At 74.6% G+C, this 56,765-nt stretch carries 49 protein-coding genes, 2 tRNA genes and 2 pseudogenes (3 of these 53 running past the window's edge); 31 read left to right on the forward strand and 22 right to left on the reverse strand.

From position 1 onward, the window contains the following. Positions 1–3: the final stretch of a nucleoside/nucleotide kinase family protein gene (locus GA0070609_RS01055; RefSeq protein ID WP_088992050.1), read on the forward strand. It extends 645 nt beyond the left edge of the window; 3 of the gene's 648 nt are visible here — the last part of the coding sequence; its start codon lies off the left edge, out of view; its stop codon occupies positions 1–3. Here the strand turns inward: GA0070609_RS01055 and GA0070609_RS01060 are convergent. Beyond that, a protein-coding gene (locus tag GA0070609_RS01060; protein ID WP_088997410.1) for a hypothetical protein crosses the window boundary here: on the reverse strand, positions 1–2,625 show its 5' portion. 21 nt of this gene lie to the left of the window's left edge; the window shows 2,625 of its 2,646 coding nt (coding positions 1–2,625); its start codon is at positions 2,623–2,625; its stop codon lies off the left edge, out of view. The two genes, GA0070609_RS01055 and GA0070609_RS01060, sit on opposite strands and share 24 nt — an antisense overlap. 102 nt (positions 2,626–2,727) lie before the next feature. Beyond that, complete coding sequence (locus GA0070609_RS01065; protein ID WP_088992051.1) at positions 2,728–3,285, reverse strand: sugar O-acetyltransferase; 558 nt, start codon at positions 3,283–3,285, stop codon at positions 2,728–2,730. 139 nt (positions 3,286–3,424) lie between these two features. Here GA0070609_RS01065 and GA0070609_RS01070 point away from each other — a divergent pair, with 139 nt between their 5' ends. Further along, a complete protein-coding gene (locus GA0070609_RS01070) occupies positions 3,425–6,769 on the forward strand; it encodes a S8 family serine peptidase (RefSeq protein ID WP_088992052.1) in 3,345 nt (1,114 codons plus the stop codon). A gap of 51 nt (positions 6,770–6,820) precedes the next feature. Here the strand turns inward: GA0070609_RS01070 and dapD are convergent, their stop codons facing one another. After that, the gene (gene dapD, locus GA0070609_RS01075) at positions 6,821–7,780 is read right to left on the reverse strand and encodes a 2,3,4,5-tetrahydropyridine-2,6-dicarboxylate N-succinyltransferase (RefSeq protein WP_088992053.1); all 960 of its coding nucleotides are present in this window, start codon (positions 7,778–7,780) and stop codon (positions 6,821–6,823) included. An 80-nt stretch (positions 7,781–7,860) separates the two neighbouring features. On the opposite strand from dapD, the gene dapE reads away from it, so the two are divergent. After that, positions 7,861–8,934, forward strand: a complete 1,074-nt coding sequence (gene dapE, locus GA0070609_RS01080) for a succinyl-diaminopimelate desuccinylase (protein ID WP_088992054.1) — start codon at positions 7,861–7,863, stop codon at positions 8,932–8,934. A gap of 110 nt (positions 8,935–9,044) precedes the next feature. Here dapE and GA0070609_RS33470 read toward each other — a convergent pair whose 3' ends face one another. Further along, positions 9,045–9,212, reverse strand: a complete 168-nt coding sequence (locus tag GA0070609_RS33470; RefSeq protein ID WP_172899265.1) for a hypothetical protein — start codon at positions 9,210–9,212, stop codon at positions 9,045–9,047. A gap of 155 nt (positions 9,213–9,367) precedes the next feature. Between GA0070609_RS33470 and GA0070609_RS01085 the strand changes: the two are divergent. From GA0070609_RS01085 to nudC, 10 genes and pseudogenes are all read left to right on the forward strand, one after another. After that, positions 9,368–10,210: pseudogene (locus GA0070609_RS01085) on the forward strand (LOG family protein); the annotation flags it as partial. A 155-nt stretch (positions 10,211–10,365) separates the two neighbouring features. Next, the gene (locus tag GA0070609_RS01090; RefSeq protein WP_088992055.1) at positions 10,366–10,911 is read left to right on the forward strand and encodes an LOG family protein; all 546 of its coding nucleotides are present in this window, start codon (positions 10,366–10,368) and stop codon (positions 10,909–10,911) included. Positions 10,912–11,002: 91 nt separating this feature from the next. After that, positions 11,003–14,413, forward strand: a complete 3,411-nt coding sequence (locus GA0070609_RS01095; protein WP_088992056.1) for an ATP-dependent helicase — start codon at positions 11,003–11,005, stop codon at positions 14,411–14,413. Between the two features lie 92 nt (positions 14,414–14,505). Next, the gene (locus tag GA0070609_RS01100) at positions 14,506–17,883 is read left to right on the forward strand and encodes an ATP-dependent helicase (protein ID WP_088992057.1); all 3,378 of its coding nucleotides are present in this window, start codon (positions 14,506–14,508) and stop codon (positions 17,881–17,883) included. Between the two features lie 204 nt (positions 17,884–18,087). Next, the gene (locus GA0070609_RS01105; RefSeq protein ID WP_007072850.1) at positions 18,088–18,291 is read left to right on the forward strand and encodes a cold-shock protein; all 204 of its coding nucleotides are present in this window, start codon (positions 18,088–18,090) and stop codon (positions 18,289–18,291) included. Positions 18,292–18,490: 199 nt separating this feature from the next. Then, complete coding sequence (locus tag GA0070609_RS01110; RefSeq protein ID WP_088992058.1) at positions 18,491–19,798, forward strand: DEAD/DEAH box helicase; 1,308 nt, start codon at positions 18,491–18,493, stop codon at positions 19,796–19,798. 168 nt (positions 19,799–19,966) lie between these two features. Continuing rightward, positions 19,967–20,182 (forward strand): hypothetical protein, encoded by a 216-nt coding sequence (locus GA0070609_RS01115; protein ID WP_088997411.1) that lies wholly within the window; start codon positions 19,967–19,969, stop codon positions 20,180–20,182. Positions 20,183–20,362: 180 nt separating this feature from the next. Further along, positions 20,363–21,673, forward strand: coding sequence for a M16 family metallopeptidase (locus tag GA0070609_RS01120; RefSeq protein ID WP_088992059.1), 1,311 nt, complete (start codon positions 20,363–20,365; stop codon positions 21,671–21,673). Between the two features lie 232 nt (positions 21,674–21,905). Further along, positions 21,906–23,240: a M16 family metallopeptidase gene (locus GA0070609_RS01125; RefSeq protein WP_088997412.1), complete on the forward strand. Its 1,335-nt coding sequence runs from the start codon at positions 21,906–21,908 to the stop codon at positions 23,238–23,240. 99 nt (positions 23,241–23,339) lie between these two features. Further along, the gene (gene nudC, locus GA0070609_RS01130) at positions 23,340–24,296 is read left to right on the forward strand and encodes an NAD(+) diphosphatase (protein ID WP_088992060.1); all 957 of its coding nucleotides are present in this window, start codon (positions 23,340–23,342) and stop codon (positions 24,294–24,296) included. A 130-nt stretch (positions 24,297–24,426) separates the two neighbouring features. On the opposite strand, the gene GA0070609_RS01135 is transcribed toward nudC, so the two are convergent. The 3 genes from GA0070609_RS01135 to GA0070609_RS01145 form a co-directional block, all read right to left on the reverse strand. Then, positions 24,427–24,696 (reverse strand): hypothetical protein, encoded by a 270-nt coding sequence (locus tag GA0070609_RS01135; protein WP_088997413.1) that lies wholly within the window; start codon positions 24,694–24,696, stop codon positions 24,427–24,429. Positions 24,697–24,912: 216 nt separating this feature from the next. Further along, positions 24,913–25,149, reverse strand: coding sequence for a DUF397 domain-containing protein (locus GA0070609_RS01140; RefSeq protein WP_088992061.1), 237 nt, complete (start codon positions 25,147–25,149; stop codon positions 24,913–24,915). Between the two features lie 74 nt (positions 25,150–25,223). Continuing rightward, entirely contained in the window at positions 25,224–26,201 is a 978-nt protein-coding gene (locus tag GA0070609_RS01145; protein ID WP_088992062.1) for a helix-turn-helix domain-containing protein, read from the reverse strand. A gap of 209 nt (positions 26,202–26,410) precedes the next feature. Between GA0070609_RS01145 and GA0070609_RS01150 the strand changes: the two genes are divergently transcribed. Then, positions 26,411–27,700 carry an MFS transporter gene (locus tag GA0070609_RS01150; RefSeq protein WP_408630649.1) on the forward strand — a complete coding sequence of 430 codons (1,290 nt, stop codon included), beginning with the start codon at positions 26,411–26,413 and terminating at the stop codon, positions 27,698–27,700. Between the two features lie 100 nt (positions 27,701–27,800). Here the strand turns inward: GA0070609_RS01150 and GA0070609_RS01155 are convergent, their stop codons facing one another. Beyond that, positions 27,801–28,043 (reverse strand): mycoredoxin, encoded by a 243-nt coding sequence (locus tag GA0070609_RS01155; RefSeq protein WP_088992063.1) that lies wholly within the window; start codon positions 28,041–28,043, stop codon positions 27,801–27,803. A 90-nt stretch (positions 28,044–28,133) separates the two neighbouring features. Here GA0070609_RS01155 and GA0070609_RS01160 point away from each other — a divergent pair. From GA0070609_RS01160 to GA0070609_RS01170, 3 genes and pseudogenes are all read left to right on the forward strand, one after another. Then, positions 28,134–30,297: pseudogene (locus GA0070609_RS01160) on the forward strand (ATP-dependent DNA helicase UvrD2). Positions 30,298–30,421: 124 nt separating this feature from the next. Beyond that, on the forward strand, positions 30,422–30,679 hold the full coding sequence (locus tag GA0070609_RS01165) for a hypothetical protein (RefSeq protein ID WP_088992064.1): 258 nt from the start codon (positions 30,422–30,424) through the stop codon (positions 30,677–30,679). A gap of 131 nt (positions 30,680–30,810) precedes the next feature. Next, entirely contained in the window at positions 30,811–31,176 is a 366-nt protein-coding gene (locus tag GA0070609_RS01170) for a WhiB family transcriptional regulator (RefSeq protein WP_088992065.1), read from the forward strand. Positions 31,177–31,482: 306 nt separating this feature from the next. Here GA0070609_RS01170 and GA0070609_RS01180 read toward each other — a convergent pair whose 3' ends face one another. The 3 genes from GA0070609_RS01180 to GA0070609_RS33010 all read right to left on the reverse strand — a co-directional run bounded on the left by GA0070609_RS01180 (position 31,483) and on the right by GA0070609_RS33010 (position 34,317). Further along, positions 31,483–32,829, reverse strand: coding sequence for an ABC1 kinase family protein (locus tag GA0070609_RS01180; protein ID WP_088992066.1), 1,347 nt, complete (start codon positions 32,827–32,829; stop codon positions 31,483–31,485). A gap of 56 nt (positions 32,830–32,885) precedes the next feature. After that, complete coding sequence (locus GA0070609_RS01185; RefSeq protein ID WP_088992067.1) at positions 32,886–33,956, reverse strand: hypothetical protein; 1,071 nt, start codon at positions 33,954–33,956, stop codon at positions 32,886–32,888. Positions 33,957–34,149: 193 nt separating this feature from the next. Then, positions 34,150–34,317 carry a DUF5679 domain-containing protein gene (locus GA0070609_RS33010; protein WP_165945332.1) on the reverse strand — a complete coding sequence of 56 codons (168 nt, stop codon included), beginning with the start codon at positions 34,315–34,317 and terminating at the stop codon, positions 34,150–34,152. 511 nt (positions 34,318–34,828) lie between these two features. Here GA0070609_RS33010 and GA0070609_RS01190 point away from each other — a divergent pair. Beyond that, entirely contained in the window at positions 34,829–35,359 is a 531-nt protein-coding gene (locus GA0070609_RS01190) for a M48 metallopeptidase family protein (RefSeq protein ID WP_088992068.1), read from the forward strand. 217 nt (positions 35,360–35,576) lie between these two features. Then, positions 35,577–36,182, forward strand: coding sequence for a hypothetical protein (locus GA0070609_RS01195; protein ID WP_088992069.1), 606 nt, complete (start codon positions 35,577–35,579; stop codon positions 36,180–36,182). A 178-nt stretch (positions 36,183–36,360) separates the two neighbouring features. Here GA0070609_RS01195 and GA0070609_RS01200 read toward each other — a convergent pair whose 3' ends face one another. After that, the gene (locus tag GA0070609_RS01200) at positions 36,361–37,590 is read right to left on the reverse strand and encodes a zinc-dependent metalloprotease (protein WP_088992070.1); all 1,230 of its coding nucleotides are present in this window, start codon (positions 37,588–37,590) and stop codon (positions 36,361–36,363) included. Positions 37,591–37,772: 182 nt separating this feature from the next. Here GA0070609_RS01200 and GA0070609_RS01205 point away from each other — a divergent pair, with 182 nt between their 5' ends. From GA0070609_RS01205 to GA0070609_RS01235, 7 genes are all read left to right on the forward strand, one after another. Further along, positions 37,773–38,786, forward strand: a complete 1,014-nt coding sequence (locus GA0070609_RS01205) for a YlbL family protein (protein WP_088992071.1) — start codon at positions 37,773–37,775, stop codon at positions 38,784–38,786. Positions 38,787–39,070: 284 nt separating this feature from the next. Continuing rightward, positions 39,071–42,070 carry a UPF0182 family membrane protein gene (locus GA0070609_RS01210; protein WP_088992072.1) on the forward strand — a complete coding sequence of 1,000 codons (3,000 nt, stop codon included), beginning with the start codon at positions 39,071–39,073 and terminating at the stop codon, positions 42,068–42,070. Between the two features lie 174 nt (positions 42,071–42,244). Then, complete coding sequence (locus tag GA0070609_RS01215) at positions 42,245–42,754, forward strand: SigE family RNA polymerase sigma factor (RefSeq protein ID WP_088992073.1); 510 nt, start codon at positions 42,245–42,247, stop codon at positions 42,752–42,754. Next, complete coding sequence (locus tag GA0070609_RS01220; protein ID WP_088992074.1) at positions 42,744–43,670, forward strand: hypothetical protein; 927 nt, start codon at positions 42,744–42,746, stop codon at positions 43,668–43,670. The genes GA0070609_RS01215 and GA0070609_RS01220 overlap by 11 nt, the downstream gene beginning before the upstream one ends. A 55-nt stretch (positions 43,671–43,725) precedes the next feature. Continuing rightward, positions 43,726–43,802, forward strand: a tRNA-Met gene (locus GA0070609_RS01225). A 219-nt stretch (positions 43,803–44,021) separates the two neighbouring features. Further along, a tRNA-Met gene (locus GA0070609_RS01230) sits at positions 44,022–44,095 on the forward strand. A gap of 125 nt (positions 44,096–44,220) precedes the next feature. Further along, positions 44,221–44,469 (forward strand): hypothetical protein, encoded by a 249-nt coding sequence (locus tag GA0070609_RS01235; RefSeq protein ID WP_088992075.1) that lies wholly within the window; start codon positions 44,221–44,223, stop codon positions 44,467–44,469. Positions 44,470–44,524: 55 nt separating this feature from the next. On the opposite strand, the gene GA0070609_RS01240 is transcribed toward GA0070609_RS01235, so the two are convergent. Next, on the reverse strand, positions 44,525–45,844 hold the full coding sequence (locus GA0070609_RS01240) for an ABC transporter substrate-binding protein (RefSeq protein ID WP_088992076.1): 1,320 nt from the start codon (positions 45,842–45,844) through the stop codon (positions 44,525–44,527). Positions 45,845–46,005: 161 nt separating this feature from the next. Between GA0070609_RS01240 and GA0070609_RS01250 the strand changes: the two genes are divergently transcribed. Beyond that, positions 46,006–46,839 carry a phosphoribosylaminoimidazolesuccinocarboxamide synthase gene (locus GA0070609_RS01250; protein ID WP_088992078.1) on the forward strand — a complete coding sequence of 278 codons (834 nt, stop codon included), beginning with the start codon at positions 46,006–46,008 and terminating at the stop codon, positions 46,837–46,839. Between the two features lie 94 nt (positions 46,840–46,933). On the opposite strand, the gene GA0070609_RS01255 is transcribed toward GA0070609_RS01250, so the two are convergent. After that, positions 46,934–47,830 (reverse strand): hypothetical protein, encoded by an 897-nt coding sequence (locus tag GA0070609_RS01255; protein WP_088992079.1) that lies wholly within the window; start codon positions 47,828–47,830, stop codon positions 46,934–46,936. 18 nt (positions 47,831–47,848) lie between these two features. Then, the gene (locus GA0070609_RS01260; protein ID WP_088992080.1) at positions 47,849–48,142 is read right to left on the reverse strand and encodes a type VII secretion target; all 294 of its coding nucleotides are present in this window, start codon (positions 48,140–48,142) and stop codon (positions 47,849–47,851) included. Positions 48,143–48,242: 100 nt separating this feature from the next. Between GA0070609_RS01260 and GA0070609_RS01265 the strand changes: the two genes are divergently transcribed. Beyond that, complete coding sequence (locus GA0070609_RS01265) at positions 48,243–48,692, forward strand: hypothetical protein (protein ID WP_157748038.1); 450 nt, start codon at positions 48,243–48,245, stop codon at positions 48,690–48,692. A gap of 21 nt (positions 48,693–48,713) precedes the next feature. Here the strand turns inward: GA0070609_RS01265 and GA0070609_RS01270 are convergent, their stop codons facing one another. From GA0070609_RS01270 to glpK, 3 genes are all read right to left on the reverse strand, one after another. Next, positions 48,714–49,163, reverse strand: coding sequence for a YbaB/EbfC family nucleoid-associated protein (locus GA0070609_RS01270; protein ID WP_088992082.1), 450 nt, complete (start codon positions 49,161–49,163; stop codon positions 48,714–48,716). A 166-nt stretch (positions 49,164–49,329) separates the two neighbouring features. After that, entirely contained in the window at positions 49,330–49,749 is a 420-nt protein-coding gene (locus GA0070609_RS01275; RefSeq protein WP_088992083.1) for a DUF3592 domain-containing protein, read from the reverse strand. Between the two features lie 34 nt (positions 49,750–49,783). Further along, the gene (glpK, locus tag GA0070609_RS01280; RefSeq protein ID WP_088992084.1) at positions 49,784–51,268 is read right to left on the reverse strand and encodes a glycerol kinase GlpK; all 1,485 of its coding nucleotides are present in this window, start codon (positions 51,266–51,268) and stop codon (positions 49,784–49,786) included. Between the two features lie 96 nt (positions 51,269–51,364). Between glpK and GA0070609_RS01285 the strand changes: the two genes are divergently transcribed. Then, a complete protein-coding gene (locus GA0070609_RS01285) occupies positions 51,365–52,303 on the forward strand; it encodes a ribose-phosphate diphosphokinase (protein ID WP_088992085.1) in 939 nt (312 codons plus the stop codon). Between the two features lie 192 nt (positions 52,304–52,495). Here the strand turns inward: GA0070609_RS01285 and GA0070609_RS01290 are convergent, their stop codons facing one another. Beyond that, positions 52,496–52,963 carry an ATP-binding protein gene (locus GA0070609_RS01290; protein ID WP_088992086.1) on the reverse strand — a complete coding sequence of 156 codons (468 nt, stop codon included), beginning with the start codon at positions 52,961–52,963 and terminating at the stop codon, positions 52,496–52,498. Between the two features lie 121 nt (positions 52,964–53,084). Here GA0070609_RS01290 and macS point away from each other — a divergent pair, with 121 nt between their 5' ends. Beyond that, positions 53,085–54,206, forward strand: coding sequence for a MacS family sensor histidine kinase (gene macS / locus GA0070609_RS01295; RefSeq protein ID WP_231928488.1), 1,122 nt, complete (start codon positions 53,085–53,087; stop codon positions 54,204–54,206). A gap of 91 nt (positions 54,207–54,297) precedes the next feature. After that, positions 54,298–54,960: a response regulator gene (locus GA0070609_RS01300; RefSeq protein ID WP_088997416.1), complete on the forward strand. Its 663-nt coding sequence runs from the start codon at positions 54,298–54,300 to the stop codon at positions 54,958–54,960. A 1-nt stretch (position 54,961) separates the two neighbouring features. Here GA0070609_RS01300 and GA0070609_RS01305 read toward each other — a convergent pair whose 3' ends face one another. From GA0070609_RS01305 to GA0070609_RS01315, 3 genes are all read right to left on the reverse strand, one after another. Beyond that, positions 54,962–55,534, reverse strand: coding sequence for a DUF5709 domain-containing protein (locus tag GA0070609_RS01305; RefSeq protein WP_088992088.1), 573 nt, complete (start codon positions 55,532–55,534; stop codon positions 54,962–54,964). 147 nt (positions 55,535–55,681) lie between these two features. Further along, positions 55,682–56,407: an ATP-binding protein gene (locus GA0070609_RS01310; RefSeq protein WP_231928489.1), complete on the reverse strand. Its 726-nt coding sequence runs from the start codon at positions 56,405–56,407 to the stop codon at positions 55,682–55,684. A 59-nt stretch (positions 56,408–56,466) separates the two neighbouring features. Continuing rightward, on the reverse strand, positions 56,467–56,765 hold the 3' portion of the coding sequence (locus GA0070609_RS01315) for an SDR family oxidoreductase (RefSeq protein ID WP_088992090.1). It continues 700 nt past the right edge of the window; 299 of the gene's 999 nt are visible here — the last part of the coding sequence; its start codon lies off the right edge, out of view; the stop codon is at positions 56,467–56,469.

Below are 56,765 nucleotides of genomic sequence, written 5' to 3' on the forward strand. Positions count from 1 at the left end.
TGACGGCACCGCCTGTCGCAGCAGCCAGGCCACCCGGGACCGCTCCCGGTGGAACTCGGACGACTCCGGGTAGCCGCTGTGGTTGCGGATCGGCGGGTCGGCCACCTCGCCGGCGCTGGGGTGCAGCGCCTCCGGGTCGCGGACGGCCACGTCGCGTTCCCCGGCGGTGACCGGCCAGCCGAGCGGGTCGGTGTTCCGCCAGAAGTTCGTCCAGCCGGTGCCCCCGCCCGGCCGGCGCAGCGCCTCGGCCAGCGCCGGCAAGCGGTCCGGCCCGAAGTATGCCGGGAAGACCCGCCCGTAGAGGCGGGTGAGCTGGCAGCCGTAGGAGAAGAACCAGATTCGGCGCCGCCACCGGGCCGGCAGCTGGAGGATCACCGCGGCGCAGAGCACGGTGCCCTGGCTGTGTCCGGAGAGGATGATCCCGTCCATCCGGCGATGGTCGTTCGGGGCCAGCGCCAGCAGCCCGGCGGTGCGGGTCTGCAGTTCCGGCACGGCCCGCTCGGCGTAGCTCGGCGGGGCCAGCGGGTGCGCGGCCCGGGGCCAGAAGGTGCCCACGTCCCAAACCACGCCGATCGTGCGGCGCACCGTGTCGTTGCGGTAGACCAGCAGGCCGACGGTGGCGACCAGCGCCGGCAGCCAGCCGAGCAACGCGTCGCCCGCGTCGGCGACCGCCCGGACCACCGCCGCGCCGCCGGTCGCGGTGACCGGGTGCGGCGGGGACTGGGTGAGCACGGCGGCGCAGCCGAGCGTGACCAGCACCGCGGCGGCGACGGCGTACCCGCCGACCAGCCGCAGGCCGTGCTCGCCGACGAGGCGGTGCAGCGCCCGGAAGGTGCTGACGTCCCGACCGCGTCGCAGGTCGTGGCCGGAGAGCGCGTGCCCGGGCGGCACCAGCGCGGCGTACTCCTGGCGGCGCAGCCGGTGGAAGCGCAGGCCGGCCACGGCCACCGTGCCGGCGAGCGCCAGCAGCGCGACGGCGAAGGCGAGCCCGGCCCACATCACCGGCACCGGCGGCACCACGGTGGGCGGGCCGCCGGACGGGGCCGTGTCGAGCCGGTCGGTGACCCAGTAGAGCAGCCCGCCGCTGTAGGAGATGCAGAGCACCCAGCCGAAGCCGGCGATCACCGCCGGTCCGCGGCCGCCCCAGGCCAGATCGGTGTGCGCCGCCAGCGGCTGGATGTCGACGGCGGACCGGGTCCGGGGGAGCAGCAGGCCGGTGCCGGCCAGGACGATCGCCACCAGGGCGACCAGCCAGATCTCCAGCTGCCGCGGGGCGGCCGGCAGCCCGGGTAGCCAGCCGGAGATCCACCCGACGCCGAGGGGGAGCAGCAGGCCGGCGGCGAGCGGCGCCGCCAGGGCCCGCCGGCCGGACCGGGACACCGCGCCGATGGCGATCAGCAGCAGCAGTTGGCCGGTGCCCAGCCAGGCGATGACCCAGTCGAAGCCCGGCAGCGACCGGTCGGCCGCGCAGCCAGGCCCGGCCGGGTCCCGGGCGCAGCCGGCCGGCGGGCGCAGCGCGGCCAGCGGGGTGCCGGCGGGGCCGTCCGGCAGCAGCAGGAGCAGCACGGTGCCGGCCAGTCCGAGCCCGGTGAGCACGATCAGGCCACCGCTCAACCGGCCCAGCGGGGTGTGCCCCGCGCGCCGGGTCAGCCACGGCCGGCCCAGCACGACCACGGTGCAGAGCAGCACCGTGGCGAGGCAGGCGACCGTCGTCCAGGCGACCACGGCCCGCGGCCCGCGGGGCGGATCCATGGCGAGCACCGCACCGAGCGGCACGGCGGCCGCGACGGTGGCGCCGGTGCACAGGTGCAGCAGGCCGGCGCGGCGCAGCTGCCCCTCCCCGGACCAGAAGGTCGGGTCCTGCAGCGGGTTCACCGGCCGGGTCGAGGGCGGCTCCGGCGGGGGCGGCGCCGTCTCCGGCTGCGCGACGGTGGGCGGGACACCGGGCGGTCCGTCCGCCGGGGCCTCGGCCGGTGCCCGGCCGGTCACCGGGGCGGTCGGCGCCGCCGGCATCTCCGCCTCGTACTGGTAGGTCCGCCAGGCCACCAGGCCGAGCACGGTGAGCAGGCCGAGCGGGACGACCAGGCCGACGGCGAGCGACCGGGCGCCCTCGCGCCACCAGCCGTGGGCGAGGAACTCCCAGGGGCCGGGGGCCCGGGCCAGGCACTCCCGGTCGACGCACTGCCAGCCGATCAGGTCGACGCCCACGCCGGACAGGGTGAGCATCAGGGTGCCGGTCATGCTCAGGCAGAACAGTCGGATCAGCCAGGCGGTGAGGCCGGCCCGGCTGCGCCAGCGTTCGGTGTCCGGCTCGGCCGGGATCTCCGGCCGGGCGTGCAGCGCGACGTTGGCCAGGGTGAACGGAAGCAGCAGCGTCCACAGGGCCCGCTCGACGTCGCGTGCGGTCCGCGCGCCGGAGGTCAACTGCCCCCAGCTGTACGCCTCGACGACGACCGGGTCGTCCGGGCCGGTGGCCGTCGAGCGGTAGAAACCGGTGACCGGGCCACCGGCGACCAGCCACGGCCGGGGCGGTTCGGCGCCCGCTTCGCCGCGCAGGCCGAGCGTCTGGTGCGGTGGGGTGTTGGACACCCCGTGCACGCGCAGTTCGAGGACGCGACCGACCATCCCCGCCTCCCGGGTGACGACGTCACCACCCACAGTGCCTGGTCCGGCGCTGTTCCGCCATCCGCAGAGGAGCTGTTTGTGCAGGTCGGGGCCTTGATCGGGTCAGTCGAGCTGGCGTACCGGGCGGGCTGGGTTACCGACCGCGACGACGTTGGGCGGGAGGTCCCGGGTCACCACGGCGCCCGCGCCGACCACCGTGTTCTCCCCGACGGTGACCCCGGCGAGGACGATCGCGCCGCCGCCGAGCCAGACGTTGTCGGCGATGGTGATCGGCTTGGCCGCCTCCCACTTCGCTCGGCGGGGCTCCGGCTCCACCGGGTGCGTCGGGGTGAGCAGCTGCACGTTCGGTCCGACCTGGACGTCGGCGCCCACGGTGATCGGCGCGACGTCGAGGAAGACCGCGTGGTAATTGACGAAGGTGCGCGGCCCGAGCCGGATCTGCCAGCCGTAGTCGCAGTAGAACGGTGGTCGGACCCAGGCGTCCTCGCCCACTTCGCCGAGGAGTTCGCGCAGGACGGCGAGGCGGAGTTCGGGGTCGGCGGCGGGACTGGTGTTGAAGCGCTCCATCAGCCGGGCGGCGCGGTCGAGGTCGGCGTTGATGGTCGGGTCGTCGGCGATGTACGGCTCGCCGGCGAGCATGCGTTCCCTCATGGACGTCACCCGCCGATCATGCCCGCCCGGCCGGTCGACGGGTTGGCAACTCCGTCATCTTTCCGTCTTCATTATGCATACCCGGTATGTAATTCTGACGGTTGTCAATGTTTCCCTCAATCGATGAACGCTTCACGAGGAGGATCCGTTGCACCGAATCAGAAAACTGGCCGGTCTCGGCCTCGCGCTCGGTCTGGTGCTGGGCACCCCGGGGCTGGCCGTGGCCCAGGCGCCGGCCGCCCCGACCACCGCCGGGCCGGACGCCACCGCCCGGCCGGACACGCCGAACGCCGGGCGGTCCGCCACCGTCACCCTGCTCACCGGCGACCGGGTCACCGTCACCGCGACCGGCTCCGCCAGCGTGCGGCCGGGTCCGGGGCGGGACGGCGTCCGCTTCCTGACCCGCCGGGAGCGGGGTCACCTCTCCGTCGTGCCGCACGACGCCCTGCCGCTGATCCGGGCCGGCCGGGTCGACCGGCGGCTCTTCGACGTCACCGAACTGGTCGCGGCCGGCTACGACGACGCCCGGCGGGCCGACCTGCCGGTGCTGATCGCCGGGGGCGCGGGGAACGCCCGGCGGGCCGCCGCGCCCGCGGGTGTGACGGTCACCCGTGACCTGCCCGCCATCGGCGGGGTGGCCGCCCGGGCGGCCAAGCAGCGCACCGGGGAACTCTGGGCGGCGCTCACCGCCGCCGGTGCCCGGGTCGACACGGCGGGGGGTGTCGACCGGGTCTGGCTGGACGGCCGGCGGCGGATCACCCTGGAGCACAGCGTTCCGCAGATCGGCGCACCGGCCGCGCACCAGGCCGGCTTCACCGGCCGGGGCGTACGGGTCGCGGTGCTGGACACCGGCGTCGACGCCGGGCACCCGGACCTGGCCGGCCGGGTGGCCGAGGCGCGCAACTTCACCGAGGAGGCGGAGCCGGGTGACGTGATCGGGCACGGCACCCACGTCGCCTCGATCATCGCCGGTGGTGGCGCCGCCTCGGGCGGGCGCTACCGGGGCGTGGCGCCGGACGCGACGCTGCTCTCCGGCAAGGTCTGCGAGACGGACTGGTGCACCGACTCGGCGATCCTGGCCGGCATGCAGTGGGCCGCCGTCGAGCAGCGGGCAGACGTGATCAACATGAGCCTCACCGGCGGCGACACCCCGGAGGTCGACCCGCTGGAGGCGGCGGTGCAGGCGCTGACCGCGCAGACCGGCGCGCTCTTCGTGGTCTCCGCCGGCAACGACGGCGGCTTCGCCCCGGTCGGCTCGCCGGGCACCGCCGACGCCGCGCTCGCCGTCGGCGCGGTCGACCGGGAGGACGTGCTCGCCTCCTTCTCCAGCCGCGGCCCCCGGGTCGGCGACGACGCCCTCAAGCCGGACCTCACCGCGCCGGGCGTGGAGATCGTCGCCGCCCGCGCCGCGGACGGCGTGATCGGCGACCCGGTGGGGGAGGGGTACGTCTCGCTCTCCGGCACCTCGATGGCCGCCCCGCACGTCGCCGGCGCGGCGGCGCTGCTCGCCCAACGGCACGGCGACTGGACCGCCGGCCAGCTCAAGGCGACCCTGATGGCCGCGGCGAAGCCGCACCCCGAGCAGACCGCGTACGAGCAGGGCGCCGGCCGGGTCGACGTGGCGCGGGCGATCGACCAGCGGGTGACCAGCGAGCCGGCGAGCGTCTCGTTCGGTCGGGCGCCCTGGCCGCACGCCGACGACGCCCCGATCACCCGGGAGGTGACCTGGCGGAACACCGGACCGAGCGAGCTCACCCTCGACCTCACCGTCGAGGCCACCGGCCCGGCGGGCGCACCGGCGCCGGCCGGCATGTTCACCCTGAGCGCGAACCAGGTCACCGTGCCGGCCGGCGGTACGGTCACCGCGACGGTCACCGCCGACACCCGGCCCGACGGCCCGGACGGCCACTACACCGGCCGGGTCGTCGCCCGCTCCGGCGACACCGTCGCGATCACCCCGCTGGCGGTGAACCGGGAGGTGGAGAGCTACACGCTCACCGTCCGGCATCTGGGGCGGGACGGCGCGCCGACCGGCGAGCACAGCAGCACCCTGGCCGGACTGGACGGCTTCGTCGTCCACGACCTGTACGACCCGGACGGCACCGCCGAACTGCGGGTGCCCAAGGGGCGGTACGGCCTGTCCAGCTACCTGTTCACCGTGGACGGCGACCAGGTGACCGACTCCGCTATCCTGGCCCGGCCCGAGCTGCTGCTCGACCGGGACACCACGATCACCGTCGACCTGCGGCGGGCGAAGCCGGTCCGCACCACCGTGCCCCGGCGGGACGCCACCCCGGTGCTGGTCGACGTCGGCGCGAACTTCACCGCCACCGACGGCAGCTCCTACAGCTTCGGCCTGCTGGGCTTCGACTTCACCGGGATGGCCAGCGGACAGGTCGGCCCGGCCGGCTCGGCCGAACGCTTCGTCGGCACGGTGACCAGCCAGTGGGCCGACCGCGAGGCGGTCAGCAGCCCGTACCTCTACGCCCTGGCCGAGGGGTTCCCCGGCCGGATGCCGACCGGCTTCGACCGGCACTACCGGGCGCGCGACCTGGCCACGGTCACCCAGCGGTTCCGGGGCGGCTACGCCGGGCTGGCCGCCGAACGGATGGTCTACGCGCAGCTGGAGCCGGACGTCGGCGGCTGGGCGGCGGTGCTGCCGACGGCGGTGCCGGGGCAGCGGGTCGAGCACTACAACACCCGAGGCGTGCGCTGGTCGTCGGAGCTGCTTTTCGGGGTGCGGACCGACGACGGCTGGCTCGAACCCCGGGCCGCGCTGGGGTCCGAGGCGCGGGCCTACCGGCCGGGCCGGCACCTGCGGGAGAGCTGGAACTCCGCGCCGTACGGGCCGTCCTTCCCGGCGCCGCGCTGGCCCGGGCAGGGGGTCACCCGGCAGGGTGACGTGATCGTGCTGGACGTGCCGCTGCACAGCGACGCCGAGGGGCACGCCGGCGGTTCGGCCGCCGACACCGCCCGGACCGCCCTGTACCGCGACGGGGTGCTGGTCGGGGAGAACGCCGAGCCGGGCTACGGCGAGTTCGAGGTGCCGCCGGGCGCCGCCGACTACCGGCTGGAGACGCTGTCCCGGCGCGGCTTCACCGACCTCAGCACCGAGGTGGCCACGGCCTGGACGTTCCGGTCCCGGCACGTGGCCGGCGAGGACTACGCCCGGCTGCCGGCGATGGCGATCCGGTTCGCGCCGCGGCTGGACGCGGGCAACGCCGCCCCGGCCGGCCGGCAGTTCGTGATCCCGGTCGAGGTCCGGCGGCAGCCCGGCGCACCGGGCGGGCGGGTCGCCGCGCTGACCGTCGAGGTCTCCTACGACGGTGGGGCGACCTGGCAGCGGGCCCGGGTCCGACCGGCCGGCGACGGCTGGACGGCCGGCGTACGGCACCCGGCCGGTGCGGGTCACGTCTCGCTGCGGGCCACCGCCCGGGACACCGCGGGCAACACGGTGACCACCCGGATCATCCAGGCGTACCGGCTGCGCTGAGGCGTACCACCTCCGGGTCCGCGGCGTACCGCGGACCCGGAGGCGCGGCCGTCAGTCGTTGGCGTGCAGCGCCGCGTTCAGCTCGATGCCCCGGCCGGTACGCGGCCGGGCCTCCAGCGCGCCGGTCACCGAGTTGCGCCAGAAGAGCAGGCCGTCCACGCCGGAGAGTTCGCGGGCCTTGACCACCCGGCCGTCCGGCAGGGTGATCTTGGAGGCGGCGGTGATGTAGCAGCCGGCCTCGACCACGCAGTCGTCGCCGAGCGAGATGCCGACGCCGGCGTTCGCGCCGACCAGGCTCCGCTCGCCGATGCGCACCTTCTCGGTGCCGCCGCCGGAGAGCGTGCCCATGATCGAGGCGCCGCCGCCGATGTCCGAGCCGTCACCGACCAGCACGCCCTGCACGATCCGCCCCTCGACCATGGAGGTGCCGAGCGTGCCGGCGTTGAAGTTCACGAAGCCCTCGTGCATCACGGTGGTGCCGGAGGCCAGGTGGGCGCCGAGCCGGACCCGGTCGGCGTCGGCGATCCGCACGCCGGAGGGGACCACGTAGTCGGTCATCCGGGGGAACTTGTCCACCCCGTGGACGACCAGGTGGCGGCCGGCGGCCCGCTCGATCACCCGCAGCTCGTCCACCCGCTCCGGCGGGCACGGCCCGGCCGACGTCCAGGCCACGTTGGCCAGCTTGCCGAAGATGCCGTCCAGGTTGACCTCGTTGGGCCGGACCAGCCGGTGGGAGAGCAGGTGCAGCCGGAGGTACGCGTCGGCGGCGTCCTTGATGGGGTCGTCCAGCGAGCCGATCACCGTGGTCACCTCGACCGTACGCAGACCGGGCAGCGCCCGCTCGCCGACCGCGCCGGGCGGCAGGTCGAGCACGTCGGCCTGGTCCTCGCCCGGGACCAGGGGCAGCTCGCCGAGTCCCAGCTTGCCGGTCGGGTACCAGGTGTCGAGCACCTGGTCGCCGGCGGTGACGGTGGCCAGGCCGATGCCCCAGGCGGAAACTGCGGACGTCACTGATTCACCTTTCGTTCGCGGCTGCGGGGCTCGCAAGCTCACTCCTCGCGCTCACCTGAACTGACGGTACCGTGCGAACCATGGAGAACCCGCTGACCCCCGAGGTCCTCGCCGATCCGGTGGCGCTGACCCGTGCCCTCGTCGACATCGAGTCCGTCTCCCTCAACGAGAAGGCGATCGCCGACTGCGTCGAGGAGGTGCTGCGGGGGGTGCCGCACCTGACCACCTTCCGGTACGGCAACACGGTGATGGCGCGTACCGACCTCGGGCGGAGCCAGCGGGTGGTGCTCGCCGGGCACCTGGACACCGTGCCGCTGAACAACAACTTCCCGTCCACCATGCGCGGCGACCTGATGTACGGCTGCGGCACCTCGGACATGAAGTCCGGCGTCGCGTTCGCGCTGCACCTGGCGGTGACCCTGCCCGACCCCCGCTACGACGTGACGTACCTGTTCTACGAGGCCGAGGAGATCGAGTCGAAGTACAACGGGCTGGAGCTGGTCGGCGCGGCGCACCCGGAGTGGCTGGTGGCCGACTTCGCGGTGCTGCTCGAACCGACGTACGGGATCGTCGAGGCCGGCTGCCAGGGCACCATGCGGGCGATCGTCACCACCCACGGCGAGCGCGCCCACGCGGCCCGGTCCTGGCACGGGGTGAACGCCATCCACGGCGCCGGCGAGGTGCTGCGCCGGCTGACCACGTACGAGGCGCGCCGGGTGACCATCGACGGCTGCGACTACCGCGAGGGGCTCAACGCGGTCCGGATCAACGGCGGGGTGGCCGGCAACGTCATCCCCGACCGCTGTGAGATCGAGATCAACTACCGGTACGCCCCGGACCGCGACCCGGCGGCCGCCGAGGCCCACCTGCGGGAGGTCTTCGCCGGCTTCGACCTGGCGGTGACGGACGCGGCGGCCGGCGCGCCGCCCGGTCTGGACGCGCCGCCGGCACAGGAGTTCCTGGCCGCCGTCGGCGCCGCGCCGATCGGCAAGCTGGGCTGGACCGACGTGGCCCGGTTCGCGGCCATGGGCATCCCGGCGCTGAACTTCGGCCCGGGCGACCCCAACCTGGCCCACCACCGGGACGAGCACGTGGAGATCAGCAAGATCCGCGACGGCGCCGCCACCCTCCACCGCTGGTTGGCCCCCGCCTGACCGGGCGGTCGTCACGCATGATCAAGAGGTTCGCGTCGACCGGGTGGTGCCCGGTGACGCGAACCTCTTGATCGAGAACGGACCCGGCGGGTGTGTGCGCCGGTGGGCGGTCAGATGGACAGGGACGTGTCCGGGGTGGAGCGGACCTCCGTGGGCTCGCCGGCCGGATCGGTGGCGACGGGCTCCATCTGCCGGGCGCGGCGGCGCTCGGCCACCACGTCGCGGATCCGCCGCTGCATCTGCCGGCGGATCCGGATCATCTCGCTGGTGCTGATCACGCTGACTCCTCCCCCGAAGGCGCGCGCCGGGGCATACCCGGTATGTGAATAGTAAGACGTACGAGCCAGCGAAATAGTTGCCCAAGATCGCGAACAATTTCCCGGCCTCGTCGCCCCGCGCACCCGGCCGGTACGACTCCACTACGGTTGCTCCCATGAGCCAGAGCAACGGACGGGAGGCCGGCCGCGCGCCCGGGCAGGAGCGGCACCGGGGCGCGGTCACGCTGCGCCGGCAGGCGATCCCCACCAGTACCGCCGACCAGCGCCTGCTCGACTCCCGGGCCCGCAGCGACTGGAAGACCAAGGACGCCTGGCGGGCGCTGCGGATCCTCTCCGAGTTCGTCGAGGGGTTCGACACCCTGGCCGACCTGCCCCCGGCGGTGAGCGTCTTCGGCTCCGCCCGCAGCCTGCCGGAGAGCCCGGAGTGCCAGCTGGCCGAGGCGCTGGGGGCCGCCCTGGCCCGGGCCGGCTACGCGGTGATCACCGGTGGCGGGCCGGGGGTGATGGAGGCGGCCAACCGGGGCGCCAGCGAGGCGGGCGGGCTCTCCGTCGGGCTCGGCATCGAGCTGCCGTTCGAGCAGGGCCTCAACGACTGGGTCGACCTGGCCATCGACTTCCGCTACTTCTTCGCCCGCAAGACCATGTTCGTCAAGTACGCCCAGGCGTTCGTGGTGCTGCCCGGCGGCTTCGGCACCATGGACGAGCTGTTCGAGGCGCTGACCCTGGTGCAGACCGGCAAGGTCACCCGGTTCCCGGTGGTGCTGATGGGTGCGGACTACTGGCGCGGGCTGCTCGACTGGCTGCGCGACACGATGGCGGCCGGCGGCAAGATCGGGCCGGTCGACCTGGAGCTGATGTGCGTGACCGACGACGTCGACGCGGCGGTCCGGCACATCGTGGAGGCCGAGGCCACCCTCTCCGCGGAGCAGGAGGCGGTCCGCGAGGAGGCGGTCGCCCGGACCGCGGCCGACCAGCGGGTGGCGGGGGAGGCGACCGGCGGTCCGTCGGCCGGCGGTGGCACGGCCGCGCCGGTCGGTGGCGGAGCTGCCGGTGACCGGTCCGGCCCGATCGCCGGCGTCGGTGGGGACCGCTCGGGCGAGCGGCCGGCCGGTCCGGCCCGCCCGGCGGGCGACGGGGAAGGTGCGGGCTGACCATGGCCGCAATCTGCGTGTTCTGTGCGTCCTCCCGTACCCTCGACCGGCGCTGGCTGGACCTCGCGACCGAGACCGGCGCGGAGATCGCCCGGCGCGGGCACACCCTGGTCAGCGGCGGCGGGTGCGTCGGCATGATGGGCGCGGTGGCCGACGGGGCGCGGACGGCCGGCGGCCCGACCCTCGGGGTCATCCCGCAGGCGCTGGTCGACCTGGAGGTCGCCGACCTGGCCTCGGACGAGCTGCTGGTCACCGACTCGATGGCCACCCGGAAGAACCTGATGATCGAGAAGTCGGACGCGTTCCTCACCCTGCCGGGCGGCCTCGGCACGCTCGACGAACTCTTCGAGGTCTGGACCACCGCCACCCTGGCCCTGCACGCCAAGCCGATGGTGCTGGTCGACACGGACGGCTTCTACCGGCCGCTGCTCGACTGGCTGGGGACGCTCGCCGACGCCACCTTCCTCAAGCCCGCCGGCCTCGGCCTGCTCACCGTGGTCGACACCGTCCCGGCCGCCCTCGACGCCCTCGAAGCCCACCTCACCTGACGCACCCACGCCGGCCCGTGCCCAATGGGCGCTGCCGGGACGGGTGGAGTGTCGGAGATGGGGTGTCGTACCGGCGTGGTGGGATGGGCGGATGCAGGCGTACCGGTTGGTGCGTCGGCCTGACCGGCCGACCGAGGAGCTCGGGTCGACCGGGCGGCCGACCGAGCAGCTCGTGCCCCGGCGCGGCGACCCGGTGCAGGCGGAGGTCGTCGGGCACACCGACGGGCCGATGCTGGTGCTCGGCGGCCCGGGCACCGGCAAGACCAGCACCCTGGTCGAGGCGGTCGCCGCCCGGGTGGCCGAGGGCGTCGACCCGGAACGCATCCTGGTGCTCACCTTCGGCCGGCGCGGCGCCACCGACCTGCGGCACCGGATCGAGGCCCGGGTCGCCCGGGGCGGCCCCCGGGTGCTCCGTGAGCCGCTGGTGCGCACCTTCCCGGCGTACGCCTTCGGCCTGCTCCGCCGGGCCGCGGCCGAGCGGGGCGAGCCCTCACCCCGGCTGCTCACCGGTCCGGAACAGGATCTGATCATCCGTGAGCTGCTGGACGTGGTCGGCGAGGAGCCGGACGACGACCCGGTCGGCTGGCCGGCGGACCTGCGACCGGCGCTGCGCACCCGGGCCTTCGCCGCCCAGCTGCGCGACCTGCTGATGCGGGCCGCCGAGCGCGGGGTCGGGCCGGTCGAGCTGGCCCGGCTCGGCGAGAAGCTCGGCCGCGCCGACTGGCCGGCCGCCGCCCGCTTCCTGCGCGAATACGTCGCGGTGCTCGCGCTGCGCGACGTCAGCAACCGCGGTTCCATCGCCTACGACCCGGCCGAGCTGGTCCGGGCCGCCACCGGCATGTTGCTCGACGACGCGGAGCTGCTCGCGGCCGAGCGGCGCCGGCTGGCGTACGTCTACGTCGACGAGCTGGCCGACACCGACCCGGCCCAGCTCGACCTGCTCGCCGCGGTGGCCGGGGGCGGCAAGCCGCTGGTCGCCTTCGCCGACCCGGATTCCTCCACGTACGCCTTCCGGGGCGCCGACCCGGCCGGGGTGACCACCTTCCCGCACCGGTTCCGCACCGTCTCCGGCGCGCCCGCCGCGCAGGTGGTGCTGACCACCTCCTACCGGGCCGGGCCGCGACTGCTGTCCGCGTCGGCCCGGCTGGCCCGGCGGTTGCGTGGCCCGGCGGCGCACCGCCGGCTGCGCCCGCTGCCCGACGCGGCCCCCGGCTCGGTCGAGGTGCACACCTTCCGCTCGGCGACCAGCGAGGCGGCCTGGCTGGCCCACGCGCTGCGGGCGGCGCACCTGCTCGACGGGGTGCCGTGGTCGGAGATGGCCGTGCTGGTGCGCTCCACCGCGCGACAGCTGCCCTCGTTGCAACGGGCGCTGCACGCCGCCGGGGTGCCGACCGTGGTGCACGGTGAGGACCTGCCGCTGCACCTGCAACCGGCGGTGGCGCCGCTGCTGCTCCTGCTGCGCTGCGCGCTGGAGCCGGAGCGGCTCGACGAGGAGGCCGCGGTCGCGCTGCTGCACTCGCCGCTGGGCGGCGCCGATCCGCTCGCCGAGCGGCGGCTGCGGCAGGGGCTGCGGGCGCTCGCGCTGGCCGCCGGTGACCGCCGCCCGTCCGGTGAGCTGATCGTCGAGGCGTTACGCGACCCGGCCGAGCTGGCCGGGATCGAGCGTCGCTGGGCGGAACCGGCGCAGACCGTGGCCGGTCTGCTCGCCGTCGCCAGGGAGGCGGCGGCCCGGCCCGGGGCGACCGCCGAGGAGGTGCTCTGGGCGGCCTGGCGGGCCAGCGGGCTGGCCGGGCTCTGGTCGTCCGCGATCAGCCGGGGCGCGGCGGCGCCCGGCGAGGGTGATGTGGCGCGCCGGCGCCGGGCCGAGGCGGCCGACCGCGACCTGGACGCGGTGATGGTGCTCTTCGACGCCGCCGCCCGCTTCACCGACCGGTTGCCCGGCGCGCGGACCGAGGTCTTCCTCGACCACGTGCTCGGTCAGGACCTGCCCGCCGACACCCTGGCGCCGACCGCCGACCGGGGCGACGCGGTCCGGCTGCTCACCGCGCACGCGGCGAAGGGGCTGGAGTGGGACCTGGTCGCGGTGGCCGGGGTGCAGGAGGGGGTCTGGCCCGATCTGCGGCTGCGCGGCAGCCTGCTCGGCGCGGAACGGCTGGTCGACGTGCTCGCCGGCCGGTCGGGCGGGGGCAGCGTGGCCACCCTGGTCGGGCAGACCTCGGCGCTGCTGGACGAGGAACGCCGGCTGTTCCACGTCGCGGTGACCCGGGCCCGGCACCGGCTGCTGGTCAGCGCGGTGGCCTCGGCCGCCGTCGGCGGTGACGACCACGAGGAGCAGCCGAGCCGCTTCCTCTACGAACTCGGCCCCACCGACCCGCCCGACGGCGGTCACCCGCCCGACGGACCCGCCCCGACGCCCGGCGACGGCGGCCCGGACGACGACGCGCCCGGGCCGGGACGGTCCACCGGCGACGCTGGCGAGGATCGGCCGCGCAGCCTGCCGGTGAGCCGGCCGCCGCGGGCGCTGACCCTGCCGGCGCTGGTGGCGGAGCTGCGGACCGCGGTCAGCGACCCCGACCTGCCGTACGCCCGCCGACAGGCCGCCGCGGCCGAGCTGGCCCGGCTGGCCGCCGCCGGCGTGTCCGGCGCGCACCCCGACGACTGGTGGGGGCTGCGCCCGCTCTCCGACGACCGGCCGCTGGTGGACGACGGGGAACCGGTCCGGGTCACCCCGTCGGCGATGGAGAGCGCACTCCGGTGCAGCCTGCGCTGGCTGCTGGAACGGCACGGCGGCAGCGCCCCGGCCAGCGCCGCCCAGGGGGTCGGCAACCTGGTGCACGCCGCCGCCATGCTGGCCGAGGACGCCAGCGCCGACCGGGGCGCGCTGCTCGACTACGTGGCCGCCCGGTTCGACGCGATCGAGCTGGCCGCCCGCTGGATGGCCGGCCCGGAGCAGGCCCGCGCCGAGGCGATGGTGGACAAGCTGCTGCGCTGGCTGGCCGCCAACCCGCGCCGGCTGCTCGCCATCGAGCACGAGTTCGCGGTACGCCTCGACGACCCGCACCGCCCGGTACAGCTCACCGGCCGGGTGGACCGGCTGGAGGTGGACGCGGACGGCCGGCTGGTGGTGGTCGACCTGAAGACCGGCAAGTCCACCGCGGTGACCGCCGCCGACCTGGCCGAGCACCCGCAGTTGGGCGCGTACCAGGCGGCGGTGGAGGCGGGGGCGTTCGCCGAGTTCGGCGACTCCTCCGGCGGGGCGGCCCTGGTGCAGCTCGGCACCGGGGCGAAGGACGCGAAGGAGCAGAGCCAGCCGCCGGCCGGCGAGGGCCCGGAGGCGGGCTGGGCGACCGCGCTGGTCCGGCGCACCGCCGATACGATGGCCGCCGCCACCTTTGCCGCGGTCGCCAACTCCAAGTGCCGGGTCTGCCCGGTGCGGACGAGCTGCCCGGTCTCCGGGCAGGGGCGCCAGGTGGTCGAGCCGCCCACCGTCCGCGAGGAGTGAGCTTGCCAGCCCCGCAGTCGCGAACTGAGGCAGCACCTGTGAGCGTGAGGAGTGAGCTTGCGAGCCCCGCAGTCGCGAACTGAGGCAGCGCGGTGACCCAGCCGACGCTCTTCGGCGCCGCGACCCCGGCGCCCCGGGTGGCCGACGCCGGCCCCCGGTACACCCCGATCGAGCTGGCGAAGCTGCTGCGGCTGCCCGCACCGACCCGGGAGCAGGCGGCGATCATCGCCGCCCCGGTGGAGCCGCTGCTGGTGGTCGCGGGCGCGGGGTCGGGCAAGACCGAGACGATGGCCGCCCGGGTGGTCTGGCTGGTGGCCAACGCGTACGTGCGGCCGGAGCAGGTGCTCGGGCTCACCTTCACCCGCAAGGCCGCCGGCGAGCTGGCGCACCGGGTGCGTACCCGGCTGGACCAGCTGGTGCGCCGGCTCGGTCGGCAGGGGCGCGACCCGCTCGACGACCCGCTGGCCGGGGAGCCGACCGTCTCCACCTACCACTCGTACGCCGGGCGGATCGTCACCGAGCACGGCCTGCGGGCCGGCTACGAGCCGTCCACCCGGCTGCTCACCGAGGCGTCCCGCTGGCAGCTGGTCGACCTGCTGGTGCGCAACTACGACGGGGACATGTCCGAGGTGGACCGGATGCCGAGCACCATCACCGACGCGGTGCTGGCGCTCGCCGGCGAACTGGACGAGCACCTGGTCGACCCGGACGACCTGGCCGCCTGGACCGGCCGTTTCTTCGCCGAGGTGCAGGCCCGCCCCGGCCGGGTCTACGCCGACGTGCGCAAGGCGCTCGCCCTCGCGCAGACCCGGCTGAAGCTGCTCCCGCTGGTGCGCGCGTACGCCCGGCGCAAGGAGGACTTCGAGGCGATGGACTTCGCCGACCAGCTGGCCCGGGCGGCCCGGGTGGCGCGCGACCACCCCGGCGTCGGCGAGATCGAGCGGGACCGCTTCCGGGTGGTGCTGCTCGACGAGTACCAGGACACCAGCCACGCCCAGGTGGTGCTGCTCAACGCGCTCTTCGGCGGCGGGCACCCGGTGACCGCGGTCGGTGACCCGTGCCAGTCCATCTACGGCTGGCGCGGCGCGTCCGCCGGCACCCTGGACCGCTTCCCGACCGAGTTCGCCCGCGTCGACGGCGCCCCGGCCGAGGTGCTCAGCCTCACCACCAGCTGGCGCAACCGCCCGGAGATCCTCGGCGTGGCCAACGCGCTGGCCACCCCGCTGCGGGCCGCCGGCGCCCGGGTGCCGGAGCTGCACGCGGCGCTGAGCGTCAAGGACCCGGTGCCGCACCGCAGCGCCCGCGGCGCCGCCGGCGGCACGGTGCACTGCGCGCTGCTTCCGACGTACGCCGACGAGGCGAAGTGGATCGCCGACAGCGTGCTGAACGCGTGGCGCGGCGCGGCCGGCACCCCCGGCGCGCTGCCCGAGCACATCCCGGTGCCGCAGCGGCCGACGACGGCGGTGCTGGTCCGGCTGCGCAGCCAGATCCCGGCGATCGAGTCGGCGCTGCGCGCCCGCGGCCTGCCGGTGGAGGTGGTCGGTCTCGGTGGTCTGCTGGACACCCCGGAGGTGCGGGACGTGGTCTGCACCCTGCGGGTGCTGGCCGACCCGACCGACGGGGCGGCGCTGCTGCGGCTGCTCACCGGGGCCCGCTGGCGGATCGGGCCGCGCGACCTGGTGGCGCTGCACCGCCGGGCGCGGGCGATCGCCGCGGCCCGCCGGCAACTGGCTGACGACGGCACCCCGGAGATCACCCCGGACGCGCTGGACGAGGCGACCCTGGTGGAGGCGCTGGCCGACCTCGGCCCGGCGCAGGCGTACTCGGCCGAGGGCTACGCGCGGCTGCGCGCGTACGCCCGGGAGCTGGGCCTGCTCCGCTACCGGCTGGACCAGTCGCTGCCGGACCTGATCGCCGACATCGAGCGGACCATCGGCCTGGACGTGGAGGTCGCGGTCCGGGCCGGCCGGGACGGCGCCGGCGACGCCGGCCTGGCCCGGGGGCACCTGGACGCGCTCGGCGACGTGGCCGCCCGGTTCAGCGGGGAGACCCCGGGGGCCACCCTGTCGGCCTTCCTCGCCTACCTGGCCGCCGCCGAGGACGAGGAGCGCGGCCTCACCCCGGGCGAGGTGGAGGTGGTCGAGGGGGCGGTGCAGATCCTCACCGCGCACGCCGCCAAGGGTCTGGAGTGGGACGTGGTGGCGGTGGCCGGGCTGTGCCGGGGCGTGTGGCCGGGGCCGGTGCACAACTCCGACCACTGGCTCGGTGGGCTCGGCGTGCTGCCCTTCCCGCTGCGCGGCGACGCCGACGGCCTGCCCGAGCTGGGTCTGGCCGGGGCGGAGGACCAGCGCGGGGTGGCCCGGGCGCTGGAGGACTTCACCGACGCCTGGCGGGCGCACGACGAGCGGGAGGAGCGGCGGCTGGCGTACGTGGCGGTGACCCGGCCGCGCCGGCTGCTGCTCTGCTCCGGCTACTGGTGGGGGGAGGGCACCAAGCGGCCGCGCGGCCCGTCGGTGCTGCTCCGCGAGGTGCACGACGCCTGCCTGGACGGCGGCGCGGGGCACTTGGTCGACGAGTGGGCGCCGGAGCCCTCGCCGGACGCGACCAACCCGACCGCCGAGGTGGTGCTGCGGGCCGAGTGGCCGGCCGACCCGCTGGGCGCCCGCCGGCCGGCGCTGGCCGAGGCGGCGGCGCTGGTCCGCCGGTTCCTCGCCGACGGCGACGGCGACGCCGCGGACGGCGATCCGCTGGCCGACGACCCGGAGGTGACGCGCTGGCGGCGGGAGGCCGACCTGCTGCTCGCCGAGCGGGCCGAGCTGACCCGGCAGGCCGGGGCGATCGAGGTGGGGCTGCCGGGGCACCTCTCGGTGACCCAGCTGGTGGCGCTGCGCCGCGATCCGGCCGCGCTCGCCCGGACGCTGCGCCGCCCGCTGCCCAGCGAGCCCAATCCGTACGCCCGCCGGGGCACCGCCTTCCACGCCTGGCTGGAGCAGCGGTTCGGGGCCGACCGGCTGCTCGACGTGGACGAACTGCCTGGCGCGGCGGACGCGGACGCGGCGCCCGACGAGGCGCTCGCCGAGCTCCAGGAGCGTTTCCTGGCCAGCGAATGGGCCGACCGGGTGCCGGTCGAGGTGGAGGTGCCGTTCGCCACGGTGATCGCCGGGGTGGTGGTCCGGGGCCGGATGGACGCGGTCTTCGCCCGGCCCGGCGGGCGGTTCGACGTGGTCGACTGGAAGACCGGCGGCCAGCCCACCGGGGCCGCGGCCGACGTCGCCGCGGTGCAGCTGGCGGTCTACCGGTTGGCCTGGGCGGAGCTGGCGGGTGTGCCGGTGGAGCGGGTCGGCGCGGCGTTCCACTACGTCCGGGACGGGATGACCGTGCGCCCGGCCGACCTGCTCGACGCCGAGGGGCTGACCGCGCTGATCGCCGCGGTGCCGGAAGTTCCAGGCGACAACGCCCGCCAGCCGTGATAGGTTCGGTGGGTTGCAGTTTTGGTTTCCAGAGACTCTGTGTGCGCCTGGCGGATTGTGGCCCCAGGCGCTCTTTGTTGTGTCCGGAGTTCTCCGGGCGGGGCGACCAGCAGCGACAGGCGAGCCACGCACTCCGCGTGGACCGCTCCTCTCGAGCCCGCAACAGGTGCGGGTTCGACGTTCCGTCAAGGAGACGAGACAAGTATGGCTATTGGCACCGTCAAGTGGTTCAACGCTGACAAGGGCTTCGGTTTCATCACCCCGGACGGCGGCGGCGCCGACGTCTTCGCCCACTTCTCGGCGATCCAGTCCTCCGGCTACCGGAGCCTGGACGAGAACCAGCGGGTCGAGTTCGAGATCACCCAGGGCCAGAAGGGCCCGCAGGCGGAGAACATCCGCCCGCTCTGATCTGCGGCGACACCCGTAGTTAGGCACCTCCGCCGCGCCCTCCGGGCGCGGTGACGGTGGCCGGCCCGCCCCACTGCGCGGCGGGCCGGCCCCGTACCCCCTCGGTTCGTGCTTGTGATCACCGCGGCCTGGCTCCGCCGGTGACAGCGCCGCCTCCGGCGCCTTCCTCGACACGTGCCGCCTCGAGGAAGGCTTCCCGTTGACCACCGTCGTACCCTCCTTCGCCGGCACCGGCTTGGCGCCGGCCCTGCTCGCCACGCTGAGCGCGCAGGGCATCACCGAACCGTTCCCGATCCAGGCGGCCACCCTGCCCGACTCGCTCGCCGGCCGGGACGTGCTCGGCCGGGGCCGCACCGGCTCCGGCAAGACCCTCGCCTTCGGGCTCCCGCTGCTGCACCGCACCGCTGGCAACCGAGCCCGGCCCGGCCGCCCGCTGGCGCTGGTGCTGGTGCCGACCCGGGAGCTGGCCCAGCAGGTCAGCACCGCGCTCGCCCCGTACGCCCGGGCCGTCGGGGTGCGGTGCGCCACGGTGGTCGGCGGCCTGTCGCTGCAGCGCCAGGCGGACGCGCTGCGCGCCGGCGCCGAACTGGTCGTGGCCACCCCCGGGCGGCTGCACGACCTGATCAACCGCGGTGACGTCCGGCTCGACCAGGTCGCCACCACCGTGCTGGACGAGGCCGACCAGATGGCCGACATGGGCTTCCTGCCGCAGGTCACCAAGCTGCTGGAGCAGGTCGCCCCGGACGGGCAGCGGATGCTCTTCTCCGCCACCCTGGACGGTGGCGTGGACCGCCTGGTCCGCCGGTTCCTCAGCGACCCGGTCACCCACTCGGTCGACCCGGGCACCGCCACGGTGACCGCGATGACCCACCACCTGCTGCACGTCGACGCGGTGGACAAGCCGGCCACGCTGGCCCAGATCGCCGCCCGCGAGGGCCGCACCATCCTGTTCATGGGCACCAAGCACCGCGCCGACCGGCTGGCCCGACAGTTGCTGGCCAAGGGGGTCCGCGCCGCGGCGCTGCACGGCGGGAAGTCGCAGCCGCAGCGCACCCGGATCCTGGAGCAGTTCCGCACCGGGCAGGTGAGCGCGCTGGTCGCCACCGACGTCGCGGCCCGCGGCATCCACGTCGACGGGCTGGACCTGGTGGTCAACGTGGACCCGCCGACCGAGGCGAAGGACTACCTGCACCGGGGTGGGCGGACCGCCCGGGCCGGCGAGTCCGGCACGGTGGTCACGCTGGTCCTGCCCGAGCAGCGCCGGGACGTCTCGCGGCTGATGGCGGCGGCCGGCATCCGGCCGCACTCGGCGCAGGTCCGCCCCGGCGACCCCACGCTGGTCCGGGCGACCGGTGCCCGAGAGCCGTCCGGCGTGCCGGTGACCATCGCCGCCCCGCCGGCCCCGGCGCCCCGTACCCGCGCCGGCGACGGCACGGGCGCGCCCGGTCGCACTCCGCACCGCGCCTCCGGTCGGCCGCGCCGCCCGCGTCGCCCCCGCGCCTCCTGAGGCGTCGGTCCCCCTGCTGGCCTCGGCCCGGAGCGGCGCCGGCCGCCTGCTGAGTCGGCAATCAGCGCCGGCTGGGTCGGGTGGCCGACTGTGCCGCCGCCGCCCGTGGTCGAGGCTGACGGCGGGGGGAACGGCCGGGCCGATCGGCTCGACGCGGGAGGGGTGACCATGGCGGGCGACACCGGCACCACGGCGCTGCGTGAGCTGCTGTTCGTGGTCGCGGTCGCCGCCGCCGGGCTGCTGCTCGCCATGGTGGCGGTCTTCACGCCCTGGCACGCCACGCCGGGCGGGGCCGCCCCGGCCGGCCCGGTGGAACTGCACAGCCCGGTCGGCGCGGTGGACGAGCCCGGCCAGTCCGGGCGGACTGACCCGACCGCCGGCTGAGCCGCGGTCGTCGTACCCCGGTCGGACCGGTGCCCGCGGAGGGGCGGGCCCGGTCGCGGGGTGCGAGGCGTGGTCGGGTCGGCGGGGCACCGGCCCGGCCACGCCGACCGGCGTCGCCGCCCGGTCCCGGCTCGGCGGAGGTCACCGGCACGGCGGTGCCGACGCGTTAGAGTCGATCACGTGCCGACGCGGAGAGCGAGAATTCCAGTCACCAAGTACCCGGCCGAACGGTTCAGCCTCGACAACGGCCTGCGGGTGGTGCTCACCCCGGACCGCAGCGCACCGGTGATCGGCGTCGCGGTCGTCTACGACGTCGGCATCCGTTCCGAGCCGGAGGGCCGCACCGGCTTCGCCCACCTCTTCGAGCACCTGATGTTCCAGGGCTCGGAGAACCTGGAGAAGCTGGCCCACTTCCGGCACGTGCAGGGTGCGGGCGGCACCTTCAACGGCTCCACCCACCTGGACTACACCGACTACTTCGAGACCCTGCCGAGCAACGCGCTGGAGCGGGCGCTCTTCCTGGAGGCCGACCGGATGCGCGGCCCTCGGCTGACCGAGGAGAACCTGCGCAACCAGGTCGACGTGGTCAAGGAGGAGATCCGGGTCAACGTGCTCAACCGCCCGTACGGCGGGTTTCCCTGGCTGACCCTGCCGCCGGTCATGTTCGACACCTTCCCGAACGCGCACGACGGCTACGGCTCCTTCGTCGACCTGGAGTCGGCCACCGTCGCCGACGCCGCCGACTTCTTCCGCCGCTACTACGCCAGCGGCAACGCGGTGCTCGCGGTCAGCGGCGACATCGACGTGGCCGAGGCGACCGAGCTGATCGGCCGGCACTTCGGGGACGTGCCGGCCCGGCCCGCGCCCGAGCGGCCGGACTTCACCGAGCCGGACCTGACCGTCGAGCGGCGCACCGCGTACACCGACAAGCTGGCCCCGCTGCCGGCGGTGGCCTCGGCCTGGCGGGTGCCCGACCCGCTCGCCGACTTCGCCGGCTACCTGCCCTACGTGGTGCTCGCCGAGGTGCTCACCGACGGCGACGCGTCCCGGCTGGTCGAGCGGCTGGTGCTGCGGGACCGGGCGGTCACCAGCGTCGGTGGCTACCTCGGTTTCATGGGCGACCCGTTCGACGTGCGGGACCCGACGGCGCTGCTGCTCCAGGCGCACCTGCCACCCGGCGGCGACGTGGACAAGGTGCTGCGCACCGTCGACGAGGAGCTGGACCGGCTGGCCACCGACGGGCTGGCCGACGGCGAGCTGGGCCGCACCCAGGCCAGGATGGCCACGCACCTGCTGCGCGACACCGACGCGGTGCTCACCCGGGCGCTGCGGATGGCCGTGCTGGAACAGCAGCGCGGTGAGCCGGGCCTGCTCAACGAGCTGCCCCGGCTGGTCGGCGAGGTCACCGAGGAGCAGGTCCGCGCCGCCGCCGCCACCCTGCGGCCGGAGCGCCGCGCGTCCGTCGAGGTCATCCCCGGAGGTGCCCGGTGAGCGCGAGGAGTGAGCCGGGGTTGCGAGCCCCGCAGTCGCGAACGAAAAGGCGAGTCCCGGTGAGCGCGAGGAGTGAGCCGGGGTTGCGAGCCCCGCAGTCGCGAACGAAAAGGCGAGTCCCGGTGAGCGCGAGGAGTGAGCCGGGGTTGCGAGCCCCGCAGTCGCGAACGAAAGGTGGGCCCCGGTGAGCGCGAAGAGCAAGCGGGCCCCGCGGTCGCGGGCGGACGGCGAGGTGACGGTGGCCGGGCCGCGGACGCTGCCGCCGCTCGGTCCGCACCGCAAGCTGAAGCTGCCCCGCCAGGCCGAGCGGACGCTCGGCAACGGCCTCACCGTGATCGCGGTACGTCGATCCGCCGTGCCCCTGGTCGAGCTGCGGCTCTGGATGCCGTTCGGCCGCGCACCCCTGGCCCGCGGCGCGATGCTCGCGCAGACCCTGCTCTCCGGCACGGAGACGATGACCAGCGTGCAGCTCGCCGCCGAGTTGCAGAAGGTCGGCGGCGGGCTGTCCGCCGGCATCGACCCGGACCGGCTGATGCTCTCCGGCGCCAGCCTGGTCACCGGGCTGGACCGGATGCTGGAGCTGCTCGGCGAGGTGCTGACCGGGGCGAGCTACCCGAGCGGGGAGGTCGCCACCGAGCGGGACCGGCTGGTCGACCGGATCCAGGTGGCGCAGAGCCAGCCGGCGCACCTGGCCCGCACCGCGCTGCTCAAGCGGATCTACGGCCGGCACCCGTACGCGGTGCAGACTCCGGAGCCGGGGCAGGTCCGCGCGGTCCGGCCGGGCGTGCTGCGTACCCTGCACGCACAGCGGGTGCACCCGGCCGACGCGGTGCTGGTGCTGGTCGGCGACGTGCAGCCGGAGCGGGCCCTGGACGCGGCCGAGAAGGCGCTGTCCGGGTGGAACGGGGCCGGCCACACCGCCGACCTGCCGCCCGCACCGCCGCTGGAGCCGGGTCCGCTGCTGCTGGTCGACCGGCCCGGCTCGGTGCAGTCGTCGCTGCGGGTGGCGCTGCCGGCGGTGCCGCGCACCCACCCCGACCACGCCGCGCTGCAACTGGCCAACCTGGTCTTCGGCGGCTACTTCTCGTCCCGCTGGGTGGAGAACATCCGCGAGGACAAGGGCTACACGTACGGGCCGCACTCGCTGGTCGAGCACTCGGTGGCCGGTTCGGTGCTGGTCGCCGCCGCCGAGGTGGCCACCGAGGTGACCGGGCCGGCACTGCTGGAGACGTCGTACGAGCTGGGCCGGCTGGCCTCGCTGCCGCCGAAGCCGGACGAGCTGGAGCAGGCCCGCCGGTACGCCCTGGGCACGCTCCAGCTCGGCATGGCCACCCAGGCCGGGCTTGCCTCGCTGACCAGCGCGTACGCCGGCAACGGGCTGCGCCTGGAGTTCCTCGCCGAGCACGCCGCCCGGTTGGCGAAGGCGACAGTGGACGATGTCGCCGCGGCCGCCGCCCGCTACCTCGCCCCGGCCCGGGCGGTCACCGTGGTGCTGGGCGACGCCGAGCGGATCGCGCCGGCGCTGGCCGCGCTGGCCCCGGTCGAGGTCCAGCCGGTGGGGGCATGAGCGAGCGCGGAGTGCCGGCGTGAGCGAGCGCAGCGAGCGAATCGTCGGGCTCGGCGCGGTGGTGCCTCGTGGCGGCACGGAGCGCGGCGGAGGGCCGGCGTGAGTGGGGAGGCGACGCCCCCGCTGGCCCGCTCCACGCTGGACCGGGCGGCGCACCGGCGTACCGACCCGGAGTGGCTGGCGCGGGCGTGGTCGCAGGCCCGGGTGCTGCTGCTCGACTCGACGAACGAGGGTCGGGCGCTGGTCCGTGCCGACGTGACCCCGCCGGTGCTGGTGCTGCTCGGCTCGGACGATGTGCCGCCGACCGCCGGCGTCGCGCCGATGTTCCTCGGCGTCGAGCCGGACGGGGTGCCGGTCTTCGCGGTGGACGCCCCGCTGCCGGCGGTGCCGGGCGCCCGCGCGGCGCACCTGCGCGAGGTGGGGCACCTGCTCGGCGACCGGGACGCCGGGCTGTTCACCACCGCCCTCGCACTGGTCAACTGGCACCTGCGGCACCGCTACTCCTCGGCCAGCGGCCACCGGACCGAGGTGGACGAGGCAGGCTGGTCCCGGATCGACCCGGACGGCGACCGGATCTGGCCGCGTACCGACCCGGCGATGATCGTGCTGGTGCACGACGGGCAGCCCGGCCCCGACGGGCGGTGCCTGCTCGGCAACAACGCCACCTGGCCGGGGGTGCCGGGCGAGCGCCGGTTCTCCTGCCTGGCCGGCTACGTGGAGCCGGGGGAGTCGGCCGAGGCGGCGGTGCTGCGCGAGGTCCACGAGGAGGTCGGCGTCCCGGTCGAGGGCATCGCGTACGTGGGCAGCCAGGCGTGGCCGTTCCCCGGGTCGCTGATGCTCGGCTTCCTCGCCACCGCCGACCCGGAGCATCCGGTGCGGCTCGATCCGGCGGAGATCGCGTACGCCCGGTGGTTCACCCGGCGGGAGATCGGTGCGGCGCTGGCCGGGCGGACGGTGGACGTGGGCGGTGCCCGGCTGGTCCTGCCGCCGCCGTCGTCGATCGCGCTGTTCCTGATCCACCGCTGGTTGGACGGCTGGGTGGACGGCGAGCGCTGACCCGGTACCCGTGCGGTCCCGGCCCGTGGCCGCCGTTGCCGCGACGGTCACGAGCCGGGAACACGGGCCGCCGTGGTCGGCGGGGCAAGGAACACGGCGGGGGAGCCGGTCCGACCACGACGGACGTTTCTCAGCTGCCAGGGCCGGGCGGGCGGTGTGGCCGGGCCGGCGCGTCGAGCGGCAGTACCTTCACCCGTTGCCTACCGGCGCGGACCGGGCCGACCGTCGACAGTGCCCGGGCCAGCAGCAATGCGGCGTCCCGATCGTCGGCGTGGACGATCTGGCGGCGCGGCTCGGGCGTGGTGGTCTCGTCCCGCAGTCGGACCCCGCCGGCCCAGGCGGCGGCGATGTCCACGTCGGCGGCGGCGCGGATGTCGGTGCGAACGATCAGGAACCGCATGTCGGTCTCCGGATGTACCGCGACGGATGGGAACGGGTGGAAGTTCCACGTCACTCTGCGGGCCATGTTACGCCCCGTGGTCGAGTCAGCAACCCATACGCGACGATCGGCCCGCAGCCTCGTCCGATCATCGGATGACGGGTCGACGTGGTCGGGCCGCCGGACAGGCGACGGGGCCGCCGGCGTGCTGCCGGCGGCCCCGTCCCGTTCACCGGATCAGTCCAGGTCGAACTGTCCGTTCTTGGTGCCGGCGAGGAAGCCCAGCCAGCCGGCCCGGTCGAACAGCAGCACCGGGCCGCCGCGGTCCTTGCTGTCCCGCAGGGCGACCGCGGCCGGGCCGGTCCGCAGCGGGGCGACCTCGACGCAGTTGGAGGTCTGGCTGCGCGTGCTGGTACGCCACGGGGCGTCCGCCAGCTGCGCGAGGACGGACGGCGTGTTGCGGAATTCTTTCATCGTGCCACTCCTGAGGTGAACCGTTGCGATGGCTCGAGCGGTCGCTGCACGTCCCGACCTGGGTCCCCCGTGGATCACCGTTCGGTCAGGCGCCCGGAACGCCCGCGACGCTGGACCGGCGCCGTTGCCGGTCCGAACGCCACTGTGGACGGGGCCGCCGTCTCGGTCAGCCGCCCCGTCGCCTCGATCAGCCAGGAGAGGGTGTCCGATGCGGAGAGCGCCGCCGTACATAACCACTCGAACACCACTTTATAGCGATTTAGGGTGTTTGCCTCGGTGGACATGACGTCGGTGAACCCACCCTCGATGGCGAGGGTCTCCGGATCGAGCGGATCGGCGAACCGGTAGAGGGAGAACGCGGTCGGCGGGAGGTACCACTCGCCGATCGGCGTGTCCCTCGGCAGCACGTGCAGCGTGACGTTCGGCAACATGGCCAGCTCGCAGAGCTGGATCACCTGCTCGCGCAGCACCTCCGGCGGCCCGGCCCGGCCGCCCAGCGCCGCCTCCTCCAGCACGACCGTGTAGCGGGGCGCGTCGGTGCCCCGGGTGAGCAGCTTCTGGCGGGCCAGCCGGGCCTGCACCTGGGTCTCGGTGTCGTCGGCGTCCGGGTCGCCGGCGTCCTCGCCGACCTGCCGGGCCGAGGCGATCCGTACCCGCGCGTAGCCCGGCGTCTGCAACAGCCCGGGCACCAGCACCGGGTTGTACTCGGAGATCTCCGCGCAGCCCGCCTCCAACTCGGCGAAGCCGCGCTGCTGCGGGGTCATCGCCGGGAACGACCGAAGCCAGCCACGCATGTCGCCGGCCTCCTGGGTGATGCCCAGCAACTCCTCGCGCAGCGCCTCGTCCGCGCCGTAGAGGTCCAGCAGGTCGCGCACGTCCTGCGGGTCGGGTCGGCTGCGCCCGTTCTCCAGCCGCGACAGCTTGGACGCGGAGGCCCAACCGATCCGCTCGATGACCTGGTCTCCGGTGAGACCGGCGGCCTCGCGCAGCCGGCGCAACTCGGTGCCCAACCTGCGGCGACGCAGGATCGGGCTGGGTGAGGCAGGAGGCACGGTGTCCTCTTTCCCGTCGACCGCCGCAGACGCGACGGTAACTGTATGAAATTCGCCCCCCACGGTCAGTATGGACGGCGCGGCCGGCGTCGGTGGTTCCGGCGAGGGCGTGTCTTGCAGAAAAGAGGAGCGTGGAGGGGTGCGGCCGGTCGGTGACCCGCCGCCGGGCCCGACCACCGCCGCCCCGACCGCGTCCACGGGCGCGGGCCATCCCGCCGGAGGGACCCATGCGCACCGTCCTGCGCCGCCCGGACTTCCGCCTGCTCTTCGTCGGCCTGCTGGCCAGCATGGCCGCGGAGTCGATCCTGCTGCTGGCGCTCGCCGTCTGGGTGAAGGACCTGACCGGGTCGGACGGCCTGGCCGGCGCGACCATCTTCGCCGTCATCGCGCCGATGACCCTGGCGCCGCTGGTCGGCTGGTTCGTCGACCGCCATCCCCGCCGGCCGTTCTTCGTGGTGGCCAACCTGGTCACGGCGGCGCTGCTCACGCCGCTGTTCGCGGTCGGCGACCGGACCGACGTGTGGATCATCTACGTGGTCGCGGCGCTGTACGGCCTGTCGTACGTCACGCTCAGCGCGGCGCTCAGCGGGCTGATCCGGCAGCTGGTCCCGGCCGACCTGCTGGCCGAGGCGAACGGTGTGCTGCAGACCGTCCGGCAGGGGCTGCGGCTGATCGGCCCGCTGGCCGGCGCCGGGCTCTATGCGGCCGTGGGCGGGTGGCTGCTGGCCGCGCTGGCGATGGTCGGCTTCGGAGTGGCGGCCGCCGTGGTCGGGGCGCTGCGGGTGCCCGAGAGCCCGGCGGAGACCGCGGCCCTGCGCTGGCCGGCCGAACTCGGGGCGGGGCTGCGACACCTGGCCGGTGAGCCGGCGCTGCGCCGGGCGCTGTTCGGCTACGGGCTGGGCTCCCTGGTGATGGGTTTCAGCGAGTCACTGATCTTCGCGTACGTCGACCGGGGGCTCGGCCGGGACGCCGCGTTCGTCGGCGTGCTGGTCACCGTGCAGGGGATCGGCGGGCTGCTCGGCGGGCTGCTCTCGGCGGGCGTGGTACGCCGGGTGGGCGAGGTCGGCACGCTCGCCGCGGGGGTCGCCCTCTTCGGGCCGGCGGCGCTGGCGCTGGCGTACCCGAGCCTGTGGCTGGGCTTCGCGGCGGTGCTGCTGGCCGGGGTCTCGCTGCCGCTGACCATGGTCGGGCTGCACACGCTCATCCAGCGGCGTACCCCGGCCGGGCTGATCGGTCGGGTCGCCGCGGCCGCGGAGGCGGTGGTCGGCGGCCCGCAGGCGCTCTCCATCGGGGCCGGCGCGCTGCTCGTCGGCGTGCTGGACTACCGGCTGCTCTTCGCGCTGATCGGCCTGGCCACCCTGCTCGCCGGCAGCTACCTCTGGCACCACCGCACCCTCACCCCACCCCCCGCTCCCACCCACCACCCCCCGCTCCCCACCCCGCGCCGTCCGGTCGATCATGAAGTTGTTGCCACGACACGCCGGCGGCGCGGCCACTAACTTCATGATCACCGGGGAGGAGCGGGGAGGAGCGGGGAGGAGCGGGGGGAGACGCGGCGGAGCGGCCGCCTGGGGGCGGCCGCTCCGGCGGGGGTGTTGGTCAGCTGGCGAGGCTGGCCAGGTGCTGCTTGACCTGGCTGATCGAGGGGTTGGTCAGGGCGCTGCCATCGGCGAACCGGAGCGTCGGCACGGTCTGGTTGCCGCCGTTGACGCTCATCACGAACTCCGCGGCCTTCGGGTCCTGCTCGATGTCGACCACCTCGTATCCGATGCCCTCCCGGTCGAGCTGCGACTTCAGCCGGTGGCAGTAGCCGCACCAGGGGGTGGAATACATCGTCAACATGGTCAGATCCTCCAACAGTCGGCCACGGCTTGCCGATCAAGCCCGGGCTAACCGCTGTAACGTCCGGCGCGGCTGCGAGAATTCCGGGCTGTGGGGGTTCACTCAGCGACCGAACGGGTGCTCGCCGGCCTGGATCCGGAGCAGCGGTCCGCGGTGACCGCCCCGGCTGGCCCGGTCTGCATCCTGGCCGGCGCCGGCACCGGCAAGACGAGGGCCGTCACCTCCCGGATCGCCCACCGGGCCCTCGCCGGCGAGATCCCGGCCCGACACGTGCTGGCGGTCACCTTCACCGCCCGGGCCGCCGCCGAGATGCGCGCCCGGCTCACCGCGCTCGGCGTGAGCGGGGTCCAGGCGCGGACCTTCCACGCGGCGGCGCTGCGCCAGGTGCGCTACTTCGCGCCCCGGCTGCTGGAGGGCCGGGCCATGCCCGAGCTGCTGGACAGCAAGGTCCGACTGGTCACCCTCGCCGCCGCCAAGGTGGGGCTGCGCACCGACCGGGCCGCCGCGCGGGACCTCGCCGGTGAGATCGAGTGGGCCAAGTCGTCGCTGGTCGAGCCCGCCGAGTACGTGGTGGCGGCGGCCAAGGCGCTGCGCGACACCCCGCACGAGCCGGCGAAGGTGGCCGACGTCTTCGCCGCGTACGAACGGCTCAAGCGGGGCAACGGGGTGATCGACTTCGAGGACATGCTGCGCGCCGCGGTCTGGGGCATCGAGGAGCACGCCGACGTCGCCGAGCAGGTCCGCGGCCAGTACCGGCACTTCGTGGTCGACGAGTACCAGGACGTCAACCCGCTCCAGCAGCGGCTGCTGGAGGCCTGGCTGGGTGGCCGCGACGACCTGACCGTGGTCGGCGACGCCAGCCAGACCATCTACTCCTTCACCGGAGCCACCTCCGGCTACCTGGTCGACTTCCCCCGCCGCTACCGGGGGGCGACGGTGGTCCGGCTGGTCCGCGACTACCGGTCCACCCCGCAGGTGGTCGGGCTGGCCAACGCGGTCATCTCCCAGGCGCGCGGCGCCGAGGCGCGGCTGCGCCTGGAGCTGGTCGGCCAGCGCCCGCCCGGCCCGGAACCGGAGCTGCGGATCTTCACCGACGAGCCGGCCGAGGCCGCCGCGGTGGCGGCCCGCTGCCGGGCGCTGGTCGACGCGGGCACCCCGGCCCGCGAGATCGCCGTGCTGTTCCGCACCAACGCGCAGTCCGAGGCGTACGAGAAGGCGCTGACCGAGGCGGGCGTGCCGTACCAGGTGCAGGGGGCGGAGCGGTTCTTCGAGCGGGCCGAGGTGCGGCAGGCGATGGTGGCGCTGCGGGCCGCCACCCGAGCGATCCCGGGGGAGACGCCGCTGCCGGCGGCCGTGGTCGAGGCGCTCGGCGCGGTCGGCTGGGCGCCCGACGCCGCCCCGGCCGGCGGCGCCGCCCGGGAGCGGTGGGAGGCGCTCGCCGCGCTGGTCCAGCTCGCCGAGGAGTACGCGGCCACCCCCGAGGTGCTGCCGATCGGCCCGGCCGCCGCGGTGGAGCGCCCGGTCACCCTGGCGGACTTCAACGACGAGCTGGCCCGGCGGGCCGCCGCCCAGCACGTGCCGACCGTGGACGGGGTGACCCTGGCCTCCCTGCATTCGGCCAAGGGCCTGGAGTGGGACGCCGTCTTCCTGGTCGGGCTCGCCGAGGGCACCCTGCCCACCACGTACGCCAAGACGGTCGAGCAGGTCGAGGAGGAGCGCCGGCTGCTCTACGTCGGCATCACCCGGGCCCGGGAGTGGCTCTGGCTGTCGTACGCCGCGGCCCGCTCGCCGGGCGGACGGGCCCGGCGGCCGTCCCGGTTCCTGCCCCAGCTGGACCGCTCCGGCGGCGGCGCCGAACGGGCCGGCGCCCGCCCGGCCCGGCGTACGGAGCGGCGCCGGACCCAGATCGTCTCCTGCCGGATCTGCGGCGCCACCCTGCTCGCCGGCCCGGACCGCAAGCTCGGCCGCTGCGCCACCTGCCCGTCGGACATCGACGAGGAGCTGCACGCTCGGCTGCACGAGTGGCGGTCACGGGTGGCCGGCGCGCAGAAGGTCCCGGCATACGTGGTCTTCACCGACGCCACCCTGACCGCGCTCGCCGAACGCCGGCCGGGCCGCCCCGAGGAACTCATCGCGATCGCCGGGATCGGGCCCCGCAAACTGGGCCTCTACGGGGAGTCGGTGTTGGCGCTGGTGGGCGGCGCGACGGTCGACGACGTTCTGCCCGAAGAAAACTTTTGAAATCTGGCCGTAAATCGTTTGCCCTCGCCGGGGGCCGAGGAATAGCCTCATGGCACACCTCGCGAGCGGCGCCATTCGGGCTGCTCAAGAGGCTGAGACCGAGCCGATCACGAGTGAACGTCAGGGAGGTGGCACCAATGGAGATCTTCTACATCAACGAGCGTCCGGCGGCGCTGCCCGCTGCCGTCGCTCCGCTGTCGGCTGTCCGGGTTGCCGTCGCGGCCACGCGACCGTCGGCTCCGCAGGTGCACCAGGTCGAGGCTCAGGCCGAGCTGATCCTCGCCACCGTGCCGAACGGAGTCCAGGGGACCAGTGGCTTCACCGGCATGGGCATCGATGGCGCCAAGAAGCGCACGGATGTCCGCGGCGTTCCACCTCGAGGTAGACCGGTCTGACCACCAGACCACCGGCTCACCTCGAGGCCGCGGAACCCGCATACCGGGATCCGCGGCCTCAGTTTTTGTCCCGCCGAAGTACGTCGGAAATGCGATCCACGAGATCGAAGTGAGAGAGAGGTGACCGGGCGATGAGTCTGGCGTTGGCCCCGCTCGACGTGAGCGTTGAGCTGGAGGCGAACCTGCCCTGCCGGAAGTTCGACCCCGACCTGTGGTTCTCCGACTCGCCCGCCGAGCTCGAGCTGGCCAAGTCGCTCTGCGGGGACTGCCCGCTGCGCGTCGAGTGCCTCGCGGGTGCGGTCGAGCGGTCCGAGCCCTGGGGCGTCTGGGGTGGCGAGATCTTCGAGCGTGGCGCGGTCGTTCCGCGCAAGCGGCCCCGTGGCCGTCCGCGCAAGGAGGACGTCGCCCGGGACGCCGCGCTCCGGGTCGAGGCCGAGGCGCGCCTGGCGGCCAGTGGGCTGTCCGGGGCGCGGAACGCGGTCCGGCTGGCGGCCTGACATGAACCCGATCCGTATCCACCCCGCCGGTGCCATGCCGGCGACGAAAGAGCTGACCACCATGCTGCACGTTCCGAACGGAGCCTTCGAGATGCAACTACTCCATGAAGCGTTGTCCCGGGCTCGAATGCGCCGGCCTCAGGCCGGTCGTACCACCACGAGCACTGAGGCAACCCGATCCGCCCGTAGCGTCGCCATGAACAGCCGCAAGCAGTCGGCGCGCGACCTGGGCGTTCTCTGATCCACCGATGACGAGGGGCGGGTGGCCGGTTTCCCGGCCGCCCGCCCCTCGGCGTCTGTCCCGGTTCAGGCGACCGGGGCGAAACCGGGCAGCCAGCGCTCCAGGATGCCCCGGTAGGGCGCCTTTGCCTCCAGTTGGCAGAGCACGCCGATCGAGCCCAGCGTCACCCGGTGGATCAGCAGGTACGACGGCGGCAGGTTGAGCTGCCGGCTGAGCTGGTAGGCGGGCGAGCGGGGGCTGGCCAGCCGGGCCGCCTCGGCGCGCAGCCAGGCCCGGGTGAACCGGAACTCCTCGGCGGCGATGGGCTCCAGCATCGGCCGGAGGAAGTCGAGCACCGACTGGGCGTCGATCTCCTCGGCGGAGCCGATGAAGCCCTCCGCCCGCAGGCCCGACACCACCTCGTCGGCGTTGCCGCGCAGGGCCAGCGCGGCGATCCGGCCGATCGGCTCGGGGGTGCCCTCCGGCATCCGGGCCACCGCGCCGAAGTCGATCACGCCGAGCCGGCCGTCCGGCAGCAGCCGGAAGTTGCCCGGGTGCGGGTCGGCGTGCAGCAGGCCGGCCCGCTGCGGCGCGGACAGGTGCAGGATGGCCATCAGCCGGCCCGCCTCGTCACGCTGCTCCTCGCTGCCGGACCGGATGATGTCGGCCAGCGGGGTGCCCTCGACCCACTCGGTGACCAGGACCCGGGGCGAGGCGGAGACCACCGACGGGATGTAGATCTCCGGGTCGTCGGCGTACGCGGACGCGAAGGCGCGCTGCGACTCCGCCTCCAGTTCGTAGTCCAGTTCCTCGGTGATCCGTTCCCGCAGCTCCACCAGGAGCGGCTTGACGTCCAGTCCGGGCTGGATCGCCCGGAACATCCCGCCGAGTCGGGACAGCTGCTTCAGGTCGGCGAGCAGGGCGTCGCCGGCGCCCGGGTACTGGATCTTGACGGCCACGTCCCGGGTGTTCGGGGCGCCGGAGGGGCCGTACCCCGGCTCCCGCCAGATCGCCCGGTGCACCTGGCCGATGCTGGCCGCGGCGGCGGGAGTGTCGTCGAACTCCACGAACCGGTCACGCCAGTCCGGCCCGAGCTGTTCGGTGAGCACCTTGTGCACGCTGGCCGCCGGCAGCGGCGGCGCGGCCTCTTGAAGCTTGGTCAGCGCCTGCCGGTAGGGCGCGGCGATCTCCTCGGGCAGCGCCGCCTCGAAGACCGACAGCGCCTGGCCGAACTTCATCGCCCCGCCCTTGAGCTGCCCCAACACGCTGAACAGCTGCTCGGCGGTGCGCTGCTGGATCTCTGCGGAGATCACGTCGGAGGCGAGCCCGGTGACGCGCTTTCCCATGCCGAGGACGGTCCGACCGGCGAAGCCGAGCGGCAGAGCGGCGAGCTTTGCGGTCCGGGACACGGCCCGGCGCGGGATGTCGGTCACCCGGTCATTGTTACCGACGCGAGGGTCCCGCTGCTGCTCTGCGCCGCCCTCGGTGCTCAACGCCGCCCTCCGGAACACCCACAGGAGGCGTGCGGCGGCCAGACCCGGCGCCGGAACCGGCCCGGTCCGGCCACCTCCACGGCGCAACCGAGCGTCTCCGGGGTGCCGCCGTCGAGCTGGGCCAGCGCCTCGCCGGCCGCGTACCCGCCGGCGGCCAGCAGTGTGGCGGCGGCGCACGCCGGCTCCGGCCGCTCGGCGGCGAGTTGCGCGGCGATCGCCGGCCAGTCCGGGTCACGGTCGGTCCGGTGCAGGTCGAGGCAGTTGAGGCAGGGCCCGACCGGGGGTCGGACCAGCGGCCCGATCACCGGTACGCCCTCGCGCAGGGCGACCAGCAGGTGTGGCTGGCGCCGCTGGGCGTACCCGGCGGCGAGCAGCGCGGCCGGCCGGTCGGCGCCGAGCCGGACCACCAGGTCGACCCGCCCCCGTCGGAGCGGTCCGGTGCGGGTGCCGGGGGCGGCCCGGTCGACGGCGTCGCGTACCGCCGTGGCGAGCGGGCGGCCGACCTCGGCGGCCGGGATGCCGGCGCCGACCAGGTCCGCCGGTCGGACCGGGCCGGCCAGGTCCGGGTGCACGTGCCCGACGCCGGCCTGGGCGAGCGCGACGGCGACCGCGGCACCGAGCGGCCCGGACCCGCTGACCAGCACCCGGGCGGCCAGCCGGCGGCGCAGCACCTGGGCGGGGGTGCCGGGCAGCCGGGCGGCGGCCAGGGCCAGCGCGCCGGCCTCCGCTCCGAGCCGGGTCCGGGCCGGTCCGGCCAGTTCCCGGGGCAGCAGGGTGTGCGCGGGCACCACCAGGCCCGCCGTCCGCAGCGCGTCGAGCAGCGTACGGGCGTGGTCGGGCCGGACGTCGGCGTCGGCCGCGTACGCCAGCACGCGGCGTTCGCTGCGACTGCCGTCGAGCAGGTCGAGCAGTCGGGCCGCGCGCGGGTCGGCGACCTCGAGCAGGACGGCCCGGCCCGGTTCGACCCCGAGTTGGAGGGTGTGCCGGTCACGCCAGAGCCGGGTGATCCCGGGCAGCAGGGTGGGCCGGGGCAGCGGGGTGTTCCGGGGCTGCGGGGGGCGGGTCATACGACGGATCGTGACCGTTCCCCTGCTGTCCGTCGATCGTTGTCCACAGGTGCGCGGCATCCTGTCCAGGGTCGTCCACAGGAATTGGCGAGATATCCACAACCGGCCGGTAACCGGTGTCAGGCACCCGACAGTAGGAGCGAAAAGCGGGAGGGGTGGCCCTCGGCCACCCCTCCCGCACGCCCGATCCGGGTCAGACCTTCGCCTTGCCCAGGATGCGGTTCACTGTTGTGCCGCACACCGGACACTTGCCCTTGGCCATGTTCATCCCGGTCTTGCTGACCTCGATGCGTCCCTCGAAGTCGCGCTTCTCCTTGCACTTGACGCAGTAACCGTTGTAGGTCTGGGCCTGGTCGGCCACGGTGCCCTCCTCGTCTCGTCCGCCGGTCACTGCCTACCGGCGGTTGTCCCGGCGGCGGGCCACGCGGGGCACCGGCGCTGGGTCGTTCTCCGCGGCCACCCACGTGACCGCTGGTCCGCGGACCCTACCCAGGTGTGGGCGGTTCCATGTCAGCTGTGCATCGACACTGTGAGGAAGTCGACGTCGAGAGTGTGCATGGCGAATTACGTCGGATAAGTCAGTTTGGCGAGGACACGCCGACCGAACCGCCCCGAAAGCCGTTGTCGGCCCCCCGAGCGGCGCCCGGACCGGTGATCACCTACGGTGGAGGGGAGCCGGTGTACGCGGCCCGCCGTCCGCCACGAAGGGTGACGGTGGTGCGCCGCGGGGGTCCGGCTAAGAATTTTTCGGGACTCCTGGCGACCAATCCCCATTTTCCGGGCGCGTGTCGAAGGGTTGACCCTTGCGGACCCCTGGTCACTACGCAGTAGCTTTCCTTCGTGGCAGGAATCCGAGGCTGCGCGGCCCGCTGATGGCAGGGGTGCGGAAGCCGGTCGTCGAGGTACGGCGCAGCCAGCGCCGGCGACGCACGGTGTCCGCCTACCGCGACGGTGAGCGGGTGGTCGTCCTCATTCCCGACCAGTTCTCCCGGGCCGAGGAGAGCGAGTGGGTCGACCGGATGCTCGCCCGGCTGGCCGCCCGGGAGGGGCGACTGGCCCGGTCCGACGACGAGCTGCTGGTCCGGGCCACCCGGTTGATCAAGCTCTACCTGCCCGAGCACGGCGCGCAGGCCGTACCGGCGAGCGTCCGTTGGGTCACCAACCAGAACGGCCGGTGGGGTTCCTGCACCCCCGCCGACGGCACCATCCGGCTCTCCCACCGGGTCCAGGACATGCCCGACTGGGTCATCGACTACGTGCTGCTGCACGAGCTGGCGCACCTCATCGTGCCCAGCCACAACGCCCGGTTCTGGGCGCTGGTCGGCCGGTACCCGAAGACCGAGCGGGCCCGGGGTTACCTGGAGGGCGTCGCGGCCGCCGCCGGCACACCGCTGGCCGACTGACGCTCCCGCCCGGACGCCGCGCCGCGGCCGGATCGGGGTGGCCTCGTGATCCACTCCGTTTGCCGTGCATGGGGGTATCTGGGCGTCGTTGATACCGCGACATCCGGGAAGTGGAGTGGATCAACGGTGGGAAGCCATCGCGACGCGACCGGCCTGGCGTCGACCAGGGCGGGGCGGTGGGTCGGTGGGGTGTGCCGGGTCCGCGTAGGGTCGGTGCGTGGCACGACGTGTGGTGGTGGCGCTGCTCGGCCCGGTGAGTTGGGCGCCGCCGGGCATCGACCGGACGGCCTGGCGGACCGCGCTCGCCGAGGACGTGGTCGACCTGCTCGCCACGCTCAACGAGGTGCACACCGCGGTGGCGGTGACCCCGGCCGACCGGTGGCTCGCCGACGCGGTGGTCTGGCCCGGCACCGAGGTGTACGAGGTGCCCGAGCCCAACCCGAACGCGGTGTTCGCCGCCCTGGACGGCTACGACCAGGCGGCCGTCCTCGCCGGCGACGCCCCGGACCTGCCCGGACTGATCATCGGCAAGCTGCTCCGGCCGCTGACCAGCCGGCCGCTGGCGGTCGCGCCGGTCGAGGGCGGTCCCGGGCTGCTCGGGGTGGCTGCCCGGCTGCCCGTACCGGCGTGGCTGCCGGCGGTGGACCTGGAACGCGGGCAGCCGGCGGCCGTACGGACGGCGGCGCCGAGCCCCGGCGACCTGGCCGTGACCCCCGGCTGGCACCGGCTCCGCGGCCCCGGCGACCTGAGCCGGCTCGACCCGGCGGTGGAGGGCTGGGAGGCCACCCGCGCGCTGCTCTCCGGCGCCGGCCAACCCGGCTGACCCAACCCTGGGGCGTGCGCCCGGCTGAGCTGCCCCGGGCGCGACGAGGCGTGCCCCAGGCGGTGTCGAGGCGTGGTCCGGGTCGAGGTGTGCCGAGGTCGAGGTGTGCCGAGGCCGGGGTCGGGGCGTGGCCCGGGCCGGCGGGGTGGTAGGCCGCCGGCCGGCCCGGTCGCGGTGGTCAGCGGCGGTCGTCGTCGCCGTCGGAGTCGTCGGTGCGCCGCTCCGGGCCGCCCGGCGGCTGCTCCTCCGGGCCACCGGGGGCGGAGAAGTCGAAGTTCTCCAGCTCGCTGAGGTCGAACTCGGCCATCGCGAAGGCCACCGGGTCGGCGAAGTCGTCGTCCGAGGGGAGCAGGTCGGGGTGACCCCAGAGGGCGTCCCGGCCGGCGATCCCGCGGTGCTCGGTGAGCGCCGCCCAGAGCGCCGCCGCCTCGCGCAGCCGGCGCGGCCGCAGCTCCAGGCCGACCAGCGCGGCGAACGTCTGCTCGGCCGGTCCGCCCGCGGCGCGGCGCCGGCGGAACGCCTCGCCGAGCCGGACCACGTTCGGCAGCCGGCCGCCCGCGGCGCTGTCCACCACGTGGCAGACCCAGCCCTCGACCAGCGCCAAGGCGGTCTCCAGCCGGGCCAGGGACGCCTTCTGCGCCGGGCTGTCCTCCGGGGTGAAGATGCCCTCCAGCGCGATCGCCTGCATCGACTCCGGGTCGGTCGGGTCGACCCGGCCCATCGCCTCCTCGATCGCCTCCCGGTTGACCCGGATGCCGGCGGCGTACGTCTCCACCGCGCTCAGCACGTGCCCGCGCAACCACGGCACGTGCTGGAAGAGCCGCTGGTGGGCGGCCTCGCGCAGGGCCACGTAGAGGCGGACCTCGTCCTCGGGCAGTTCGAGGCCCTCGCCGTACGCCCGGATGTTGGCCGGGATCAGCGCGGCCGTGCCGGCCGGGCCGAGCGGCAGCCCGATGTCGCCGGCGGAGAGCACCTCCGCGGCGAGCGAGCCGAGCGCCTGGCCGAGCTGGCCGCCGAAGAGCGCGCCACCGAGGGTGGCCACCATCGACTGCATCGGGCCGAGCTGGGCGCGTGCCTCCGGCGGCACCAGGTCGCCCATCGCGCCGACCATCCGGCTGGCCACCGGGTCGCAGAGCTTGCGCCAGACGTCCAGGGTCTTGTAGATCCACTCGTTGCGGTTCCAGGCCAGCGAGGTCTGGATGCCCGAGGGCAGCGCGGAGGCGGGCTCCAGCCAGAGGTCGGCGAGCCGCAGCGCCTCCTCCACCGCGTTGCGCTCGTAGGGCGAGACCGCCGGGTCGCCCGCGGCGGCGAGCTGGCTGGCGGCCACCTGCCGGGCCAGGTCCCAGTTGACCGGCCCGCTGCCCGACGCGGAGAGCAGGTGCTGCAACTGCGACATGAACTGCTGCATCTGCGCGGGGTCGTTGGGGTCTGGTGGTTGCCCACCCGGGAGCGCGAAACCGAACGGAATATCAGGCACGACGTCTACGGTACGCGTGCCACGCCCCGGGTCACCCCCGCTGGCGTTGCGCTGAGGGCGAAGTCGCGGTTCGCCCACCGGGACGCCCCACCCCGGTCGGTACGCTCTGCCGCATGAGACGTCGCGGCGTGACCGTCCTGCTCGGTGCTCTGCTCACCACCCTGCTCAGCATCGGCGTGCTCGGCGCGCCCATCCCGTACGTGGTGCTCGGTCCCGGGCCGACCGTGAACACGTTGGGCAAGGAGGACGGCAAGGACGTCATCGAGGTGACCGGCCGGGAGACCTCGACCTCCGCCGGTCAGCTGCGGCTGACCACGGTCGGCGTCCAGCCCTCGGTCAAACTGCGGTCGGCGTTGGCCGGCTGGTTCTCCGACGATGAGGCGGTGGTGCCGCGCGAGCTGGTCTACCCGCCGGGGGAGACCCAGCAGGAGGTCGAGGAGCGCAACGCCGAGGACTTCAAGGTCTCGCAGACCAGCGCCGAGACCGCGGCGCTGCGCGAACTGGGCTTCCCGGTGCGGGTGGTGGTCAAGACGGTCGCCGCCGACGGGCCGTCGGCCGGGGTGCTCAAGCCCGGCGACGTGGTGACCTCGGTGGACGGGCAGCCGGTGCCGGTGGCGTCAAGGCTCACCGAGCTGATCCGGGCGAAGCCGGCCGGGAGCCGGCTTACGATCGGCTACACCCGGGACGGCGCGGCGACCACCGCGTCGGTGACCAGCCGCGAGCAGGACGGCCGGCCCCGGATCGGGATCGAGATCGAGCAGCAGCAGCCGCACCCGTTCACCATCAAGATCGACCTGGAGGACATCGGCGGCCCGAGCGCCGGCCTGATGTTCGCCCTCGGCATCGTGGACAAGCTGACCCCGGAGGACCTGACCGGCGGCCGGATCATCGCCGGCACCGGGACGATCGACGACGAGGGCCGGGTCGGTCCGATCGGCGGCATCGCCCAGAAGCTGGTCGGGGCCAGGGAGGCCGGCGCGACGGCGTTCCTGGTGCCGGCGGACAACTGCGCGGAGGCCGTCCGCAACCCGCAGCCCGGCCTGCCGTTGGTCAGGGTGGGTTCGCTGGACGAGGCGCTCGCCGCCCTGGAGACGCTGCGCGCGGGCGGTCAGCCCACCCACTGCTGACCGCCGGCCGACCGGGCCGGCACCGGCCGTTCGTATCTCGGTCGCCCCGCCCGGCGCGGGCGGCCCGGACAGGCTCGCCGAGCAGCCCGGAAAGCGGCCCGGAACGGGCCGCTGAGCAGCCCGGAGAGCGGCGCCCGACGGGTCGCCGAGCGGCGCGGCGGGCGGGCCGCGACCGGCGGCACGCGGCTGCCGCGCGACCGTGACCCGACACGTTCAGGAAGACCCCGTACTCTGGGTGCCTGGTCGGAGCCGATCACATCGAGCGTGCGGAGCCAACAGTGGTCATGCGTAGCAGCAGCCCCCTGCCGAGGATGAGCCGACGCGGACGCGTCACGATCGGTGTCCTGGTCGGGGTGTTCGTGCTCTTCACCCTGCTGGGCTGGGGTGTACAGGCGTGGACGGACTGGCTGTGGTTCGACGAGGTCAGCTACACCCAGGTCTTCACCGGCGTGCTGTCCACCCGGCTGCTGCTCTTCCTCACCGTCGGGCTGGGCATGGCGGTCATCGTGGGCGGCAACCTCTGGCTCGCCCACCGGCTGCGCCCGCGGATGCGTCCGCACTCGCCCGAACAGGCCACCCTGGAGCGTTACCGGATGCTGCTGAGCCCTCGGCTCGGGCTGTGGATCGCGCTGGTCGCGGCGGTGATCGGCCTCTTCGCCGGGCTGAGCGCGCAGAGCCGGTGGAACCAGTGGCTGCTCTTCCGCAACGGCGGTGACTTCGGCGTCAAGGACCCGGAGTTCGGGGTGGACGTCGGCTTCTACGTCTTCGAGCTGCCGTTCTGGCGCTACCTGCTCGGGGTCGGCTTCACCGCGGTGGTGCTCTCCCTGATCGGCGCGCTGGCCGTGCACTACATCTTCGGCGGGGTCCGGCTGCAGGGCGTGGGCGACCGGATGAGCAACGCCGCCCGGGCCCACCTGAGCACCCTGGTCGCCGTCTTCGTGCTGCTCAAGGCGGTCGCGTACGTGTTGGACCGGCGGGCCATGCTGCTGGAGTACAACGACGGCGCCAACGTCTACGGCGCCGGCTACGCCGACGTCAACGCGCTGCTGCCGGCCAAGGAGATCCTCGCCTACATCTCGGTCGTGGTGGCCATCGCGATCATCGTGTTCTCCAACGCGTGGATGCGGAACCTGGTCTGGCCGGGCATCTCGCTGGCCCTGCTCGGCGTCTCCGCGGTCGCGATCGGCGGCATCTACCCGTGGGCGGTGCAGACCTTCGAGGTCAAGCCGAGCGCCCGGGACAAGGAGGCGGCGTACATCCAGCGCAGCATCGACGCCACCCGGACCGCGTTCGGGTTGGACGCCACCAAGACCACGCCGTACGCGGCGGCGAACCTCACCCCGCCGCCGAGCCTGGCCACCGACACCTCGGTGGTGCCGAACGTCCGGCTGCTCGACCCGCAGCTGGTCAGCGAGACCTACACCCAGCTGCAGCAGGTCCGCGGCTTCTACGACTTCGGCCCCAAGCTGGACATCGACCGGTACGGGGTGAACGGCAAGACCTCCGACTACGTGGTCGGCGTCCGGGAGATCAACTACGGCGAGCTGACCGCCCAGCAGGCCAACTGGATCAACCGGCACACCGTCTACACCCACGGCTATGGGCTGGTGGCCGCGCCGGCCAACCAGGTGGTCTGCGGTGGCCAGCCGTTCTTCGTCTCCGGTTTCCTCGGCGAGAAGGCGCAGGAGGCCTGCTCCTCGCAGACCGAGCAGATCCCGGCCAGCCAGCCGCGGATCTACTACGGCGAGCGGATGGAGGCCGGCGACTACGCGATCGTCGGCAAGGCCGACTCGGGGGCCGAACCGGCCGAGTTCGACCGGCCGGTCGGTGAGGGCGGCGAGGCCGGCGAGGCCTACTACACCTACACCGGTGAGGGCGGCGTCGAGATCGGCTCGTTCATGCGCCGGCTGCTCTACGCCATCAAGGAGCAGGAGTCCAACTTCCTGCTCTCCGAGGCGGTCAACGACAACTCCAAGCTGCTCTACGTGCGCAACCCGCGGGACCGGGTGGAGAAGGTCGCGCCGTTCCTCACCCTCGACGGCGACCCGTACCCGGCGGTGATCGACGGTCGGGTGCAGTGGATCGTGGACGGCTACACCACCTCGGCGACCTTCCCGTACGCCGAGCGGGTCAACCTCCAGCAGGAGACCACCGACGAGCTGACCGGGCGGGGCACGTTCCAGCTCGCCCGGGAGAACGTCAACTACATCCGCAACTCGGTCAAGGCCACCGTCGACGCGTACGACGGCACCGTCAAGCTCTACGAGTTCGACGAGACCGACCCGGTGCTCAAGGCATGGAACAAGGCGTTCGGCGGTGACCTGGTGCTGCCCAAGGCGCAGATCCCGGCGGAGCTGGCCGAGCACTTCCGCTACCCGGCCGACCTGTTCAAGGTGCAGCGCAACCTGCTCACCAAGTTCCACGTGACCAACCCCGGCGACTTCTACTCCGCGCAGGACTTCTGGCAGGTGCCGAACGTGCCGGACGCGCCGGACAGCGGGCAGAAGCAGCCGCCGTACTACCTGTTCACCCAGTTCCCCGGCCAGGAAGCGCCGCGGTTCCAGCTCACCTCGGCGGTCACCCCGAACGGGCGGCAGAACCTGGCCGCGCTGATCTCCGGGTCGTACGTCGACGGGCAGCCGCGGCTGGAGGTGCTGGAGCTGCCGGACCAGACCCGGATCTCCGGCCCGGTGCAGGTGCACCAGCAGATGACGAACAACGCCAACATCCGCCAGCAGCTGAACCTGCTCTCCTCCAACCAGGCCCAGGTGCAGTACGGCAACCTACTGTCGCTGCCGTTCGGCGACGGGATGCTCTACGTCGAGCCGGTCTACGTCAAGAGCAACCAGCAGGACGCGTACCCGCTGCTGCAGAAGGTGCTGCTGTCGTACGGCGACGGCGGTTCCTACGTGGCGCTGGCCGACAACCTCACCGACGGCATCAAGCAGCTCGTCGAGCAGGGCAAGCGGGCCGCCCAGGGCGCCCCGCCGCCGCCCACCGGCGGCACCCCGCCGCCGACCGGGACGCCGACCACCCCGCCGGCGCTCACCGGCGAGCTGGCCGAGGCCGCCAACCGGGTCCAGGCCGCGATCACCGAGGTGCGGGCCGCCCAGGCGTCCGGCGACTTCGAGCGGTACGGCCGCGCGTTGAAGGCGCTCGACGAGGCGCTGACCGCGTTCCAGCAGGCGCAGCAGGCGGCCGCCCCGGCGGCCACCCCGACCCCGGGCGGCAGCCCGGCGCCGAGCCCGAGCGGCAGCGCGCCACCCACCCCGAGCGGCGGCTGACCCGCCGTACCACGACGTGGCCCCCGGCCTCGCGGACCGACCCCGGTCCCCGGCGCCGGGGGCCGTGTCGTCCAGCCGACCGAATTCCCGGCCCGGGGCGTGCAACCTGCTCACCGGGTGCGCCGTCCTGTCTGCAAGACAGGGCGAGGAACCGGGGGGATGCGTGGTCGGGTCATGAGGGACGCGCAGAGTTTCGACGAGTTCTACCGGAGCACCTCCCGGCGGATGCTCCGGTACGGCTACGCGGTCGCGGGCGACTACACCGAGGCCCAGGACCTGGTGCAGGAGGCGTTCGCCCGAGCCTGGCGGCAGTGGGGGAAGCTGGTCAGCCATCCGGCTCCCGAGGCCTGGCTGCGGCTGGTGGTGGCCCGGCTGGCGACCGACCGGTGGCGCCGCCTGCACGGCCTGCGCGGGGTGCTCAGCCGCAACGGTCCGCCGCCGCCGGTGCCCGCCCCCACCGAGGACAGCGTGCTGCTGGTGGGCGCGCTGCGCCAGCTGCCCGCCGCCCAGCGGCAGGCCCTCGCCCTGCACTACCTCTTCGACATGTCGGTGGCGGAGATCGCCCGGGAGACGGGGGTGCCGACCGGCACCGTCAAGTCCTGGCTCTCCCGGGGCCGGGCCCGGCTGGCGGCGCTGCTGCCCGACTACTCCGCCGCGGAGATGGAGGCCAACGATGTCGCGTGACGTGTCCGATCTCTACCGTTCGCTCGCCGAGGACGCCGACCGTGGGCAGCTCGCGCTTCCCGAGGTGCTCCGGCGTCGGGCCGACCGACGGGCCCGCCTCCGGGCCGCGGGCGGCGCGCTCGCGGTGGCGGTGCTGGTCGGCGGGGTGGTGACCGGTGCCCGGTTGACCCTCACCGCGAACCCGGCCCCCGCGCCCCCACCCGCGACGACGCCGACCCCGACGCCGACGGTGCCCATGCCGTCCCCGACCCCGTCGGCGACGCCGTCGACACCGCCGGCCACGTCGACCACGCAGGGCGCCGGCCCGGGCGGTCCGTCGACGAGTGCGGCGCCCCGCACGCCCACCTCGATTCCCGACCGGGCGTTCTTCACCCTGGCGAAGGCGAACCGTACCGGTTCGGAAACGGCCATCGGGGACAAGGCCATGCTGCCGGAGCTCTGCGATGCCCGCTATTCCAGCGCCGCCGCGATCGTGCAGAGCCGCAGCCGCAACGTCGCCTACCGGCTGGCCGGCACCCCCGAGGGGTACGTCCCGGACGGCAGCTACGCGCAGACGATCACCATCTACCGGTCCGGCCGGGCCGATGACTTCCTGCGGGAACTGCGCCAGGCGGTACGCGACTGCCCCGAGCAGGACGCGCAGAGCAACAACACGCCATCGACCTCGCGGCAGCGGTTGCTGCCGGACAGCGGCTACGGCGACGAGTCCGTGCTGTTCGAGATGCGCTCGGCGACGCGGGAGGGCTACGGCGATCCGGCCGGCGGCGACGAGGTGCGGCTGGTCCGGGCGATCCGGGTCGGTGACGTGGTCACCGTGCTGTGGGAGCAGGGCTGGGAGAACACCTCCAGCGAGCGGTCCCAGGTCGACGCCGACAGCCGCCGGGCGGTGGCCGCCATCGAGGACTGGCTGGGGTGAGCCGAGGGGTCGTTTTGCGGCACCCCGGGGTGGTGCGCTACGGTTGACGGACCGACGCGGGGTGGAGCAGCTCGGTAGCTCGCTGGGCTCATAACCCAGAGGTCGCAGGTTCAAATCCTGTCCCCGCTACCACATCGGATCGGCCCCGAGAGAGTTCTCTCTCGGGGCCGATCCGTGTTCCGGGCCCACGGCGGGCCGGCTTCGGACAGCTCCGTGCACACCGGCTGTCTCAAGCCCTCCCGGCGTCACAGCCGTCCCACCGGCGGTGTGGCCTGGTCGGCGGCCCTGACGGCGGGGATCCGGGGGGCGGCTGATCATCCCGGTGCGGATGCGATAGAGTGGTGAGGCCGACGCGGGGTGGAGCAGCTCGGTAGCTCGCTGGGCTCATAACCCAGAGGTCGCAGGTTCAAATCCTGTCCCCGCTACTGTCCCGAAGGGCCCCGGATGATCTCCGGGGCCCTTCGGCGTTTCCCGTGCCGACACATCCCCCCGACGGCGATTCACCGTCGACCGTCCTGCCCGGGTTGCGGTTCTCGGCGAGGATGGGGACATGTCTGCTTTCGGCAAGTGGTGGGGCCGGCTGAGCGCGGTCCTTGGTGCGGTGGTGCTGTCCGTCTTCGTGCCCGTGGCGGCCTGGGCGTCGACCGGCACGGGTGAGCTGGTCGTGGAGGCCGCGCGGCGGCGGCGCGGCGGCGGCTTCGGGTTCTTCGGGCTGCTCTGCTGCCTGGTGGTGGTCGCCGTCATCGTCTACCTGGTGTTCCGGATGACCCGCAACCGCCGGGGTGGCCCGCCGCGCTGATCCGTCCGCCCGCAGTGACGTCCGGGTGTCGGGACGTCCGGGGGTCGGTGCCTCGTCAGGCCAACGCGGCGTTGGCCTGGGCCAGGAACCGGGTCGCGGCGGCCCGGGCCTCGGCCCGGCCGGCCCGGACGCTCTCGGCGGCGTCGAGCAGCAGCGCGCGGACCCGAGGGTGGCCCGCCGGGGGCGGGTTCGGTGCCGGGCCCAGGCCGTTGGCCAGCGTGGCGCCGAAGGCGGCGGCGCGCTGTTCCACCGGGTCGGCGAGGACGCCCTCGGTGTAGCGGCGGACGGCCAGGCTGGCGCTGAGGCCCCGGTCGTGCCCGAGCACGGCGCCAGCCTCGCCGTTGGTGGTGAGGAAGTTGAGCACGTCCACCACCACGGCCGGATGCCGGGTGCCGCGGAAGGCCGCCCAGTACATCGACGCGCGGGCCCACTGGGCCGCCGGCGGGCCGGGCAGGGCCGCCAACGCCAGTTCGTCCCGGGCCAGCCGTTGCAGTTCCGGTAGCTGGTGCGACCAGGCGAACGAGGCGGCGGTGGCCCCGGTGACCACGAGCTGCCGGGCCGGCTCACCGCTGTCGGCCTGCTCCACCAGGGTGGCGCTCGGCGTGGCCCGGCCCGCCCGGGCCCGCTCCCACAGTGCGAACCACTCGGCCAGCGCGTCGGCCGCGAAGCCGAGCTGCCGGCCGCGGTAGAACTCGCCACCCCGGGCCCGCAGCCAGAGCCAGAGCGCCCGGTGGTCGCCGGACGGGTCCATGGTGCCGGCGACCCGGCCGTCCCCGGCGCGGGTGACCTGCTGCGCCCAGGCGACGTACTGGTCCCAGCTCATCCCGGTGCGGGGCTCCGGCACCCGCAGCCGGCGCAGCAGGTCGCGGTTGAACACCAGCGCGGCCGCGGTCTGCCCGGCGGGGACAGCGACCGGCTGCCCGGCCACCTCGCCGTACCGGGCCAGGCCCGGGGGCAGGGCGCTCAGGTCCAGCCGCTTGTCGGCGACGTACCGGCCGAGGTCGAGGACGATCTGGCGCTCCGCGTACTCGGTGAGCACGTTGTCGTCGAGTTGGAACAGGTCGGGCACGTTGCCGCCGGCGGCCTGGGTGGCCAGCCGGTCGTAGTAGCCGCCGCTGCCCTGCCAGGTGACCCGGAAGGTGACCCGGGGATTGCGCTCGGAGTAGAGCCGCAGCGCCTGCTCGGTCCGCTCGGCCCGGGCGGTGCCGCCCCACCAGAAGACCGACAGCTCGACCGGCCCGTCGTCGGTCGGGGCGGCCTCCTCCGCGGTGCACCCGGCCAGCCCGAGGACCGGAGCGCCCAGCAGCGCGGCGAGCACCCGGCGTCGACCCGGATCCGCGCCGGCACGGTGCGGGCTGGGGCGGACGGCGGGCACGGGGCCTCCTGGGTACCGGGCGGGCGGGTCGGATCATTCACGCAGGCGCCACCGGAGGGTGTCAACGGCCGTCCGGCCACACCCGGTCCCGCCCGGATGTGGCTCTCCGCCGGCAGCACCGGCGACCGGGCGTACGCCGGGCGCGTGGTGTACTAGGGCACGTGGAACTTCTGCACTCGGGCAAGGTCCGGGACGTCTACGCCGACGGCGACGACCTGATCCTGGTCGCCTCCGACCGGATCTCGATCTACGACGTGGTGCTGCCCACGCCGATCCCGGACAAGGGCAAGCTGCTCACCGCGCTCTCGCTGTGGTGGTTCGAGCAGCTTTCCGACCTGGTGCCCAACCACGTCCTCTCCGCCACCGCCGTGCCGGACGAGTTCGCCGGCCGGGCGATCCGCTGCCGGCGGCTGGAGATGGTCCCGGTGGAGTGCGTCGCCCGGGGCTACCTGACCGGCGGCGGCCTGCGCGAGTACCAGCGCACCGGCGCGGTCTCCGGCGTGCCGCTGCCGCGCGGCCTGGTGGAGGCGTCGATCCTGCCCGAGCCGATCTTCACCCCGTCCACCAAGGCGCCGGTGGGGGAGCACGACGAGCCGATCACCTTCGCCGAGGTGGTGGACAAGGTGGGCGCCGAGACCGCCGAGCGGCTGCGGCAGATCACCCTCGACGTCTACCGGCGGGGCGCCGAACTCGCCGCGGACCGGGGCATCCTGGTCGCCGACACCAAGATCGAGCTCGGCTGGGCGGCGGACGGCACGCTGATGCTCGGCGACGAGCTGCTCACCTCGGACTCGTCCCGGTTCTGGCCGGCCGAGTCGTACCAGCCGGGGCGGGTCCAGTTCTCCTACGACAAGCAGTACGTCCGGGACTGGGCCACCGACAGCGGCTGGGACAAGCAGGCACCCGCCCCCGAGGTGCCGGCCGAGGTGGTCGAGGCGACCCGGGCCCGCTACGTGGACGTCTACGAGCGGCTCACCGGCAACCGCTGGAGCTGATCGCGGCAGGCGGCCCGGTGGCGGTGCGCCGCCGGCCGGCAGTTGCGCGGCAGTTGGGCGGCCGCGCCCGGCGAGATCGACCCGGACGACCGGCTCAGTGGTTCCAGACGTCCCCGCCGAAGACCCGCGACCAGACGTTGTCCACCACACCCGAGGTGCCCCAGACGGTGTCGCCGTCGGCGTCCGCGCCGGCCGGCGCCACCTGCGTCATCCCGCCGTAGATCAGGTAGCCCGGACCGTTGGGGGAGCCGGCGATGTGCCGGCCGCTGCTGTGGATGCCGTAGCCGACGAAGTCCCGCTCCCACTTGGAGAGGAACCCGGCGGCCACGTTGTCGAGCCCGTCGACGGTGGCCTGGACCAGGTCCTTCAGCACGTCGGTGCGGCCGGTGCCCAGTTGCATGCCGACGTCGAACGCACCGGCCGCGGCGATCGCCGCCGCCCCACCGGTGGCGACGGCCTCGGCCATCGCCTCGATCCCCTTCAGGAACCCGAGCGCCGAGGCGGCGAAGGAGTTCGCGGTGGCCAGGGCGGAGGCCGCGGCGGGCGAGCCGACGACGGTCGCCGCGGCGGCCGCGATGAAGGTGGCGAAGGCGAACAGGATGGTGGAGACCACCGTGTACGCCACCACCAGGCAGAGCAGGATGGCGCCGACGCAGAGCATGGTGACGCCCACCGTGACGGCGAGCACCTGGGTGCCGATGACCTGGACCTCGTACTTGCGGACGTGCACGCCGAACGCGTCCCGGTCGCGGCCGCTCCACTGGGCGGGGGTCAGCGTGCCGACGGCCGAGTCGAGGTTGTCGCGGGCGGTGCCGAGCTGGTCGTACATCGAGAGCCAGTCGCCACCCTTGCGCATGATCGTCTCGGGGTCGCACTGGTTGAAGTAGACGATCTGGGCGACCGGCCAGGCGGCCGGGATGACCGCCGCGGCCACGGAGATCTCCACCAGCGCGGCCTTGGCGGCGATCGCAGGGTAGGTCGGGTCTGCCATGGGGTTTCTCCGGCGTCCTCAGCGGGTGGCGATGGTGCTGGCGGTCTCGGTGGCCTCCCAGTTGTCCGCCGTGCTGGACAACCGCGACCGGATCTCGGTGAGGTGCTCGCGCTTGCTGCGCAGCTCCTCCTCGACGAACTCGACGGCGCCGACGTAGGCGACCGCCAGGTGGGGCACCACCGAGGTGAAGTTGCTGTGGGTGATGGCGCGGGCGGACTCCAGCAGGTCGGTGCAGGCGTCCAGGGCCGGGCCGACCGCACGCTCGATCGTCTCGCCGAGCGCACGGATCGCCGGCGGGTCCACCTCGATCATCGGCCCTCCCCGTTGGCGCGATCGACGTCGGTTGTGGAGCGCGGACAGCCTATCGGATCATGGCTGGGGCGGGATGCCCCGCGCTGGTAGCCTCCGAGCCATGCCGTCCGGACGATCCGCCCCGACGCCGCCCGACGACTACGTGTCCCGGATGGCCCGCCGGCCGCGCTGGCAGCGGCTGCTGGTGCCGGTCGTCCTGGTCGCCGTCGCCCTGGCGCTCCCGATCGGCCTGGGACGCAACGCGATCGGCGCCGAGCGGGTGACCATCCGGGTCGAGTCCTGCGACCTCGACGGTCCGAAGGCGACCGAGCGGTGCCGCGGCAGTTGGCAGCTCTCCGACGGCACGGTGGTCCAGGGCCCGGTGGGCGGCGGCTCGGTACGCGAGGGCGAGCAGGTCGCCGGCTGGGGCAACGACACCCGGGCCACGGTGAACCTGATGAGCTGGCTCGTCGCCCCGCTGCTCGTCGGTTCCGCCCTGCTGGCGGTGCTGGTGGCGCTCGCCGTCGTGTTCCTCCGGGCGGCCGCGAAGCGGGCGCGGCGCGGCCGCTGACCCCGCTCCGGGCCGGTCCCGTCAGACGCCCAGCTGGCGCCGCAGCCGCTCCAACATCTGGGTGCTCTCCCGGAGCGGCCCGCTGACCAGGTCGTTGAGCTGCGCCAGCTTGGCCTGCGCCGCCGCCGGGTCGTGCACCAGCGCCTCCGGGCCGGCCGGGCCGGTCAGCTCGCGCAGCGCCTCGCTGGTCTCGCGCTGCAGGTCGGCCCGGGCCTTGCGGAGCAGGTCAGCGATCAGCTCCGCCAGGTCGGTCGCCGGCAGGCGCAGCGCGCGCGGGTCGAGGTGCAGCTCGTGGGCGGGATCCTCGGCGGTGCAGGTGACTCGGACCAGCCCGTCCTCGCTCTCCGCCCGCCCGGTCAGGCCGGCCAGCCGGGTGCGCAGTTCCTCCCCGCGGCTCAGCTGTTCCCGCATCCGCTCCATCAGTTGCGCCATCACGTCGCCCGTCGGCGCGTTCCCGTTCGGCGCGGTCATCGTGCCCCCATTCCCGTGTCGTCCGTCGGTGCTGCGGGGCCGACCGTAGTCCCAACCCGCCAACGACCACCATGGAGGGTCGCCGGTCGCCGGTCGCCCGGTCGCTGGTTGTCGGTCGGCAGGCGCTGGTCGCTGGTCGCGTTGGTCGGCGGGCGGGCGCCGGCCCTCAGCCCAGGCGCAGGAAGACCGCGCCGCCGACGACCAGCACGATCACGCTGACGCCGAGCAGCGTGACGAAGGGGACGACCACCGAGGAGGTGCCGATCCCCGGTGCCTCGACCAGGACCCGGGACGGGCGGGACGGCTCGTGCACCACGGTGACCGGCCCGGGAGCCGCCGACAGCGGGGTCTGCCGCCAGCGTCCCGGCGTCGCGGTCACCTCCCGGCCGTCGGCCGTCCGGAAGCGCACCACCGGGTGGTACGTCCGGGGGCCGTAGCCGAACGTGACGGGTCGCAGTTCCACCACCTCACCCGGCACCCGGGCACCCCGGCGCAGCAGGTCGAGGTCCCGCCGGAACCGGACGACCGCGTAGCTCGCCCCGGACAGGCCGAGCACCGTCATGATCGCCAGCAGCAGGGTTGGCATCGGTCTCCCTTCGGCGCCGTCGGCCGGGCCGCCGTCAGTCCACCCAGTTCAACGTGCGTTCGACCGCCTTGCGCCAGTTGCGCAGCTCCCGGTCGCGGTGCTCGGTGGTCATCGCCGGGCTCCACTGGGCGTCCGAGCGCCACTGCTCGCGCAGGGTCGCCAGGTCCGGCCAGAAGCCGACCGCCAGGCCGGCCGCGTACGCGGCGCCGAGGCAGGTGGTCTCGGTGATCCGGGACCGCACCACCGGCACGTCGAGCACGTCGGCGAGGAACTGCATGAGCAGCCCGTTCGCGGTCATCCCGCCGTCCACCCGCAGCCGGCGCAGCGCGACGTCGGAGTCGGCGTTCATCGCGTCGACCACCTCGCGGGTCTGCCAGGCCGACGCCTCCAGCACCGCCCGGGCCAGATGCCCCTTGGTGATGTAGCCGGTCAGCCCGGTGATCACGCCCCGGGCGTCGCTGCGCCAGTGCGGGGCGAACAGCCCGGAGAAGGCGGGCACCACGTAGCAGCCGCCGTTGTCGGCGACGGTGCCGGCCAGCTCCTCCACCTGGGCCGCGGTGGAGATCAGCCCGAGGTTGTCGCGCAGCCACTGCACCAGCGAGCCGGTCACCGCGATCGCCCCCTCCAGGGCGTACGCGGCGGGCTGGCCGTCGATCCGGTAGGCGACGGTGGTGAGCAGGCCGTGTGCCGACGAGACCGGGCTGGCGCCGGTGTTGAGCAGCAGGAAGCTGCCCGTGCCGTAGGTGCACTTGGCCTCGCCCGGCTGGAAGCAGGTCTGCCCGAACAGCGCCGCCTGCTGGTCGCCGAGCGCGCTGGCCACCGGCACCCCGGCGAGCAGCCCGGTGGCCTCCCCGTAGACCTCGGCGGAGCTGCAGATCTCCGGCAGCATGGCGGCCGGCACGCCCATCGCGTCCAGCAGTTGCGGATCCCAGTCGAGGGTGGACAGATCCATCAGCATGGTGCGGCTGGCGTTGGTCACGTCGGTGACGTGCCGGCCGGTCAGCTTCCAGATCAGCCAACTGTCCATGGTGCCGAAGAGCACCTCGCCGGCCTCGGCGCGCGCCCGCAGGCCCTCGACGTGGTCGAGCAGCCAGCGCAGCTTCGGCCCGGCGAAGTAGGTGGCCAGCGGCAGGCCGGTGCGGGTGCGGAACAGCTCCTCGCCGTACGCCTGCTCCAGCTCGCGCAGCAGCGGGCCGGTGCGGGTGTCCTGCCAGACGATCGCGTTGGCCACCGGTCGGCCGGTGGCCCGGTCCCAGACCAGCGTGGTCTCCCGCTGGTTGGTGATCCCGACCGCGGCCAGCCCGGCGGCGTCGGTGCCGGCCGCGTCCAGCGCCTCCCGGACCACCTGCTCGACGTTGCGCCAGATCTCCTCGGCGTCGTGCTCCACCCAGCCCGGTTGCGGGAAAAGTTGCCGGTGCTCGCGCTGTGCCACGGAGACGATCTCCCCGGCCCGGTCGAAGACGATGCACCGCGACGAGGTGGTGCCCTGGTCGATGGCGGCGACGTACTCTCCGGTCACGGCAGCACCGTACCCGGCCCGGCGGCGGTGCGCCGCCCGGCGCCGGTGGGCCCCGTCCGGTCTTGGTCCCGTCGATGATCCGTACGATGTGCAGACGTGCGTGACATCGCCGTGTTCAGCGGAACCGCCCATCCCGAACTCGCCGCCGAGATCTGCGCCCACCTCGGGGTGCCCCTGCACCCGGTGCAGGTCTCCCGGTTCGCCAACGACTGCCTGGAAGTGCAGTTGCAGGCCAACTGCCGGGAGCGGGACGTCTTCCTGATCCAGCCGCTGGTGCCGCCGGTGCAGGAGCACCTGGTGGAGCTGCTGCTCATGATCGATGCCGCCCGGGGCGCCTCGGCCGGCCGGATCACCGTGGTGCTGCCGCACTACGCGTACGCCCGGTCGGACAAGAAGGACGCGCCGCGGATCTCCATCGGCGGCCGGCTGGTGGCCGACCTGCTCACCTCGGCCGGCGCCGACCGGGTGCTGGCGATGACCCTGCACTCCCCGCAGGTGCACGGCTTCTTCAGCGTGCCGGTGGACCACCTGCACGCGCTGCGCGAGCTGGCCGAGCACTTCAGCCGGTACGACCTGGGCAACACCGTGGTGGTCTCGCCGGACCTGGGCAACGCCAAGGAGGCGGCGGCCTTCGCCCGGCGGCTCGGCACCCCGGTGGCGGCCGGGGCGAAGCAGCGGTTCAGCGACGACCGGGTCAAGATCAGCGCGGTGATCGGCGACGTGGCGGACCGGGACGTGATCGTGCTGGACGACGAGATCGCCAAGGGCAGCACGGTGATCGAGCTGATGGAGCACCTACGCGAGCTGAAGGTCCGCTCGATCCGGCTGGCCTGCACGCACGGCCTCTTCTCCAGCGGCGCGCTCGACCGGCTCAGCGAGCAGGAGGGGGTGCTGGAGATCGTCTGCACCAACACGGTGCCGATCCCGGTCGACAAGCGGGTGCCGAAGCTGAAGGTGCTGTCGGTGGCGCCGGCGCTGGCCGAGGCGATGCGCCGGATCCACAACGGCGAGTCGGTCAGCGCCCTCTTCGCCTGACCGGGATCCGCGCGGCCGGTCCCGGAGTCACCAGGCCCCGTCACGCCGCCCTGCGCGGTGCCGCCAGGCCCGAGTCGCCGCCGCGCAACGGCGGGGGCGCCGGGACCGAGCCGCCGCCGCGCACGGCGGGGGCGCCGGGCACTTGTCGAACCACCCCGGGCCGCCTGCGGCCGGCGCGACGGCCGGTCGCGGTCAGTCGCGGCGGTGCCGGCCGATGTGCTCGGGGGCGCCGACACCCGTGCTGATCCGGACGGTCGTGCCGGCGGCGCCGGTCTCGACCTCCATGCTGTCGCTGAGCTCGCGGGCCAGCCAGAGCCCCCAGCCGCCGGCGGTGTCCGGCGCCGGCCGGCTCCGGTCGTCCAGGCGCCGGGCGCTGATCCCGGGGCCGTGGTCCGCGACCTCGCAGAGCAGCTGGCCGGCCTGCCGCCACAGCCGCAGCCAGCCCTGCCCGCCACCGTGCCGGACCGCGTTGGTGATCAACTCGTTGACCGCGAGCACGAAGTCGTCCAGCCGCTGCCCGGTCAGCCCAGCGGCACGCACGCAGGAGGTGACCGAGTGCCGCAGCTCGGTCACCTGGGCCTGGTCGAAGGCTTCGGCGATCAGGAGGGAGGGTTCGATGGGCACAACCGTACGCGGTGCCGGGGGATCAGCGTTCGTCATGGCCCCGTCCCGCCAGCGGATCTCGGAGTTGTTCGCGGTATTTCCACCGTACGTCACGGTTAGCGCGCCCGCACCGGCCGGGGTGACGGGCCGCGCGGGGCGCTGTGGCATCGTGGCCTCCGTGCCGTCCCCGCCCGGTGGTCTCGAGGTCCCGCTCTGGCGGGCCGTCGCGGTGTTCCGGGTCGCCTCCCTGGCGTACGTCTGCGTGGTCGTGCTCCGCGACGCGGATCGCTACGCCCACCCGCTCGCGGCGGGCGCGGTGGTCCTGGCGATGGCGGCCTGGACCGGGGTGACCGCTGCCGGGTACGCCCGGCCGCGATGGCGGGGTTGGCCGCTGCTCCTGGCCGACCTCGGGGTCGTCCTCGCGATCCTGCTGGTCACCCCGTGGGTGGTCGGGCGCGCGGCGCTCGCCGCCGGGGTGACCACCCTGGCCGTGGCCTGGCTGGGCGGGCCGGTGCTGGCCTGGGCGGTCTCCGGCGGGCGGCGCCGGGGCGCGGTCGCCGCCCTGGTGCTCGGCGCCGCCGACCTGGCGACCCGGGGGATGGTCTCCCCGTCCGCGCTCAACGGCACCATCCTGTTGCTGCTCGCCGGCGTGGTGGTGGGGCACGTGGCCCGGCTCGCGGTGACCGCCGAGGAGCGGCTGCACCGGGCGGTCGAGTTGGAGGCCGCGACCCGGGAGCGGGAGCGGCTGGCCCGGGACATCCACGACTCGGTGCTCCAGGTGCTGGCGCTGGTGCAGCGGCGCGGCGCGCACCTGGACGGCGAGGCCGGCGAGCTGGCCCGCCTCGCCGGTGAGCAGGAGGCGGCGCTGCGGGCCCTGATCGCCGGGACCGGCCCGGTCCCCACCGACGGCGGCCCGGTGGACCTGCGCGCCCTGCTCGGCCGGTACGCCTCGGCGACGGTGTCGCTCTCGGCGCCGGCCACCCCGGTGCCGCTGCCCGGGCCGGTGGCCCGCGAGCTGGCCGCCGCCACCGCCGCCGCGCTGGACAACGTCGAGCGGCACGCGGACGGCCGGGCCTGGGTGCTGGTCGAGGACGAGGGGGCGACGGTGACGGTGTCGGTCCGCGACGAGGGACCCGGGTTCCCCGACGGCCGGCTGGCCGAGGCGGCGGCCCAGGGGCGGCTCGGCGTCGCCCGGTCCATCCGGGGCCGCCTCGCCGACCTCGGCGGCATCGTACGGATCACCTCGACGCCCGGCGCCGGCACCGAGGTGGAGTTGACAGTGCCCCGGGCGCCGCGGTGAGCGCGAGGAGCGCGTCGGGTCCACGCGCCGCGCAGTCGGGAACGGGAGAGGTCACCGTGAGCGGGGACAGGGGGAGACCGTGGCGCGGGTGATGGTGGTGGACGACCACCCGATGTGGCGCGAGGGGGTGGCCCGCGACCTGACCGAGGCCGGCCACCAGGTGGTGGCCACCAGCGGCGAGGGGCGGCAGGCGGTCCGGGTCGCGGCGGCCACCCGGCCGGACGTGGTGGTGCTCGACCTGCAACTGCCGGACATCTCCGGCGTCGAGGTGATCCGGGGGTTGCGCGCGGCGCTGCCCGAGGTGCGGGTGCTGATGCTCTCGGCCAGCGGCGAGGCACAGGGCGTGCTGGACGCGGTGAAGGCCGGCGCCACCGGGTACCTGGTGAAGTCCGCCGCCCCGGCCGAGTTCCTGGACGCCGTGCGGCGTACCGCCGCGGGCGAGCCGGTCTTCACCCCCGGCCTGGCCGGGCTGGTGCTCGGCGAGTACCGGCGGCTGGCGGCCGAACCGGCCGGGGCCGCCCCGGCGGGCGCCGGCCCGCGGAGCCGGGACGGCGCGGCACCCCGGCTCACCGACCGGGAGACCGAGGTGCTGCGCCTGGTCGCCAAGGGGATGTCGTACAAGCAGATCGCCGAGCGGCTCGGGCTGTCCCACCGGACCGTGCAGAACCACGTGCAGAACACGCTGGGAAAGCTCCAGCTGCACAACCGGGTCGAGCTGACCCGGTACGCGATCGAGCGCGGACTGGACGACTGAGTCAGACCGAGTGCGGCGGGCGCGTCTCGTGGATGGCCAGCTCCTCCGCGGTGGCGCCACCGCCGGCCGAGCCCGCGTCGTACGCGACCGAGTCGGTCTCCTGGTCGGTGTGCGCCCCCTCGTCCGGTTCGACCAGCCGCCCCACCTGGGAGTCGGCGATGCTGCCCAACTGGCCGTGGTCGTAGATGGAGACCGGCGACTTCGGGTCCGAGGTCGGTCCCGGGTCGATGACGTCCGCGTCGAGCTGCGCCTGTGCCGCCTGCTCCCGGCTGTCCGCCTCGGCGGCGATGTCCGGGTCGATCGGGCCGGCCAACGGATCGTCGACCGGGCGTTCGAACGTCTCCCGAGCCAGCTTGTAGTCGAGCGACTCGCCGTCGAGCTGTTCCTCGGCGGTGGTCCCGAACCGGTCCACCGCCACCGGGTCCCGGTCGGCGGGAATCTGCGCCGGCTCCGGACCGTCCGCCTCGCGCCCGGTCAGGACGTCGTCGTTGGCGGTCGAGTCGTCGTCGGCGGTGTCGGGCAGGCCCTCCGCCTCGGGATCGGACACGGGGGTCGGGTACTCGTCGTCGCGCATGACCGGTCACTACCCACTCCCGGCACCCCCATAACCGCCACCACCGGCCGCGCAGCCGGTCTTCGGGTCGGATCGGGGACGGCCGACGACACACCGCCCGCCCACGGCGCAACGGCCCGCCCCGTGCGTACCGCTCCGGTTGGGCGGTCAGCCCCGGGCGGCGGCCTCGTCGTCCGGGTGCAGCACGCACCAGACGACCTTGCCGTCCGGGATCGGGCTACTGCCCCAGCGCCGGGCCACCGTGTCGATGAGCAGCAGGCCCCGGCCGCCGGTCGAGGTCAACGGGGCCAGCCCGGCGTACGCCGGCTGGCGCGCGGAGTGGTCCCGGACGGCCAGGTGCAGCTCGCTGTCGCGGGGCGCCAGCCGGACCGTCATCGGGGTGTGCGCGTGGGCGACCACGTTGTTGACCATCTCGGTGACCGCGATGCAGCCCGGCTCGGCCAGCCGCGGCACCCCCCACCGCTGGCAGCCGTCGGTGACCAGTTGCCGGGCGTGCCGGGCGGCGCCGACCGTCGGCGGCAGGTCGGCGGTCAGCACGGCGGCCATCGGCGCGGCGGCCAGCGCGGCCATCGCCTCATCCAGGGTCGGCCAGGCGGGCACCCCGGCGACCGTGCCGGACGGGTCGTGCAGCAGCAGGTCGGCGGCGGGCCAGTCGAGGACCTCCCGGCGCACCTCGGCGAAGACCTGCGCGGCCGCGGGCTCGGCCACCCGCAACCCGGAGAGGTCCACCACGACCGGGCCGGGCCGGTCGCTGAGCCGGGCGAGCAGCGCGTCGCGCACCGGGTCGACCCCGGCCTGGTCCAGCACCCCGGTCACCCGGATCACGGCGGACGACCGGTCCGTCTCCACCAGGCAACGCACGTCGGTCGGCATGATCGCCCTATTCTGCCTGCCCGACGCGGACCCCGCATCCGACCGGCCGGCCGGACCCATCAGCGATCCGTCCGGGTTCGTCGGGCCATCGCGGCGACCGTGCCCACCGCCGTGCCGGCGGCCGCCAGACCGAAGGCCGCCGTCATCCGCACCAACTGCCGCCGCCGGCCGTGCCAGCCTCCGTCGCGCTGGGCCGCGGCGTCCGGATCGAAGACGTTTCCGGCGGTGTCCAGCCGGGGCGCCGGCCCGAACTGGGTGCGGTGGGCGTACCAGCCGAGCGTCCGCTCGACCAGCGCCGGGGCGAGCCGCCACTGCAGGCCGATCAGCCGGGCGGCGCCGCCGGCGTACGCCTCCCGGC

It is taken from the genome of Micromonospora echinaurantiaca, from assembly GCF_900090235.1.
Lineage (GTDB): Bacteria > Actinomycetota > Actinomycetes > Mycobacteriales > Micromonosporaceae > Micromonospora > Micromonospora echinaurantiaca.

Bases quoted from the DNA above. Each gene is read 5' to 3' on its own strand.
- dapE (WP_088992054.1), top strand. From the start codon at position 7,861: ATGGAGAACCCGCTGACCCCCGAGGTCCTCGCCGATCCGGTGGCGCTG.
- GA0070609_RS01090 (WP_088992055.1), top strand. From the start codon at position 10,366: ATGGCCGCAATCTGCGTGTTCTGTGCGTCCTCCCGTACCCTCGACCGG.
- GA0070609_RS01095 (WP_088992056.1), top strand. From the start codon at position 11,003: ATGCAGGCGTACCGGTTGGTGCGTCGGCCTGACCGGCCGACCGAGGAG.
- GA0070609_RS01105 (WP_007072850.1), top strand. From the start codon at position 18,088: ATGGCTATTGGCACCGTCAAGTGGTTCAACGCTGACAAGGGCTTCGGT.
- GA0070609_RS01115 (WP_088997411.1), top strand. From the start codon at position 19,967: ATGGCGGGCGACACCGGCACCACGGCGCTGCGTGAGCTGCTGTTCGTG.
- GA0070609_RS01135 (WP_088997413.1), bottom strand. From the start codon at position 24,696: ATGCGGTTCCTGATCGTTCGCACCGACATCCGCGCCGCCGCCGACGTG.
- GA0070609_RS01140 (WP_088992061.1), bottom strand. From the start codon at position 25,149: ATGAAAGAATTCCGCAACACGCCGTCCGTCCTCGCGCAGCTGGCGGAC.
- GA0070609_RS01155 (WP_088992063.1), bottom strand. From the start codon at position 28,043: ATGTTGACGATGTATTCCACCCCCTGGTGCGGCTACTGCCACCGGCTG.
- GA0070609_RS01165 (WP_088992064.1), top strand. From the start codon at position 30,422: ATGGAGATCTTCTACATCAACGAGCGTCCGGCGGCGCTGCCCGCTGCC.
- GA0070609_RS01170 (WP_088992065.1), top strand. From the start codon at position 30,811: ATGAGTCTGGCGTTGGCCCCGCTCGACGTGAGCGTTGAGCTGGAGGCG.
- GA0070609_RS01185 (WP_088992067.1), bottom strand. From the start codon at position 33,956: ATGACCCGCCCCCCGCAGCCCCGGAACACCCCGCTGCCCCGGCCCACC.
- GA0070609_RS01190 (WP_088992068.1), top strand. From the start codon at position 34,829: ATGGCAGGGGTGCGGAAGCCGGTCGTCGAGGTACGGCGCAGCCAGCGC.
- GA0070609_RS01200 (WP_088992070.1), bottom strand. From the start codon at position 37,590: ATGCAGCAGTTCATGTCGCAGTTGCAGCACCTGCTCTCCGCGTCGGGC.
- GA0070609_RS01205 (WP_088992071.1), top strand. From the start codon at position 37,773: ATGAGACGTCGCGGCGTGACCGTCCTGCTCGGTGCTCTGCTCACCACC.
- GA0070609_RS01210 (WP_088992072.1), top strand. From the start codon at position 39,071: ATGCGTAGCAGCAGCCCCCTGCCGAGGATGAGCCGACGCGGACGCGTC.
- GA0070609_RS01215 (WP_088992073.1), top strand. From the start codon at position 42,245: ATGAGGGACGCGCAGAGTTTCGACGAGTTCTACCGGAGCACCTCCCGG.
- GA0070609_RS01220 (WP_088992074.1), top strand. From the start codon at position 42,744: ATGTCGCGTGACGTGTCCGATCTCTACCGTTCGCTCGCCGAGGACGCC.
- GA0070609_RS01235 (WP_088992075.1), top strand. From the start codon at position 44,221: ATGTCTGCTTTCGGCAAGTGGTGGGGCCGGCTGAGCGCGGTCCTTGGT.
- GA0070609_RS01255 (WP_088992079.1), bottom strand. From the start codon at position 47,830: ATGGCAGACCCGACCTACCCTGCGATCGCCGCCAAGGCCGCGCTGGTG.
- GA0070609_RS01260 (WP_088992080.1), bottom strand. From the start codon at position 48,142: ATGATCGAGGTGGACCCGCCGGCGATCCGTGCGCTCGGCGAGACGATC.
- GA0070609_RS01265 (WP_157748038.1), top strand. From the start codon at position 48,243: ATGCCGTCCGGACGATCCGCCCCGACGCCGCCCGACGACTACGTGTCC.
- GA0070609_RS01270 (WP_088992082.1), bottom strand. From the start codon at position 49,163: ATGACCGCGCCGAACGGGAACGCGCCGACGGGCGACGTGATGGCGCAA.
- GA0070609_RS01275 (WP_088992083.1), bottom strand. From the start codon at position 49,749: ATGCCAACCCTGCTGCTGGCGATCATGACGGTGCTCGGCCTGTCCGGG.
- GA0070609_RS01290 (WP_088992086.1), bottom strand. From the start codon at position 52,963: ATGACGAACGCTGATCCCCCGGCACCGCGTACGGTTGTGCCCATCGAA.
- GA0070609_RS01300 (WP_088997416.1), top strand. From the start codon at position 54,298: ATGGTGGTGGACGACCACCCGATGTGGCGCGAGGGGGTGGCCCGCGAC.
- GA0070609_RS01305 (WP_088992088.1), bottom strand. From the start codon at position 55,534: ATGCGCGACGACGAGTACCCGACCCCCGTGTCCGATCCCGAGGCGGAG.
- GA0070609_RS01310 (WP_231928489.1), bottom strand. From the start codon at position 56,407: ATGCCGACCGACGTGCGTTGCCTGGTGGAGACGGACCGGTCGTCCGCC.